The organism is Variovorax sp. ZS18.2.2 (genome assembly GCF_024701975.1).
GTDB lineage: Bacteria > Pseudomonadota > Gammaproteobacteria > Burkholderiales > Burkholderiaceae_C > Variovorax.
The window spans coordinates 167,930-224,384 of record NZ_JANLNM010000003.1 but is presented as its reverse complement, the minus strand read 5'-3'; the positions used below and the strand labels follow the sequence as shown (position 1 = coordinate 224,384).

Below are 56,455 nucleotides of genomic sequence, written 5' to 3'. Positions count from 1 at the left end.
TGAGCGCAGCGAGCTTGGGCAGGTCGCACATCTCGTAGACCAGCGAGCCGGGGCACTCGGCGTAGACGAGGCGTGTGGTGGGCTCGAACAGGCCTTCGATGCCGTTGCCATCCGCGGCGAAGAAGCTGCTGCGAATGCCGTAGGGCTCAAGGAACGAATACACGAGGTTGCGCGTCGGCTCGTACACGCTGTCGGACAGCAGCACATGGTCGCCCGGCTTCAGATAAGACAGCAGCACCATGCCGATGGCCGCGAGCCCGGTTGGAAAGAGCCGCGCGCGATACGCGCCTTCAAGTTCGCTCACCGCGTCTTCGAGCGCAAAAGTGGTCGGCGTGCCGCGCGCGCCGTAGCTGAAGGCGCGCTCGTCGCCCCGGCGCGCGCGGGTGTCGCGCATCGCGGCCACGCTGTCGAACAGCACGGTGCTGGCGCGCACCAGCGGCGTGTTGACGGGCGTGCCGCCGAAGTAGGAAGGAGATTTGCCGGTGCGCGTGAGCCGGGTGTCGAGGGCTTGAGCCGCGGGGTCTTCTTTGTGCGAATCGGACATGGTGGTGTTCTATCGAGCGTGGGCCAGGCCCGTATGGTGCGTCAATCCGCCTTCGCGCCGGAGAGCTTGACGATGCGGGACCACCGGTCGATGTCCAGCTTCAACTGCGCAGCAAAGGCTTCTGAGGAATTGGCCACGACTTCGCTGCCGCCGTCGTTCACCAGCTTGGTCACCTCGGGCAGGCGCAGCGTGCGCACGATGGCTTCGTTCAGGTAGGCCACGCGTTCGGGCGGTGTGCCGGCCGGCGCGAAGAAGCCGTACCAGTCCTCGAAGCGCGCGCCTGCGTAGCCGAGCTCTTCGAGCGTCGGCGACTTGGCGAACACGCCGATGCGGCGCGGGCTGGTCACGGCGAGCACGCGCAGCTTGCCGTTCTGCACGAGGCCCGCGACCGAGGCGGTGGAAGTGACGAGCACGTCGACCTGTCCGCCGAGCAGGTCGGTCAGCGCGGGGCCGGCGCCCTTGTAGGGCACGTGGGTCATGTTGATGCCGTTGTCCTTGGCGAGCACCACGCCCACGAGGTGCGAGAGCGTGCCGTTGCCCGGCGTCGCATAGGTCACCTTGCCGGGTGTCGCCTTGGCTTTGGTGGCAAGGTCGGCAAAGCTCTTGAGCGGCGAGTTGGCATCGACCACCAGCGCGAGCGGCGCGGCATTGATCTGCGTGATCGGGATGAAGTTCTTGATCGGATCGAACCCGGCCGAGGCATAGAGCGTGGGGTTCACCGCCATGATCGACACCTGCGAGGTGAGCACGGTGTAGCCGTCGGGCTTGGCGTCGGCCACCGTCTTGGCGCCGATGTTTCCGCCTGCGCCGCCGCGGTTGTCGACCACCGCGGCCTGGCCCATGATTTCCGGCAGGCGCGTGGTGACCAGCCGCGCCGTCGCATCGTTGCCGCCGCCGGGCGGGAAGGGCGAGATGAACTTCACCGTCTGTGAGGGGAAGCCGTTGCGCGCGGGCAGCGGGTCGGCCGATGCGGGCTGCAGGGCCAGCGCCGCGATCCATGTGGCGGCGACGGCAAGGCGGGCAAAACGTGAGACGCGAAGAGCAGACGACATGGCAGGACTCCTGAAATAGGAACGGACAACGACGAGCGAGAAGAAAGCGGTGGCTAGGCGTGCGAGGCGGCCGAGGGCAGCCTGAAAGCGGCGAGCTCCTGTGCGTCGAGCTGGGCAACGAGGCCGGTCTCCCACGCGAGGTAGCGGCGCGCGGCCTCCTTGTTGCCGTCGTGGCGGTCGTGCACGAAGAACAGGTAGTCGATGCAGTCGGCATCGGCGGGCAGCACAGGCGTGGCTTCGATGGGCAGGCCGGCCGCGCGCCACGCGGCCATGCCGCCTTCGAGCAGCAGGGGCGCGTGGCCCGGGAGCTCGGATGCGGCGGCCCATGCGGCGAGCGCAGCGTCGTCGGCGACCAGCACGATCTGTCGCGACTCGCCCTTCGTGTCGGCGGCGAGGCGCGGGCGGATCGACCAGCGGCCCTGCGGGATGTGGCCGGCGCGGAATTGCATGCTGCCGCGCAGGTCGATCAACGCAACGTCGTCTTGAGCGAGCCGCGCAGACAGCGTTGGCGCATCGATGGTCTTCAACGCCGGCGCGGTCGGCGCATCTGCAGGCGCAAGCGACAGCCCGCTCGCGAGCCCGCCTTCGAGCACGCTCGCGTCATGCCCCATCTGCCGCAGCCAGCTCGCGACGGTCGGTGCGCGCACGCCGTCGTTGTCGAACAGCACGAGCCGCGCACCGCGCACGCCGAAGTACTGGTCGCCGGCCTGCATGAGCTGGCCGCCGGGCGTGTGCTGCGCGCCGGGCAGGCTGCGCACAGCGAACTCCTCGGGCGTGCGCACGTCGCAGAGGAACAGGGAGCGATCCGTTTCCGCAGCCCATTGCTGCACGGTCTTCGCTGTCACCGTGGGCACCTCGAAGCGTTCGGCCAAAGCCTTGGCCGCGGGCCGCAGGTCGGTGTTGCCGCTGTCGGCTGCATAGCGCTGCGTACCGCCGTGTTCGAGGGTGTGGTCGTTCAGGTACCAGCCCTGCGTGCCGTTCTCCAGCGCGTAGACCGGGTTCGGCAGCCCGAGGTTGATGAGCGTCTGCGCGCCGATGATGCTGCGCGTGCGGCCCGCGCAGTTGATGACGATGGGCGTGGTGGTGTCGGGCACGAGTTGCCGCACGCGGTAGGCCAGTTCGCCGTTGGGGCAGCAGGTGGCGCCGGGGATGCTCATCTTGTGGAATTCGCTGACGGGGCGCCCATCGAGCACCACGACCTTGTTCTTGCGCGCGAGCATCCCGGCCAGTTCGTTGGCGCTGACACGGGGCGTGTGGTACGTCTCCTCGGCCAGTTCGCCGAAGGTCTTCGAGGGCAGGTTGACGCCTGCGAAGAGCACGTAGCCCGCGGCCTTCCACGCGGGGGCGCCGCCTTGCAGCACGTGCACGTCGGTGTAGCCCAGTGCGGCGAGCCGCTCGGCCGAGCGCAGGGCCACGGCCGATTCGCCATCGTCATACGCGACCACCCGCACGCCGCGGCGCGGCACGAGGCGCGGCGCATCGACCTCGAGCCGGCTGAAAGGCAGGGGGATGCCGTAGAAGAGGTGCGCCTCGCCGTACTGGCCGTGCTCGCGCACATCGAGCAGAGCGATCTCGCCGCCGTCGTGCAGCCAGGATTTGAGGGTCTTCGGGTCGATGTGAGAAGTCATGAAGAGCAAGTCGTTGGGACGAACGAGGTCCTGCAAGGCGCGCGCCTCGCATGAAAGAAGAGGGATCGAAGAAGGGCGGGGGCTAGCGGCGCGTCTGCACGCCGATGCCCATCGTCTGGTAAGTGCCCGCAGCCATGTCGTACGCGGTGCGCGCGTTCAGCGTCTCGAGCGCGCGGCCGTACATGTGCAGGTGGCGAATGACCTGCTCGCCCTGGATCTCGACCGAGTGGATGTCTTCAGGCATCAGCGCGATGCCTCGTCCCTGTTCGCCCGGCGCGACGACGACCAGCGCCGTCTCTTCGAGCTTGCCGACGCCCGGCACGGAGCCGTCGTCGGTGCGTGCGTACACGCGGTTGTGCTCGGTGCCTTCGACGGCGGCGATGCAGGCCCAGGTCGTGTGGTTGTGCGGCACGATCTTCTTGCCCGGGCGCATCACGTTCAGGTAGAGCGCGTAGCTCTGGTCCGGGTCTTCGGCGATCAGGTAGCGGGCCTGGTGTTCGCCGGCTTCGGGCGGCGGAAAGTCGGCGGCGCCCCAGTACTCGGTGTGGGCGGCCAGGCCTTGCAGCGAATCGAGCACCGCATCGAGCTTGTCGCGGGTTGGTTCAGCGCCGCCGATGGCTTTCTTCATCTCGCCGATCGATGCCTCGACCGCTTGGCGGCGTTGCTCGGTGGGGGTGCTCATGCGGTTTCTCCAGTGGGGTTGCCTGTTTGATGTGCATTCACTGTAGTGACGGTGGCGTGACGCAACAATCCAAGCGGCAGAAGAAACACATCAATAAAATTAATGTATGCCCACGCTCGATCTTGAACTGCTGCGCTCGTTTGCGGCCGTCGTCAGCCACCACAGCTTTGCGGCGGCCGCCGTCCACCTGGGGCGCACGCAGTCGGCGATCACGCAGCAGATGCAGCGGTTGGAAGAGCAGATCGGCCATCCGCTCTTCATCAAGCAGGGGCGGCAGAAGCGGCTGACCGAGCATGGCGAACGGCTGCTCAGCTATGCGCACCATATGCTCGCGCTCAACGACGAGGCGCTGCGGAGCCTGCGGCAAGGCCAGCTCGAAGGCAACCTGCGCATCGGCGCGCCGCACGACGTGGCCGAGACCATGCTGCCGCTGCTGCTGGCCGAGGTGGCGCGCACCTCGCCGTTGCTGCAGCTGGACATCCACATCGGCCGCAGTCCCTACCTGATGACTTCGCTCAAGAGCGGCGAGGTCGACATGATCATCTCCAACCGCGCCGATCCGCAGTCGCAGTTCGAGGGCGTGGTGCTGCGCAACTCGCCCACCGTGTGGCTGTGCGCGGCGAGCTATGTGCACGATCCGACGAAACCGGTGCCGCTGATCATGGCGGACGGGCCGAGCATCTTCCGGCGCATCGGGCACGAGGCGCTGGATGCGGCGGGCGTGGCGTGGACGCCGCGGTACACGTCGTCGAGCCTGATCGGCATCAAGGCGGCGCTCAGGGCAGGGCTGGGTGTGACGGCGCGCGGCGTGGAGCAACTGGATGCGGGGCTGCGCGTGCTGGGCGCGGGCGATGGCATGCCGCGATTGCCCGACCTGGCGTACTACCTGTATGTGCGCAGCCACGTGGTGAACCCGGTCACGCGGCAGGTGTTCGAGACGCTGAAGAAGCACCTGCGGTTGCCGCGGACCGATATGCCGGCCTGAGAGGCTGAGAGGCTGAGAGGCAGGGCGGCGCTCTGGCGCACGGCTCGCCTTACGGCCTTTTCCGCGTCGTCTTGAACATGAGGGTGATCCGCACATGCGGACAGCTCTTCGAAACCCCGCGCGCCGCGTGATTGACGAAGCCCGGAAAGATGAAGAGGCGATTGGGCTTGGGATAGACCGCCGTCAGGATGTCGCTGCAGTCCTGGTTGAAGACGAGTGTCTCGCCGCCCCAGTCCGGGTGCCACGATTCGTGGGGGTAGTACACCGCGGTGCAATCTCCGGGAATCGGCGAATCCGCATGTGTTGCGCCCTCGACGCCATAGGGCAGCGCGTTGGCATAGCAGCGCGACAGCACGTGGTCCTGAAAAATCTTCTTTTGCAGTCGCTGCCAGAAGGAATGAACGAGTGGGGCTGCGTTCATCAATTCGCCCGAGCAATCGGCAACGCGTTGCTGCGCTTTGTCTTCGGCGCCCGGGTCATTGATGGCGCCGGCGAAATGCCTGTGCCAGAACTTCTGGGCGGCATCGTCGCTGTTGGATCGCCAGCCATAAGACCAGGGACCATCCAACAGGAATCGATGGATCTTCTGTTGCTCGTCGAGTGGCAATACATCGTCGATGACGACGATCCCCAATCCGGTATCGGTGCTGTCGGCACGGACTGGACTGGGGGCAGGTTGCGAAGATGGCTTGTCGTTCATGGTGTGCGGGATTTTGACTTTTCCCGAATCTCGGTCTGCGTGCACCGGCAGGAAAACCATCGATTTCTTGGCGCAGAAGTTGCGTAAAAGCTTCGAGTGTGTGACGGGAAATCACGCGCTATCCGGCGGTCTGCCGGCAAATCTGGAATGCGGTTTCAAAAGGGAGCGAAGTAAATGGCAAAAAGCCCAAGAACCGGCAAGTCGCTTGTCGGAAAGATGTCTTTCGAGCGTCGTCATATTCATCGCGCTGTGGTCCTGGCCCTGGGGCCGGCGATGGCGATGCAGGCTGGTGCACAGGCCTATACAAATTACGACGGGTCGAAGACGAACGACTTCAATGCCGCCGTGGCGACCTGGGCGAACAATGCCGAGTTCAAGTCCGATTGGGGGCTTGGAGTGATGAATGCCCAGTTCGCCTATGCATTGGGTTTCAGTGGCAAAGGTGTGAAGGTCGGTGCGGTCGATTCGGGGCTCCGGTTGATGCACCAGGAATTCGCAATGAGGGGCGCCACGGCCCTTGCGGTCACAGGCACTTACGCCAATGACGGCTCGCAATTCCAGAACGGCTCGCAAGCCTGGAAGGCCGGGGACACGTTCAACACGACCGGCGCGAAGAACCCGCTCAACGACAACCACGGTAGCCATGTCTCCGGGACCATTGCGGGAGCGAAGAACGGCCTGGGCATGATGGGCGTCGCGTTCGACAGCGACTACTTCATCACGAACAGCAACGGCACGGACGGTTCGATCTATGGCGTGAACATGGATTACAACTACTTCAAGGCCGCCTACGGCAACTTGGCAGCCGCCGGCGTCCGTGTCATCAACAGCAGCTGGGGCACTCCGGATTCCAGAGACAGGCACAGTTCGGTCGCCGACTTGAAAGCAGGCTACGAGCGCCTCCAGGGTGGGGGCAAGAAGTCATGGCTGGACGCGGCTGCCGACGTCGCGAAAGAGACGAATGTGCTGCAAGTCTGGGCTGCCGGAAATAAAGGCGGGACGCAGATCAATGTGCGCTCCGCCTTGCCGTATTTCAGGCCCGAACTCGAGCAGAACTGGGTGACAGCTGCGGCTCTGAACAAAGACCTCACGTTGGCGAGCTTCAGCAACCAGTGCGGCGTTGCCAAGTACTGGTGCGTCTCGGCACCGGGCGTGGACATCAACAGCCTGGATTCCAGTTCGGACACCGGCTACGACGAGAGCTCCGGCACTTCGATGGCAGCGCCGCACGTGACTGGCGCGCTAGGCGTGCTGATGGAGCGCTACCCCTCGCTGGACAATCAGGCCGTTCGCACCATTCTTTTGACGACGGCCAAGCATCTGGGCGACGGTCCGGTCGATGTGCCGAACGCGAAATTTGGCTGGGGAGTGCCCGACCTGAGCAAGGCCATGTACGGCCCGGGTCAGTTTCTCGGCGTGTTCAAGGCGAACTTCACGACGGGTATCACCGACACCTGGAGCAACAACATTTCTGAAGCTGCGCTGATCCAGCGCAAGCTCGAAGAACAAAAACAGGTCGTTCCAGAGGTGACAGCGCCCTCCACCGAACTTGTGACGGCAGTAGCACAGGGAAAAAAACTTCTCCAGGCGGCGATCGACGCCAACACGAAGGGTGCATACACGCCGGCGAAACTCGATGCGGCCTTGGCCGCTGTTAGCGCGGACCCGGTTGGTGCGCAGCTTCTGGCACTCTATGAGATTCTTCATCCGGGATGGACCGGCCCTTACAGCGAATCCGATGACTTCAGCAAGTTCATTGCAGGGCGCAGCGATACCGCATTGGCGCAGGTAATCAACAATATTCCTCGCGACAGGATCATCGCAAGCAATGCGCAACTTCAGGCGGACATCGACGCTGGAGGTGCACGCGGTGCCTACCTCCTGTCCAGAACAGACGCCGACTACGTCGGCAGTCTGGTCAAGTCCGGCGCAGGCACGCTGACGCTGACAGGCAACAACAGTTATTCGGGTGGCACGCAATTGCAGGGTGGCACGCTCGGGGTCGGCTCTTCGACAGCTCTGGGCACCGGCACGCTCGCCATGTTCGATGCCACCACCCTGCAGGCCGCGGCCGACAAGCTCACGCTGGCCAACGCGATCACCCTCAGCGGCATCGGCAACATCGACACCCAGGCCTTTGGCCTGACCCTGTCGGGTGCCGTCACCGACGGCGCCACCTCAGGCGGCTTCGCCAAGCTGGGCACGGGCACGTTGACCCTGTCGGGCGCCAGCACCTACTCCGGCCCCACCGGTGTGATGGCGGGTACCCTGCAGGCTGGCTCCGCCACCGGCTTCTCGTCGCGCAGTGCCTTCTTCATCGACGCAAAGGGCCAACTCGACCTGGGCAACTTCAACCAGACCATCGGCTCCCTGACCGGCGCGGGCAAGGTCGCACTCGGAACGGCCACGCTGACCACCGGCGCGGACAACAGCTCGACCACGTTCTCCGGCCAGATCGCCGGCAGCGGCGGCCTGGCCAAGACCGGCAGCGGCGCGCTCACACTGGCCGGTGCCAACACCTACAGCGGCGGCACTGCGCTCAAGGCCGGGCAGCTGAACGTCGGCCACAGCAGTGCCCTGGGCAGCGGCGCCTTGTCCATGGACGATGACACCACCCTGGGCTTCAGCGCCAACGGCCTGAGCCTGTCCAACGACGTCGTGCTCACCGGCACCCGAGACCCCGTCATCGACACAGGCGCCTTTACCGAGACCCTGGGCGGCGTCATCAGCGGCACGGGTTTGCTCACCAAGAACGGCAGCGGCGTGCTCATCACCACCGGTGCCAACACCTACAGCGGGGCCACCGTGGTCGCGGCAGGCCGGCTGCAAGCCGGTGCGGTCAACACCTTCAGCGCCGCGAGCGCCATGACGGTGAACAGCGCAGCCATGCTGGACCTGGCCGGCTACAGCCAACGCATCGCGGGCATGACCAATGCCGGCACGGTCTCCCTGTCGGGCACCGTGCCCGGCACGACGCTGACCGTGACCGGTCCGTGGATCGGGCAGAACGGCACGCTCAAGCTCGCCACGGCGTTGAACAACAGCGCCAGTGTCTCGGACCGTCTCGTCTTGAGCGGCGCGAGCGCCATCGCCAGCGGCAGCACCACGGTGCAGGTGAGCAACGTGGGCGGCCTGGGGGCGCTGACCACGGGCAACGGCATCGAGATCATCGGCACCGCGCAAGGCGGCAGCATCCAGGCCAACGCTTTTTCGCTGGCAGGTGGGCACGTTGACGCGGGCGCGTACGAGTACCGACTGACCACCACTGCGGGCGGTGGGTACCTCGCATCCACGGTGCCGGCACCGGCACCGGCACCAGCACCAGCACCAGCACCAGCACCAGCACCAGCACCAGCACCAGCACCAGCACCGGCACCGGCACCAGCACCGGCACCGGCACCAGCACCGGCACCAGCACCGGCACCGGCACCGGCACTTCAACTACCCGCTTATCGCAAGGAAGCCTCGCTGCTCGCCGCGCTGCCGAGCCAACTGCGCCAGGGCAATCTCGCGATGTTGGGCAACGCGCGTCTGCGCGCGGGTGACGATGACGTCAAGCGCAGCGCAGGCGATGCGGGTGACGCAGACGGGCAGCCCCTGGGCTTGGCCGGCGGCGATCGCCGCGCCTGGGGTCGTGTCCTTTCCACGGACCTGGACATCCAGCAACGCGGCACGGTCTCCCCTTCCAGCAAGGGTCGCCTGACGGGCTTTCAGGCGGGCACGGATCTGTTGGCCTTGCCGAACTGGCGCGCCGGTCTCTATGTCGGTCAGCTCGACGGTGATGCGCGCGTGGACGGCTTCGCCAGCGGCATCGCCAACCTGCGCGTGGGCAGCAATGACCTGCGCAGTCAGTACCTGGGTGTCTATGGCACTTTCACGAGCGACGCCGGCTTCTACGCGGACACGGTGCTGCAGGCCGGGCGCCACCGCTACACGGTGCAGCCCATGTTGGGTGCAGGCATCGCGGGCAAGGGCAACAGCCTGTTGGCCTCCCTGGAGGTGGGGCAGGCGTTCGTGTTGGGCGCCAGTGGCTGGAAGATCGAGCCGCAGCTGCAACTGATCCACCAGCACCTGAGCCTGGACGACGTGACGCTGTTCGGCGCGCAGGTGCAGCAGCGTCCCGACAACGGCTGGATTGCGCGCGCGGGCGTGCGGATCAAGGGCGAGGTCGCCACCGGCGCGGGCACCCTGCAGCCTTATGGCCGGCTCAATGTCTACAGGACATCGAAGGGCACGGACGTCGCGCGGTTCGTGAACCCGGCCGCCATCACTGACATCGCCAGCTCGACTGGCGCGACGAGTACGGAACTCGCAGGCGGCTTCTCGCTGGCACTGAGCGCCACGACCAGTCTGTACGGCGAGGTGGGCAAGCTGTGGTCCTCCGGTGGCAATGCCAAGGTCAAGAGCTCGGTCAACGGATCGTTGGGGGTGCGCGTGCGCTGGTAGGCATCGGTTGGTCTGGTCGCCCTGGACGCGGGTCGTGCCGCGCCAGGGCATGACATATCTCCCGCTTTCCGCCCCTTTGTGGTCGCGGCTCAGCGCACGTGACCATTGTTCGCAGTGTTATTCGGGCCAAGCCGGAACACTGCGGCGATGCCTTCTTCACGCACGCTCCAAATCCAAAGCCCCGCCATTCCTGTTTTTCTGGGCCGCCCGGCACTGGAACCAGTGCGCTTGTCGGGCCGGGAATGCATCAACGAGCTCTTCGAATACGAGCTGCTGCTCAAGACGCCCGACAGCCTGAACCTCGGTGCCAGCGGCGCGGCGGATTTCAACCTCGATGACTTCATCGGCCGAGAGATCAGCTGCCTGATCGAACTCGACGAAGGTGCGCCGCGCGAGATCAACGCGCTCATCACCGACGCGGCCTTCTGGGGTGAAGAAGGGCGGCATGTGCAATACAGGCTCAGCTTGCGACCATGGCTGCACCTGGCCACCTTGTCCGTCGACTGCAGGATCTTTCAGAACCTGAGCGTGGTGCAGATCCTCGATGCGCTGCTGGCCGACTACGCCTTCCCGCTCGACAAGCGCCTGATGGAGACCTACCCGGTCCGCGATTACCAGACCCAGTACAACGAAAGCGACTTCGATTTCTTTTGTCGCCTGTGCGAGGAGTGGGGCATCAGCTATCACTTCGAGCATGCCGAAGGAAAGCATCGCCTCGTTCTTTGCGACGGCATGGGCGCATACGGCACCAGCGAGAACGCGGCGTATCGGCGGATCGAGTACCACCCGCCGGGCTGGAAACCCGACGCCGAATACCTGCACAGCGTCGTTCCCCATCACCAGCTCACCAGCGGTCGCTATGCGACCCGCGACTATGACTACACCCGTCCTCGTGCCGACCTGGACGCGAGTCGCAAGGCGCCGCGTCTGACCGGGCAAGCCGACCAGGAGGTCTACCAATGGCATCACCCGAGCGCCGGCAGCCACCATGCGCAACCCCGGGCGGGGACGGAGGCCGCCAACGATCCGCAGGGCGACGGCCAGCAGTTCGCCTTGTTGCGCATGCAGGCGTTGCGCACGCACGGGGCGCGGATGCAGGCGAGCGGCAATCTGCGCGGCATGGCGGCAGGCCGCACGTTCAAGCTCGAGAAGCACCCCAGCGAGCGCGCCAATGCCGAGTACCTGATCCTGGAGACGCGCTTCCTCATCGAGGACGTCGCGCAGGACAGCCAGCTCAAGGAGGCGGCGGCAGACAGAAAGCAGCAGTGGCGCATCAGCGTCGACCTGACGGCCCATCCTGTCGTCGAAGTGCTTCGCCCCGTGCTCGCGCGTTCGAAGCCTTTCACGCACGGCCCCCAGGTTGCCGTTGTCGTGGGACCTGAAGGCCAGAACCTCTGGACCGACGAACTCGGCCGCATCAAGGTTCAGTTTCCCTGGGACCGGCTGGGCCGGAAGAACCAGCACAGCACCTGCTGGATTCGCGTGAGTTCGCCGTGGGCCGGCAACCAGTTGGGCGGCGTGCACATTCCGCGCATCGGGCAGGAAGTCATCGTCGACTTCATCGGCGGCGATCCGGACCTGCCGGTGTGCACGGGACGCGTGCACAACCAGTCGAACCTGCCGCCGTGGGTGCTGCCCGGCCAGGCGGCGCTCTCGGGGTTCAGGTCGAGGGAACTGACGAAGGAAGGCGGCAACAGTGCCGCGGGCCGCAGCAATCACCTGATCCTGGACGACACCGACGCGAAGATCCAGGCGCAGCTCAAGTCCGATCACCTGCACAGCCAGCTGAGCCTGGGGCACATCACGCGCATCGAAGACAACGCAGGGCGCAAGGACCCGCGCGGCGAAGGATTCGAGCTGCGCACCGACGGGCATGGTGTCGTAAGAGCCGCAGAAGGACTGTTGATATCGACCGAGACGCGCGCCAATGCCCACGGCCACATCAAGTCCATGGACGAGACGCTGGCGCGCCTCACGGGAAGCCGAGAGCAGCACGAGAACCTGTCCGTGGCAGCCCAGCAGGCCGAGGCCCACGCGACAGGTGACCAGGATGCAGTGACCCGGGCGTTGAAGGCGCAGAACGATGCGATCAAGGGGGTGGGTGGGAGCAGGGCCGAAGGCCGCTTCCCCGAACTGGCCGAGCCGCACCTCGTACTGGCCAGCCCGGCAGGCATCGAGAGCACGACCGCGCAGTCCACCCACATGGCCAGCGGCGAGCATCACGCACTGACGAGCGGTGGCCACACCAGCGTGAGCGCGGGCAAGAGCTTCCTCGTCAGCGTGAAGGAGGCCATTCGCATGTTCTCGTACAAGGCGGGAATCCGGCTGGTGGCGGCCGGCGCGAACATCGAATTCAAGGCGATGCAGCAGAGCATCCATCTGCTGGCCAAGCTCGATATCACGCACACCGCCAATCGCATCACGATCACGGCGAAAGAAGAGGTGGTGATCAATGGCGGGGGCAGCTTCAGCCGCTGGAATGGGCAAGGCATCGAGCACGGTACCCAGGGGCGATGGGTCGAGCATGCGGCCAGCCATGCGCTGGTCGAGCCGATGAACCGGCCGGTCGAGGCGGTCGCCTTTCCGCGCCCCGAGCTGACCCTTGCTTCGCGCGAGGACGCGGCTTTTCCCTTCTCACTTTGAGCGCCGTCCATGATCATCGGTCCTCCCTTTCTGCCCGATCGCGCCGGGGCGTCCGAAGAAGCCTGGCTCGACGCAGCGATGGCGCAGCCCGCATCGCGGCTGGCGAGCACCAATGCGCCGGAGGGTTCGTTTCCCTTGAGCTTGAAGCTGGGGTGGCACAACGGGCTTCACATTCAGGCACCGCGTTCCGGTGGCGGCTATCTGCCAGTTCGGGCGATCGCCGATGGCAAGGTGATCTTTGTCCATGCGCCGACGGCGACGAACGACGACGTGAAGCACGCGCTCAACTACAACCCCTTTCATGCCGACACGCCCACGGCCGCGTGGACCAGCGATGGGTTTATCGTGATCGAGCACAAGACCGAGATCGGGGTCGAAGGCAACGTTGTCACGGAGGTCGTCTACTACAGCGCCTGCATGCATCTCTCCAGCATTGCGCACTGTCCGAAGACGAAGGCGCCGTGGGCGGTCGGCGATGTGGTCTACCGCAAGGATGAGTTGGGGGCACCCGGTCAGATATACGGACATGAGGGGCAGATCCATTTCGAGAGCTGCTGCGATGAAGCCAATCTCCGGCGACTGACGCGGCGCGGGCCGAACTGGGTAGATCCGCTGGATCCCCAGGCGCCTGCCGCCGATGGTCGCACCGACAGTGTGTTCGGTAGCGTCTACATCTACTTGCCAGCTGGTACCCCAACAAGCGCGAGCCAACCGACCAGTCAGTTGCGTGTGGCGAATGGTGCCGTTGGCGCAGCTGGTGCCACCACTGCTCAGGCGCTGTCGAACCCGCAGTGGGTGCAAATCGTCTGGGAGAAGGGCATGGCAACGCTCACCAGCTACGACAGATTCGGTGTGCCTGTTGGCACATCCAGAAACGACAGCCGGTACGACTACATCGGCGGCGTCAATGTGTCTGCCGCTGTCAAGGGTGCAGCGAGCCAGAGCTTCGAGTACGACCTGTATGCCGTGTGCAATGACCGCCACGGTGCCTTGGACGCCGCAACCCGGGCTGCAAGCAGCCCCAGCGGCTGGTACGAGTTGCTGCGCTTCGGACGCAACCTGGGCCCTGACCCTTTGCCTGCCAACGCCGCCCACTGGCGCAAGATCGCAACGCCCACTGGAGAGGTCTGGGCAGATCTCAATGCACAGGGCGCATTCAAGTTCAGCGATGCCGACTTTCTGCCGGTCATGGGATGGAACTGCTTCGACGATGACCCGAACACCGATCTGCGGTGCGATTCTCTGCACATGAAAACGCTGATCCGCGATCCCGACCCGAAGAACGAACGGCGCATGGATCGCGTCGAGCTGGCCAAGCGGCTCGGGGAGGTTGACGTGCGGAAGAAATTGCGCCGCGCAATCTGCAAGTTCCCGTGCGAGTGGGATCGGGCAACCGTCGAGGCGCGCTATGGCTGGCTGGAGACCGAAGATTTCAAGTCGACTGACGACGATGCCACTGGGGCCCGGAAATGGGATCGCTTCGTCAAGCATGCGCAAGGACTCACCTTTGAGGATCTGCCAAAGGCGTTCAAGGAAGCCGACTGGCGATTTCACCCGAGAGAGTTCATGGGTTCGATGCGCAGGTGTGGATGGTTGGGACTCAAAGAGATGGCGCAACTGCTTCCAAGAAAATCAACGGCTGCGAGCCGTGTAAGTTGGGCAGAGTCGATGCGGCGATTTCGCGATGGGTCGACACAAGGAAACGGGATGCCGCCCGGTTTGCATATCGCCCTCAACAAGGCCTTTCGCAAATACGGACTGATGGATTCAGCGTTGCGAAAAGCTCACTTCTTGAGCCAATGCTTTCAGGAAACGGGCGCGCTGCAATACAACACAGAGACAGGAAACGAGCGCTATTTCCGCACGATGTACGAAGTCATCACGCCAGCGGAAGCGGGCGTCGACCATGACGACCGCAGTGGCGTTGCCTGGCGGCTTGGATTGGTCTACCGCAGGGTAAACGGTCAGCGTGTTGCGTACACCCGCAACGAATATGCTGCTCTCAGGCCGGCTCAAGTACAAACAAAAGCTCAGTCGCTCGGCAATGTCCAGGTCGGCGACGGCCAGAGATTCAGAGGGCGAGGACTCATCCAGCTGACGGGGCGAGTCAACTATGCAGGCTATGAAGCCTACAGAGGGAGAAACTACACCACGGACCCCCACCCGGCGTTGTTGGCTGCGGATGCGTTCATATCTGCCGACGTGGCATTGAAGTACTGGATCAATGCCGGAGCCTTCCGGGGTGCAAGCATCAGCCGTCGCGCCGACGCAGGCACCGCTCCCGGAACAATCGAGCTGGTAACGCTTGCCGTGAATGGCGGTACTACCCACCTCGAGAATCGAGTCGAATACTTCGGCTATGTCTGGAGCCTATTGAACGACGCGCCAGTTCCTGCCGACAGCAAAACCTTGGAGCGACAAAAGGAAAATACATGACCTATCGGGAACGAGCGCGCTATCGCTATGCAGGATATGCAGCCGCAATTGCGATTTGCGTGACCCTCTTGCACAACGCCGAGGCTGGTGCCATCACTCCATCTCACTGTGCAGCAGACGAAGTCACCTATTTTTCTTGCCAAATCAAACACAGCAAGAAAGTGGCCTCGCTTTGCGGCCCGTCGATCATTCGCGAGCTTGATCCGGGAGCAGGACTGGAATACCGCTATGGGCGTTCTTCTTCGATTGAGCTGAGGCTTCCATCTTTCGAAGGCACGCGTCCAGTCGATTTTTTTTCGGGGTGAGCATTTGAATCCACACGGAGAAAGCATGGTTGTCGATTCAGTGCTGTTTACCGTCGGCGACATTTCTTATGGAATCACCGTGCGCGAAGGCAGAAACAAGTTCATTGGGGTGTGGAGGGCGGACGGAAAGAAGTATGAGGAACGGCCTTGCGCTGGCAAAGCTGTTTTTGACAACTTGCTCGACTTGGTCTTGAAGTTGCCCACGCGTTAGCAAGACGCGCTAGGTCGACCAGATCCGGGGCGTGGCCTCAGGCAACTGCCATAACTCCGCGCGCCAAGCCAGCCAGACCTGCCGCAACAGCTGCATCGCAGGCTCCACCATAGGCGCCAGTACACGCAGCACAACGACCTCCGCATGCGGACTGGTCGCACCAGCGCTACCGAACAGCTCGTGTGCTTCAAGCAACCTGCGCGCATGCCCCAGCAGCGCTTCGCGCCTCGCCCGCGTCGCCGGCGATCCCGACACGAAGAACAGCGATGCAATGCACCGATGCCCACCAAAGCCCAGCGGACTTTCCAGCAACCGCTGATCCGCCGCATCGATACGCCCCCGCTCCAGCCACACCCCTGGCACTTCGATGTGCTGCAAATAGGTACCCCGCTCGAACGGCTGGTTCGCGTTCGGCAAGCCGAGCGCGGTCACGTCCCATCCGATCATCTCCGCGCCCGGTTCGACTTCGATCGACAGCCGGTTCTCAGCCTGGCATCCGCTGTAGCAAATGGCTTCCAACGGCAGCCATTCGAGCCGCGCGCCCTTGGCGAGCCGGATGCGCGTGCGCTGCAACGCGAGTTCGCCTTCGGAGCGATAGAAGCGCGAAGCACCCGGCGTCGTGATCAGCCCGTGGCTGCCATCCGCGCCTTCGATGTCGATGTCGAGCGTGTCCCCCCCGACCAGCCCACCCGGCGGATGCACCAGCACGTTGTGGCAGATCGCATCGCCTTCGGGGTACAGGCTCTGCAGGATGCGCAGCGGCCCGTCGTGACGGAAACGGGCGACGGTGCGGTCGGCTTCTTTTTTGTAGTCGAGGTGGAGATGGGCGTGCCAGGGCATGCGCCGAGTCTATCCAGCGATGCCGCCGGTCTCAGACCTTCCAGGCGCCGTCGTGCGCTGCCGCCGACTCGTCCAAGAGCGCCGGCCCGATGCATTCGATCGGATGCGGCGACGCGCGGAACACGTCGCGGCATGACAGCTCCGCATCGCGCTGGTCCTGCCTCTCGCCGCGGAACACGCGCAGGCGTTCGGCGTCGATGCCGAACACCACGCGGCCGATGTTCGACCAGAAGATGGCGCCTGCGCACATCACGCAGGGTTCGCCCGAGGCATAGAGGGTGGCGCCCGCGAGCGCTTCGCGCGGGATGCCGCGGCCGGCCAGCGCGCGTATCGCATTCGTCTCGGCGTGGCCGGTGCAGTCGCCCGTCTCGCCCGTGTTGTTGTAGGCCTCGGCCAGCACCTCGCCGTCGGCGGAGACGATGACCGATCCGAAGGGCCGGTTGCCACGGCGGCGCGCGAGGTGCGACCAGCCGATGGCCTTGCGCAGATACCGCCCGTCACGCTCGTCGAGCGTTGTTTCTTCGGGGAGCGAGGTGGTGTTGTTTGTGTTGCTGAAATTCATGCCTTGGTGGGAATCATGCGTTCGTTATGCGATGGGAGCATCGAGGTGTTGAAGATGGCGTCGGCCGCGGGCTTGACCTTGAGTCCGAAGACATCGGCCACCTCGTCGACCTGTTGCTCCAGCGTGAGCTTCCGGATGTCGCCGAGGCCGTGGCTGCGCGTGTCCGCCGCGCCCACATACTGCGCCGTGACGCCCCAGCGTTCAAGCTCGATCTTCTCGTCGAGGATGGGCTCGCGCTGGCGCATGGCCGCGATGCTCGGCGCGGGGTTGGCAAAGGTCTCCACGATGGCGCGGTTGGTCGCACGCAGGAAGGCAGCGACCAGCTTCGGGTTCTGCGCGATGAGGTTGCTGCTCGCGAGGATTGCGTTGCCGTAGAGGTTGACGCCCGCATCCGCGTACTTCAGCACCGAGAGCTCCTCGGGCTTCATGCGCGCGAAGAGCGAGATCGCCGAGTCGTGAAAGTAGGTGGCGGCATCGACGTCGCCGCGCACCATCACGTTGTCGCGTGCGCTGAAGTCGGTGGTCTGCCACTGGAACGCATCGGCGCGCATGCCCTGCTTGCGCGCCACCATCGGCCAGGCGCGGCGGGTCGATTCGACGGCCGCCGCCGCCACCTTCTTGCCCTGCAGGCTCTTGAACTCGCCAGTCACGCCGCGGTCCTTGCGGCCGATGATCACGAAGGGCGCACGGTTGTAGTACTGGTACACGGCCTGCACCATCGGTGTGCCGGGATTCTGGGCGTTGAATTCGACCAGTGAGCTGATGTCGCCCAGGCCCATCTGGTAGACGCCGCTCGCGATGCGCGTGATCGAGGCGACCGAGCCGGCGCCGGTGTCGATGGTCACGTCGAGACCTTCATCTTTGTAGTAGCCCTTGGTTTGCGCGAGGAAGTACGGCGCGGTCTGGCCGTTGATGCGGAAGTCGAGCGTGAACTTGATCGGGGTGAGCTTGTTGCCGCCCTGGGCCAGGACAGAAGGAGCGGCAAGGGCGGCGGCGCTGGCCGCAAGAAAGGATCGGCGTTGCATGGTGGGGCCTCGAAATCTTTGGGTCTTGAAATCCCCTGCAGGAAAGCAGAAGGCGCTTCAAGAGCAATTTCCGGGCGGCGCACCTGGGTGGTGCGTGCGCTGCTGAACGCTTCTACTCTTGCGATGGCTGATGCACGACGCATGCCAAGGGATTTCTCTCGGGCTTTGCGGCCGGGGGCTTGGCGCACCGCCCGGGCTGCGCGCACAATCCGGGCGCGCAATTTGCAAGGCGAGTTGCGCAGAGTAGAAGCGTTCAGCCGCGCGATGCCCCACGCATCCAGGCAGGAAATTGCTCTTTCAGGTTCGTTCGTACCCACGCGCAACAACAGAAGGAGTCCACGCATGCTCGTCACCCAACAACCCGTCTTCCGCAAGTTCTGGCATGCCGTCATGCCGCTCACCGAACTGGCCGATGGCCCGAAGCCTTTCAGGCTGCTGGGCGAAGACATCGTTCTTTTTCTCGATGCCGACGGCGAGCCTGCGGCGTTGCGCGACCGTTGCTGCCATCGCACCGCGAAGCTCTCGAAGGGCTGGTGCGTCGATGGCGAAGGCAAGGCCTGCGGGCAGGGCGCGATCCAGTGCGGCTACCACGGCTGGACTTACGACCGCAGCGGGCAGGTCATCCGTATTCCGCAGTACGAGGCCGACCGCAGGATCTCGCCCGAGTACCGCACGACCGCATACCGCTGCACCGCGCGCTACGGCTACGCGTGGGTGGCGCTCGAGGAGCCCATCGCCGACATCCCTGAAATTCCGGAGTTCACCGACCCGGGCTATCGCACGATCTTCCAGTTCTACGAGGAGTGGCAGACCAGCCCGATGCGCGCGCTCGAAAATTCATTCGACAACTCGCACTTCAGCTTCGTGCACCGCGCCACCTTCGGCGTGGCCGCCAGCCCGAAGCCGAGCAAGTACGAGCTGGTGGAAAACGAATCGGGCTTCTACGCCGAGACGGTCATCGAGGCGACCAACCCGGCCAAGTTCCACGCGATCAGCGGCGTGACCGATGCGATCACCACGCGCCACATGCGCAACGCCTACTTCCTGCCGTTCTCGCGCCGGCTCGACATCGAGTACCCGAGCGGCGTGCGCCACATCATCATCAACTGCTTCACGCCCATCGACGACGGGCGCATGCAGCTGTGCCAATGGCTCTTTCGCAACGACACCGAAGCCGACTGCGCGGCGCAGATGTTGATCGACTTCGACGCGGAGATCACGCGCGAGGACAAGGACATCCTCGAATCGACCGACCCCGATGCGCTGGTCGACACGCGGCGGCGCGGCGTCGAGTATTCGATGGAGTCGGACAGGCCCGGCATGCTGATCCGCAAGCACCTGATGCAGTTGCTTGCGAAGCATGGCGAGGCGGAGGTCTATCGCGGCATGAACAGCGCGACGATTCCCATCGCCAAGGCGGCCTGAGTGCCCGCTCTGTCAGGCCGGTGCTGTGGCGGGGTTCGGGTGCGAGCCGCGCGACGGCGCCTGCTCGTAGCGGTCCATGCCGAGCCCGTCGGTGCGGATGTCCGGCTGCTGGCCCATCACCATGTCCGAGATCAGCTTGCCCGAGCCGCAGGCCATGGTCCAGCCGAGCGTGCCGTGGCCGGTGTTGAGGAACAGGTTCGCGTAGCGCGTGGCGCCGACGATGGGCGTGCTGTCGGGTGTCATCGGGCGCAAGCCCGTCCAGAAGGTCGCGCTCGGCAGGTCGCCGCCCGGGAACAGGTCGCTCACCACTTTCTCGAGCGTGGCGCGGCGTGCCGGGTTCAGCCGCAGGTCGAAGCCGCCGAGCTCGGCCATGCCGCCGACGCGGATGCGGTTGTCGAAGCGGGTGACTGCGACCTTGTAGGTCTCGTCGAGCACCGTCGATTGCGGCGCGAGCGATTCGTCGAGCAGCGGTACGGTGAGCGAGTAGCCCTTGACGGGGTACACGGGAATGTCGAGGCCCAGCGAGGCGATGGCGGCGCGCGAGTAGCTGCCGAAGGCCATCACGTAGCGGTCGGCCGTGAGGATCTTGCCGGTGGTGGTGCGCACGCCGGTGATGCGGCCGCCGTCGGTTTCCAGGCCGTCGATGGCCTGGCCGAAACGGAAGTCCACGCCCAGGCCGCGCGCGATGTCGGCGAGGCCGCGGGTGAAGAGGTGGCAGTCGCCGGTCTCGTCGTTGGGCAGGCGCAGGCCGCCGGTGAGGCGGTCGCGCGCGCCGGCCAGCGCGGGCTCGATGCCGGCGAGAGCATCGCGGTCGAGCAGCTCGTAGGGCACGCCGCATTCCTCGAGCACCGCGATGTCGCGCTGCACCGCGTCGAGCTGCGCCTGCGTGCGAAAGAGTTGCAGCGTGCCGCCGGTGCGGTGCTCGTACGCGAGGCCCGTGTCGGCGCGCAGTTGCTGCAGGCAGCCGCGGCTGTATTCGGCCACGCGCATCATGCGTTCCTTGTTGACCGCGTAGCGCTCGGGCGAGCAGTTGCGCAGCATCGCGGCCATCCAGCGCAGCTGGAACAGCGTGCCGTCGGGGCGGATCGACAGCGGCGCGTGCTTCTTGAACATCCACTTGATCGCCTTCAGCGGAATGCCCGGCGCGGCCCACGGCGTGGAGTAGCCCGGTGACACCTGCCCGGCGTTGCCGAAGCTGGTTTCTTCAGCCGGACCGGACTGCCGGTCGAGCAGTGTCACGTCGGCGCCGGAGCGCGCGAGGTAGTAAGCCGTGGTGGTGCCGATCACGCCGCCGCCCAGAATGATGACTTTCATGGTGTATCTGCTGATTCGTATGGAATCCATGGAATCTAAAGTGCACAATGCAGTGGATTCCATTGTTTTTCAGTGTTTGGCGGTGAAATTCACTGCCGAAAATCATCCAATGCAAGCTGCGAAGTGAAATGCCGGAACTCGACCGAATCGACCGCAAGATCCTCGACCTGTTGCAGCGCCAGGGCCGTGTCTCGATGACCGAACTGGCCGAGCACATCGGCCTTTCCGCCTCGCCCTGCGCCGAGCGCGTCAAGCGCATGGAGCGCGATGGCGTCATCACCGGCTACCACGCGCGCGTGTCGCCCGAGGCGCTGGGCAAGACGCTCCTGGTGTTCGTGGAGATCAAGCTCTCGGCCAAGTCGGGCGATGTGTTCGACAAGGTCAGGCAGGAGCTGCTGCACATGCCCGAGGTGCTCGAATGCCATCTGGTCTCGGGCAGCTTCGACTACCTCGTGAAGGCGCGTCTGAGCGGCATGAGCGAATACCGCCACCTGCTCGGCGACATCCTCAAGAAGTTGCCGGTGGCGGCCGAATCGCACAGCTATGTGGTGATGGAAGAGATCAAGGAAACGCTGGTGCTCGCCGTCGACCGTTGAGCGCCGCGGCTACCATTTCGCCGGCATGCAAGACGACAACACTCCGACGATCACCATCCGACCCTGGCGCCTCGACGACTTCGATGCGGTCAAGGCCATCCTCGACGACACCTTCGCGGGCACGTGGCTGCCGCAGCTCACGCCGGAGGCTCTGGCGGTCTATCGCGAGAGCGGCGAGCCCGTCGGCTACATCGACGAGATGGGGCCCGCGTTCTTCGTCGCGGAGATCGACGGCGAGGTGGTCGGCATGGTCCATTGGGAACACGACTTCGTCCACGCGCTGCACGTGCCTGCAACGCACCAGCGCAAGGGCATCGCGCGTGCGCTCATGGCCTTTGCCGAAGACGGCATGCGGGCCAGCGGCGTCGAACTTGTGCGGCTCGAAACCGACACCTTCAACACGCAGAGCCAGGGCTTCTATCTCGCGCTCGGCTACCGCGAGGCCGACCGTTATCCCGATCTCGAATGGCACAGCGGCTTCACGACCATCCTGTACGTGAAGCCGCTCGCGCGCTGAACTCTTTTTCTTCATCCACCAAGGAACCGGCATGAGCATCACGATCCGCCGCGACGGCACCACCGGCACGCGCCACATCCTCAAGATCCGTAACCACGAGATCCCGGTCGATGCCTCGCCGGCCGGCGGCGGCAGCGATGCCGGTCCCGAGCCGCACGACCTGTATGACGCATCGCTCGCGGCCTGCAAGGCGCTCACGGTGCTGATCTACGCGCGCCGCAAGAGCATTCCGGTGGAAGACATCGAGGTGGTGATCGATCGCGACGACAGCGAGGAGCGCAAGGGCGTCTACCGTCTCAAGTCGGGCCTGCGCCTGACCGGCGACCTGACCGAGGCCCAGCGCGACGAACTGCTGCGCGTGGCAGGCAAGTGCCCGGTGCACAAGCTCATGACCGAGGTGAAGACCGAGATCGAAACCGGCTGGGCCTGATCGTTCATTCCCAGAGTACCGCCTGTCCGCCTTGCTGCCAGGCCTCGGCCAGCGGCATGTAGCGCGCCTCGATCACGCTGCGGCGGATCTTGAGCGTGGGCGTGAGCAGGCCGTTCTCGATGCTCCAGGGTTCGCGCACGACGATCAGGCAGCTCAGCCGCTCGTGCTCTTCGAGCGCGGCGTTGGTGGTGTCCATCAACTGGTGCAGCTCGCGCTTCACCGATTCGCGATCTTCCGCTTGCCCCTGCGGCGACAGCATCACCAGCGCAAAGGGCCGCGGCAGCCCGAGGCCCGCGACGCACACCGTGTCCACCAGCGGGTGGTTGCCCAGGGCGTTCTCGATCGGCACCGGCGCCACGTAGCGGCCCTTGCCGGTCTTGAACATGTCCTTCACCCGGCCAATGATGCGCAGGTACCCGTCGGCGTCGATCACGCCCTGGTCGCCGGTGCGCAGGAACCCGTCGGGCGGCAGCGTCTCTGCGGTGGCCTCGGGCATCTTGTAGTAGCCCAGCATCTGGCCCGGGCCGCGCACCTGGATCTCGCTGTCGTCACCGATGCGGCACTCCACGCCCGGTTCGGGCAGGCCAACCGTGCCGATGCGCACCTTGCCCGGTGGATTGATGTGCGAGATGGCGAAGTTCTCGCTCATGCCGTAGCCCTCGAGCAGATCGAGCCCGAGGCTGCGATACCAGACCAGCACCTCGGGCGAGAGCGGTGCCGAGCCGCTGAACGCCACGCGCACCTGATCGAGCCCGAGCGCGACGAGGATCTTGCGGCGCAGCCGCGCCGACACCACCGGCAACGCGAACGCCAGCTTCTGCAGCCACGGCGGAATCTTCTCGCTCACGCCCTGGCGAAAGCGCACCCACAGCCGCGGCACCGAGAAGAAGAGCGTGGGCCGCGCGCGGCGCAGGTCCTGCTGAAAGGTCTCCAGGTTGTTCGCGAAGAAGACGTGGCAGCCGAAGTACAGCGAGGTCGCCTCGAGCAGCGAGCGCTCCGCCGCATGCGCGAGCGGCAGGTACGACAGCATGCGGTCTTCGGGCGTGACGGCGAACAGCGCGGCCGATACCCCGGCGATGTCGATCATGCTGCCGTAGCTGTGCATCACGCCCTTGGGGAGACCGGTGCTGCCCGAGGTGTAGAGGATGGTCGCGAGCGCGTCGCGCGGGGGCAGGGCGATGTCGGTGAGTGGCGCGTGCATGGTGAGCAGGTCGTTCCATTGCATCACCGGGTTGTCGTGCGGCAGCGGCGACATCGGCAGGCCGATCACTTGCAGCCCGATCGGCAGCGCGTGCTGCAGTTCGGTCCAGTTGTCGGTGGTGCCGTCCATCTTGCCGAGGAACAGGAGGCGCGATTCGCTGTGCTCGAACACATAGCGCGCATTGGCCGCGCTGAGCGTGTAGTACAGCGGAATCGTCACGTGGCCCGCCATCCAGATCGCGAGGTCGGCCATGAGCCAGTGCGCGCTGTTGCGGCCCAGGAGCGCGATGTGGCTGCGCGGCGGCAGCGCGAGGGTCTGCAGGTAGCGCGCGATGCGGCGCGCCTCGTCGGCCACCTGGCGCCATGTGTAGTCGACCGTGTTGCCGTCGGCGAGCGGCTGCGTCAGGTACACCGTGTCGGGCATGGTGCGCTCCCAATGCAGCAGGCGGTGCAGCAGGGTGTCTGTCGAGGTCGTCATGGGCGCGTAGTCCTTGTATCGGAGCAACCATAAGATACATACAGTCCGGACTGTATGTTAGCGTCGACGTCCAATGAGCCCGGTCGAAAATGACGAGGGATTTCCCGGGTACCCTCTGCCGCTCCTGATGAAAACCGCCAAACCGCTTCCCCCATCCGAGACCGTCGCGCCCCCGCCGCCATCGCCGGTACAGGCCCGTCGTACCCAGGCCGAGCGCAGCAGCGCCATGCGCGAGCGCCTGATGGCCGCCGCCATCGAAAGCCTCTCGCAGGATGGCTATGCCGGCAGCACGCTCAGCAGCATCGTGCGGCGTGCGGGTGTCTCGCGCGGCGCGCAGGTGCATCACTACCCGAACAAGCAGGCACTGATGTTCGACGTGGTGGACGACCTGCTGCGCCGTGTCTATGGCGAACTCGGCCGCACGATGCTGTCGATCGCCGACGAAGACGACCGGCTCGACGCGCTGGTCTCGATGCTGTGGAAGGGCATCTACTCGACGCCGATCTTCAGCGCCTACCTCGAACTGCAGGTGACGGCGCAGCGCGACCCGGCGCTCTCGAAAGCATTGGGTGTGATGTGGCAGCGGACCCGCGCGCTGTTCGATCCGGCCATCGAGCATTACTTCGCGCCGCGAGCCGGTGTGGAACCGCAGGTGCTGAAGACCTCGTTCTACCAGCTGACCCATCTGATGACGGGGCTCGTCGCGCGGGGGCAGGACGTGGACCCGGGCGCGTTGGTGGAACAGTTGGCGCTGTGGAAGCGCCAGGCGCGGACATTGATGCGTGCGCGCAAGGTGCAGGCCGCGCCGCCGCGCCCGCCGCAGTGGGGCCAGGGGGAAGACGCCTGATCGCGGCACTCTTCAGTGCATGGCCCGGTACACGCGCACAGCGCGGACCAACTTCTTGTTCGTAGGAGCGATGGCTCTCGCTGCCTCTGCCACGGACTTGAAATAGACTGCCGGCACATTTTGTCGCGCCGGCGCATCGTGCCACGGTAATTTCCGCAGCGCGCGTCGAGCCAAAGCAATCAGGGAGAAGCGCGTGAAGCCGTGGAACGAACGCCATGATCCGGTGCTGGGAGAGTCGTCGCCCGATGGCGCTTCCGCTGCTTCCGCCACCTTCCTGCAGGACCGTCGCGACGAGGATCTCCGTGCCCCGGCATGGCTCTGGGGTGCCGCAGCCATCGTCTTCGTTGCCTATGCCACGTTGAGTCTGATGGTGGCGAACGCGCAGAACGCGTCCGCCACCACACAGGCAGGCGTACTGATCGGCGCGTTCTTCTGGCCATTGCTGGTGGTCGGCGTTACCTGCCTGTGGGAAGAGCGGCGCAATCCGCGTGCCCGCGTCAAGACGTTCCTCGTGACCTGCCTGGTGTTCCTGGTGATCGCCGGTATCACGTTTCTGAGCGTGCGTGGCTATGGGCTTCATCGCTGGAGCAGGTCGTCGTTCTCGGCGGCGGATTTCAAGGCGCAGGCTGTTCGTTGCCTGCGAGAGCGGGACCTGGCCTGTGCCGAATCGAATTGGACCGACTATGTGCGGCTTCGTCCCGACGAGAGCTACGGCATCGTGAATCTGGGCATCGTGCTGAACCAGCAGGACAAGCATGCGGAGGCCGTGGCCCAGTTCGCCAAGGCCTTGAGCCTGGGTGAGGGTGCCTACGATCTGTTCGCGTACTACGCTGACAGCCTGGCCAAGCTGGGCCGGACCGACGAGGCCATCGAATGGTCCTACAAGGCGCTGTCGGTGGTTCCCACGTTGGTCGACGTGCGCAGCAAGCTCGCCAAGCTGCTGGTAGGCGCCGGGCGGCACTACGAAGCGCTCTCGGCGCTGCAGGCCTTCGATTCGCAACGGGTATCGCGCGGGCAATCGCCGTACTTCGAGGCACAACGCATCGCGATCGAATCCGTCATCGATGCCGGTGGAGCGTCGAACGGGCCCGCGGAACGAGAGGCCTTGCGACTCCCCGCCTTCGGCGGTCACTTCTTCGCACCGGTGACGCTTGGCGCGGGCAAGCCGGCACCGTACATGGTGGACACCGGTGCGAGCCGGACGACGATGAGCGATGCGGTCCTGCGCGATTCGAAGGCGAGCTTCAAAGTTGTCGCCACCAATGTCCAGATACAGACCGCGGATGGCCGCAAGGTGCCCGCCCGGACCGTCGTGATCGAGTCGATGAAGCTCGGCCGCTTCGAGCTCAGGAACGTGAGCGCCGTCACCTGCAGTGACTGCGCGGCGCTGCTCGGCCAGTCAACCCTGTCGCAGTTCGACATGCAGTCGTCGAGGGTGCAGGGTGTCGAGTTCCTGACGCTGGTGCCGCGCGGTCGGCAATGAACGGCGGCTAGACGTCGGCTTTCTCGTGGACCCGGGGGCGCTGGTGGAACAGTTGGTGCTGTGGAAGCGCCAGGGCCGGACGCTGATGCGCGCGCGGAAGGTGCGGGCCGCATCGCCGCGTTCGCCGCAATGGGGCCAGGGGAAGACGCCTGATCGGCGTCCTCTTCAGCGCACCACCCGGTACGCGCGCACCGCGCGAACCAGCGCCCACAGCCCCGCTTCTGCCGGCACGTTCTTCTCGTTGAACGACACGGCGATGTACAGGTCGTCGGCCGGCACGTAGGCCACCACCGTGGTGAAGCCCTCGATGCCGCCGCTGTGCCCGAGCATCAGGCCCGGCCCGTCGGGCACGTCATAGAGCTGTACGCCCATGCCATAGGAAGAATTGCCGCCGGCGTACGGACCGAGCATCGCGGGCATGCGGGTGAACATGCGATGCACCGTGTCGTCTGGCAGCACCTTGCCCGAGAGGAGGGCTTGCCAGAAGCGCACGAGATCGCCCGCGGTCGACGCCAGCGCACCGGCCGCGTAGGGCGTGGCGTACTGGTCCGGCGCCTCCACCGGCCGGCCCGCCGCGTGGCCTGTTGCCACCGGCAGTTCGACGCCGGGCTTGCGCATGACGGTGTGCGTGAGCGACAGCGGCCGCAACAGGCGCTTGGCCAGCACGTCGGCCAGCGGCATGCCTTCGGTCTTCTCGACGATCACGCCCAGCATCGCGTAGCCGGTGTTGGTGTAGCTCCAGCTTGTGCCGGGGCAGAACTGCGGCGGCTGCGAGGTGCCGAGCGCGATGATGTCGGCCGGCGCGCGGTACGCCGTGCCGAGCGACTGCAATGCATTGAAGCTCACGAGGCCGTTGGTGTGCCGCAGCAACTGCTCGATGGTGATGAGTCGCGCATTCGGCGCATCGGGAAACCACTTGTCGATGGTGTCTTCGAGTCTCAGGCGCTTTTCTTCGATGAGTTGAAGGACCACCACGGCGGTGAAGGTCTTGCTGGTGCTGGCCACCTGGAAGGGTTGGTCCGCGAAGACCGGCGTGGGCGGCTCCTTGCGCGCCAGTCCGCGCGTGGCGGACCAGAAGCCCTCGGCGGGAATGGCGACCGCGACGCTCGCGGCGGGCACGTGCGAGAGCATCTTGTCGAGCGCGCCATCGAGCGCGGCCCGGAGGTCGGCCGGCAACTCGCCATCGATGGGGCGATGGAAGTCTTTCTGCCACACGGCCTCGGGTGCCGAACGCATCGGCGGACCCGCATAGATGGGCGAGGCCGTGCACGCCGACTGGGCATGCGCGATGCCAAGAGGGAGTGCTGAGAGTGATGCCGCGAGCAGGGCGGCCGCCGAGATCTTCAGCAAAGACATTCGATCCTTTCCGTTCGCACCGCTACTTCGATCCTTCCGCCTGCTTGCGCGCCGCCTCCACGCGCTTCGCATAACGGTCGCCCCAATCGGCCAGCGGCCCGAGCGCCGCATTGAGCGTGGCGCCCAGTTTTGTCTCGGAGTATTCGACGCGCGGCGGAACTTCGTGGAAGGCCTCGCGGTTGACGAGGCCGTCGGTTTCCAGCTCGCGCAGTTGCTGGATCAGCATCTTCTCGCTGATGTCGGGCAGCAATCGCTTCAGCTCGCCAAAGCGGCGCGGCTGCACATGCAGTTCCCACAGGATGACGGCCTTCCATTTGCCGCCGATGACTTCGAATGCGGGCCCGATGCCGCAGTTGTAGGGCTTCTTTGCCTTCATGTGCCGATCCAATACCTACGTTTTGGTAAGTACCTGACTTTATGGTAGGTACTTGACCGTTTGCAAGTGAAATTCCTACGATGCACCCGTCATCACAAACTTGCAACATCTGCATTGGAATCGCCATGAGCAACAAGGAAGTTTCGGTTCTCGGCCTGGGTTCGATGGGCATCACCATCGCGCGGCTTTATCTCGAGCAGGGCTACAAGGTCACGGTGTGGAACCGCACGGTGAACAAGGCCGACGCGCTGGTCGCGCAGGGCGCGGTGCTCGCGCGCAGCGCGGCCGAGGCGATGCGTGCCGCCAAGGTCGCGGTGATGTGCGTCTACGACTACCGCGCCGCCGAAGCCATCCTCGCGATGGAGGGCGTTGCGGCCGCGATGGACGGCCGCCTGCTGGTTCAACTCACAACCGGCAGCCCCAGCGACGCACGCGATGCCGAACAGTGGGCACACCGGCACGGCGCCACCTACCTCGAGGGCGCCATCCAGGCCGCACCGGACCAGATGGGCCAGCCCGACACGCCGATCCTCATGTCGGGCGCGCAAGCCGTGTTCCGCGAGGCCGAACCGCTGTTGAAGGTGCTGGGCGGCGGCACCGTGTACCTGGGCGAGAAGGCCAGCGCCGCGGCGGCGATGGACCTTGCGACGCTCTCCACCATCTACGGCACGCTGCTCGGATTCATGCATGGCGCGCGCATCGCCGAACACGAAGGCTTCGACGTGGCCGAGTACGGCCGCATCGTCGCGGGGATCATGCCGACCTTTGCCGGTTTCCTTCAGCACGAAGGCACCGTGATCCAGTCGGGCGATTTCAAGATCTCGCAGAGCCCGATGCGCATCTCGGTCGAGGCGACGCAGCGCATCCTGCAGACGGCGCAGGAGGCCGGCATCAACACCGAGTTCCCGGCCTTCGCCGCGGGCCTCTTCAAGCGCGCGGACGCGGCGGGGCTCGGCGGGGAAGAGGTTGCGGCGCTGATCAAGCTGTTGCGCTGACCCGGCGTGCCGCACTTCATGCCCACGTCATGAAGCGGATGGCGCGCAGCACATCGGCTTCGCGCTCCATGAGGAAGTCGCCGTGGGAGCAGTTGTCGAGCGTCACGTGGTGCGGGGTCTTCAGCGCTGCCACGAGCCGATTCGCGTCGGTGATGCGTGCGCGGCGATAGATGCGAAGGAAGTCGGCGGCATCCTTGCCGGTTTTCGCATCGAGCGGCATCTCGAGCCATGGCATCAGGTCGCGGTTGTCGGCGAACAGCGCGGTGATCACCAGCGAGGGCGTGCGCACCTGCGTGTAGTCGGGCGAGAACTTGTGGGCTGCAGTGTCCATGGCGGTCTCGAGGCTCTCCGGCGTGTTGGGACGCACGCTGCCATCGGACTGCACGTCGAGCGCGTCGCGCAGGTTCGCTTCGAGCGGTGGCCACCAGCCCTTGAATTTCCGCCGCTGGAATGCGATGGCCGTCTGCATCGACTGGTTGTCCGCGGGCGTCACGACAGGTTCGGCCAACGCCTTGTTCGTGGGCAGTTCCTCGCCGCCGGTATCGCCGTCCACCGTGTAGTCGAACGAGGTGTCCAAGTAGACCAGCCCTTGTACCCGTTCCGGAAACCGGCCCGCAAAGCGCGTGAGCTCGTTGCCGGCGATCGAGTGACCGGCCAGCACCACGCGCTGCAACCCCAGGTCGTCGAGCACCGCTTTCAGGTCGGCAGTGAGATCGTCCACCTCGTAATGCTGCGTGGCGCTCTTCACGGGCAACGGCTTGCCGGAGAGGCCGTAGCCGCGCCGGCTGATCGCCACCACGCGCGAAAAATCATTCGTCAATGCAGGTGCGAGGCTGTCGAAGTAGCGCGCGTTGCCGCCGAGTCCGGCCAGCAGCACGATGACGGGGCCCGCAGTGCCGGGCTTCTGCCAGTCGCGCACCTGCAGCGACACGTCGGGCCCTGTCGAGACCTTCACGCGGCGCTCGGCGGCAGAGGCAACGGGAGGACCCACGCCGATCCCGCTGGGTGAGTTGCCGCCACCTCCGCAGGCCGCAAGAGCCAGCGCCGGTGGCAGGGCGGCCATGGCACGAAGCACGTGCCTTCGCCGGGGTTGAAACCAAACGGGGCGGGTCAGCGAGGAAGGAGGGCTGTTCACGTCGATGTGCTTTCTGGATGGGAGCGCTCCAGTGTGGTTTTCGCACCTGAAGAGTCCCTTCGCCCTTCATGAAGATTTCCTGAAGTCCCCACGCGGGGCGTGGCAGATACTTCGCCCATTCCGACCAATGGGCGACTCCGCCCTGCACATCCCATGAACCTTCTGCTTGTTGAGGACGACCTCGATCTCGGCAACGGCGTGCGCATCGCGTTGGTCAATCAAGGCATGGACGTGGTGTGGGTCCGCCGCCTCGACGACGCCCTGCGCACCCTCGACGGCGGCACCTTCGACATGGTGCTGCTCGACCTGGGCCTGCCCGATGGCGACGGGCTCGATCTGCTGTTCCGCCTGCGCCGAGACCGGCAGATCCTGCCAGTGCTGGTGCTGAGCGCGCGCGATGCGCTCAACGACCGTCTGCGGAGCCTCGACGACGGCGCGGACGATTACCTCGTCAAGCCCTTCGCGCTGGCCGAGCTGCTGTCGCGCGTGCGGGCACTGGCGCGCCGCAGTTACGGCTTCAACGACGAGACCATCCGCATGCGCGGCCTCGCGCTGCACGAGCCGACGCGCGGCGTGATCGTCGACGGCGAGCCGGTCGAGTTGTCGCGCTGCGAGTTCGACCTGCTCGCGCTGCTGCTCAAGCGCACCGGCCGCGTGGTCACGCGCCGCGTGATGGAAGAGCAGGTGCTGCCCGGCGGTCAGGCCAACGGCAGCAACTCGCTCGAGGTGCACATCTCCAACCTGCGCAAGAAGATCGGGCAGGGCTACATCCGCACGGTGCGCGGCATCGGCTACGTGATCGACGTGCAGTCGCTGGTGCGGAGCACGACCAAATGATGCAGGCCCTGGCGCTGCGCTGGAAGAAATGGAAGCAGCCCTCCCTGATGCGGCGCCTGCTGCTCGCGCAGATGGTCGTGGTGGCGCTGTTGTGGACCATGGCCATCGCGCTCCTGCTCTACGACTCCTACGAAGACCCCGAGCTGTTGAAGTACCAGAAGATCTTCCACGCCATCACGACGATTGCGGAGAACCTGGCCGACCGGCCCGACCGCCAGCAGGAGACGCTGGCCGCCTTCGACCAGGTGCTGGTCGAAGCCTCGGGCGATGGCGATGCCGCCTCGGACACGGCTGCCGTGCTGCAGGTCTGGCAGAAGGACCGGCTGATCTACCGCTCCACCGCTGGCGTGCCCGTCATCCTCAACACGGTGCTCAACCGCATCGAGACCGTGGAGGCGGGAGGCCGTGCATGGCGTGCGCGCACGCACGTCTCTGCCAATTCCGACACGCGCGTGATGTTGGCCGAGCCGAGCGTCTGGCGGCTCACTGTCACCATGGCGTACCGGGGCTACTACCTGCTGCCGCTGGTCATCAGCCTGCCGTTCCTGATCTTCCCGGCGTGGCTCTCGATGCGCGTCGCGCTGCGCCCCTGGCGGCAGGTGACCAAGGAAACCTCCGAGCGCGGACCGGCCGACATGACGCCGCTGTCGTACACGCCGCCGCACAAGGAATTGCAGCCGCTGGTGCAGAGCATCAACAGCCTCTTGCAGCGCGTGCGCGACAGCACCTCGCGCGAGCGCAGCCTGATCGCCGATGCGGCCCACGAGCTGCGAACGCCGCTCGCGGCCATGCGCGTGAACGTCGAAGCGTTGAAGGAGCAGAGCACCGACGAAGGCCAGCGCGAACTCATGGGCAACCTCTTGCGCAGCAACGACCGTGCCGCGCGGCTGGTGGGGCAACTGCTGCAGCTCATGCGCAGCGATGCGGTGCTGCATGGCGACCTGCCGGTCATGCTGTCGCTCGATGCACTGGTGCAGGACCGGCTGGCCATGATCGAAGGCCTTGCCAGTGCCCGGGGCGTGGAGCTGGAACTCGAATGCGCGGGCAGCGTGCCGGTGCTGGGCGAGCGCGAAAGCCTGGTCTCGATGATCGACAACCTGATCAACAACGCCATCAAGTACAGCCCGGCGAACGGAACGGTCCTGGTGAAGGTGGCCAGTGAGGGTGACCGGGCGGTGCTGACCGTGGCCGACCAGGGCCCCGGCATTCCGCCCGCGTTGCGCGAGCGGGTGTTCGACCGGTTCTTCCGCAACCCCGACCAGACGCAAAGCGGCAGCGGGCTGGGCCTGGCCATCGTCAAGTCGGTGGTGGACCGGCACAGCGGCGAAGTGGTGCTCGCGGAGGCCGAGGGCGGCGGGCTGCTGGCCACGGTGCGGCTGCCGCTGGCAGCGGCCGAGGCGCCCCAGCCCATGCTCAGCCTCTGAAACCTCCCTCCGGACACGGCCAAAGGGCCTGGTCAGGTCCATTTTGGGGCGGAGATTTACAATGCCCGGCTACCCCCGGCGCCGTCTACAGGACACTTTCAACAATGAAGTGGGTCATTCTTGCAATCTTCGCGCTCAGCGCGCTCTACGTTCACTTCCGCGGGCAGGTCCGGCATCGTTTCTTCAGACAGCTCTCTGATCACTCGACCTTCCTCGCGCCGCTGAACGTCTTCATGTACCTTTTCTCGAAGGTGCCCGGTACGCCGTACCTGTCGCCCGCGCAGTTCCCCGAGATGCGCGTGCTCGAGGAGAACTGGGAAGTCATCCGCGAAGAGGCGCTGGCCATGCGCAACGGCGGCAGCATCAAGGCCTCGAGCCAGTTCAACGACGTGGGCTTCAACTCCTTCTTCAAGAGCGGCTGGAAGCGCTTCTACCTCAAGTGGTACGACGAGGCACATCCCTCGGCCGCCGTCCTGTGCCCGCGCACGACCGAACTGCTCAAAGGCATCGGCACCATCAAGGCGGCCATGTTCGCCGAGTTGCCACCCGGCAGCCGCCTCGTGCGCCACCGCGACCCCTTCGCCGGTTCGCTGCGCTACCACCTGGGCCTGTGGACGCCGGGTGTCGAAGGCTGCTACATCGACGTGGACGGCCAGCGCTACCACTGGCGCGACGGCGAGGCCGTGGTGTTCGACGAGACCTTCATCCACTATGCCGAGAACACGACTGATCACGACCGCGTGATCCTGTTCTGCGACATCGAGCGCCCGCTGAAGTACCGCTGGGCCAGCGCGGTGAACCGCTGGTTCGCGAAGAACCTGCTGGCTGCTGCGAGCTCGCCCAACGATGCGGGCGACAAGACCGGCGGCATCAACCGCGCGTTCAAGTACATCTACCAGATCCGCGTGATCGGCAAGCGCCTGAAGGCCTGGGACAAGCGGGCTTACTACCTCGTGAAGTGGTCCATCTTCGGCGGCCTGGCCCTCTGGATCTTCTGGTAGCCAAGCCGCATTCTTTGAAGGGCCGGGCCGCCTGACCGTGCGGCTCAGGCTTCGGCCAGCACCAGCCGTTCGCGCTTTGTGCGTGCCCAGCTGACGAGCACCGCGAGCAGCGTGCCGCCGATCACATCGAGCAGCACGTGCTGCCGCGTCGCCAGCGTCGAGTAGACGATGCCGAAGGCCCACAACAGGTTCACCCATTGCGTCCACCAGGGCGCGCCCACGCTGCGCAGCTGACGACCCAACAGCACGGCCGTGAACACCGCAAAGGCCACATGCAGCGAAGGAAAGGCGTTGCCGCCCACGTCGGTCGCCTTGAGGAACTGCAGCGCCGGGTACTGCGACCAGTCGACCGCGAACACCGGCACCGTGGTCGGAAAGAACCAGAACACCGCGAGGCCGATGGCCGCCATGGCCGCGGCGCCCCGCGCGCAGGCCCACAGCTCGGCCTTGTCCTTCGCGAAGGCCGGCGCCAGCGAGATGTAGAACCACAGCGAGCCGTACAGCAGCATCGCGTCGTCGCTCACGCCCACCCAATGGTCGACCGGTGTGAGCGGCATCACCGTCGGCGTCGACGGCGGGTTGTGCATCACCCAGAAGTACAGGAAGAAGAACCCCGAGATGCCGAGCGTGGTGCCGATCATCTTCACGATCCAGAGCGTCGCGAACCGCTGTCCCAGCGCCAGATACCAGGGCACGGAAGGAAGGGATGCGGGGCTCGGGCGGGATGTCATCACCGATGCGGCTTTCGGGAGGGGGAGCGCCACAGCTTATGCAACTGCATTGCGCGAACATTGCGCTGCCCCGCATGGGGCCTCTCCTAGAATGTCCCGCCCACCCGTTCGCACCGCCCATCCCTCATGAGAATCCTGCTCGTCGAAGACGAAACCGATCTGGCGCAGGCGCTTGCGTCGGCCCTGCGTCAGAACCAGGCGGTGGTCGATGTGGCGAGCTCCTTGCGCGAAGCCGAAGAGGCCGCGCTCGGCGCGCAGCACGACGTGATCGTGCTCGACCGCGGCCTGCCCGACGGCGACGGCCTCTCGCTCGTGGCGTTCCTGCGGCAGAACGACATCGCCGCCGCCGTGCTTGTGCTCACCGCCATGTCCGATGTGGCCGAGCGCGTGCTAAGCCTCGATGGCGGCGCCGACGACTACCTCGCCAAGCCCTTCTCGATGGACGAGCTCATGGCGCGCATACGCGCACTGGCGCGCCGCCCCGCAGTGCGCGCGAGCCTCGTCATGGCGCTCGGGCAACTGCGCTTCGAGCACCACACGCGACAGGTCCATGTGGGCGAGGTCTGCCTCACGCTCCCGCGGCGCGAACTGCTGGTGCTCGAAGCCCTGCTCGAGCACCGCGGCCGCACGGTGCAGCGCGAAGCACTGCAGGACCGCGTTTACGGCCACAAGGACGACATCCAGTCCAACGCGCTCGACACGCATGTCTCGCGCCTGCGCTCCAAGCTCGACAAGGCCGGCGCGCGGGTCGAGATCCATGCGATTCGCGGCGTGGGCTACCTCATCTGCGCGGTGTCGACGGCATGAGCTTGTTCTCGCTGCGCTGGCGCCTGATCTGGAGCCTGATCCTGCTGCAGGTGGTGGTCGGCTCGCTGGTGTTGAGCGGCTTCATCGGGCTGGCCTGGGCGCTCGGGCGCGTGAGCGATGAAAACGGCCAGGAGACGGTGGCGGTGATCGGGCGTGCGATGGTGCGCGGTGCCGATGGCCGGCTGGCCATCGAGCCGACACGGGAGTTGCGCGGCCTGCAGCAAGCCGACCCGCCGCTCTGGTTCATTGCGCGCGACGGTCGCGGCTCGGAGGTGCGCGGCGGCGAGGTGCCGCCCGTCTACGCAGCGCTCATGAATGCGTTCGGCGATGTGGAGCGCATGGCCATCGATCCGGAGAACGACAACACCCGGCCCAAGGCCCGCTTCGAGCGCGTCGAGACTCGCGCGGGCCCAATCGCCGTGATGGCGCAGACCGGCGGCCCGCTGACGATGAAGAACACGCTCAAGGGAACTGGCATCGCGTTCCTGTGGCTGGTGGCGCCGATGGCGCTGCTGACCAGCCTGGGCGTGATCCTGGCCACACCCTTCGTGGTGAAGCGCGGGCTGAGGGGCGTGATCGCCACCGCGGAGCATGCCGAGGGCATCGACGTGCACGAGCGCACCACGCGGCTGCCGCTGGTCAACGTGGCGAGCGAGATCCGCCCGCTGGTCAATGCCGTCAACCGCGCCTTCGACCGGCTCAACGAAGGTTACGACCGGCAGGAGCGCTTTTTGGCCGATGCCGCGCACGAACTGCGCACGCCGATCACCACGTTGCAGATCCACCTCGAGGGCCTGCCGAACGATCCGCTCAAGGTGAAGCTGATGCAGGCATCGGCGCGGCTGGCCACGCTGGCCGAGCAGTTGCTCGACCTGCAGCGGCTCGACCACCTCGTGCCGCAGGAGCAGCAGGTGGACCTGAAGGCGTTGTGCGAGCGCGTGGCGGCCGACATCGCGCCGCTGGCGATCCAGAACCGCTGCACGCTCTCGGTCGATGCACCGCAGGCGCTGACGGTGCGCGGCGATGCGCCGTCGCTCGAGCGCGCGCTCACCAACCTGATCCAGAACGCCATCGAGCATGGCGGGCAGGGCTGCGACATCGAGGTCCGGCTGTGCGAGCCCTCATGCATCGAGGTGCTGGACTCGGGGCCCGGGATTCCCGAGGCGGACCGCGAGCGCGTGGTGGCGCCGTTTCACCGGCTCGTGCCGCGTGGGCGGGGTGCGGGGCTGGGGCTTCATCTCGTGGCCGAAGTCGCGCGTTTGCATCGCGGGCAACTGACCATCGGGTCGAGCGAATCGGGCGGCGCGAAGATGCGGCTGGAGCTGAACCTCGACGCGTGAAAACCCCGTCGCCATGAACGCCATCGACCGGCTGCCCGACCCCACGAACCTTGCGAGCGCGCAAGCGTTGATCGCGCGCGTGCAGGCGGTGCTCGATGCCCAGGGGCTCGCCATGCGGGCACCGCCGCCCGAGCCCACCACCTGCTGCGGACGCGGCTGCAACGGCTGCGTGTGGGAGGGCTGGCTCGCCGCGGTGAACTACTGGCGCGACGAGGCTTCGCTGCTGCTGGCCTAGCGCTGGCCTAGCGCGCTTCCCAGAACCCGCGGTGCGTGGCGATCATTTCCTCGGCCACCTCTGGCACCGGCCCGATCACCTCGACCTCTTTCTGCCCGCGCGCGAACACTTCGCGGCAAGGCAGGCTCAGCGTCGGGTTCTCGGGGTGGTCGCCCGTGAGCGCGAGCAGCGCGGATTCTTCCGCGCCGTAGACCACGCGCCCGATGTTCGCCCAGTAGCTCGTGCCCGCGCACATCGCGCAGGGCTCGAAGGTGGTCACCAGCGTGCATTGCCACAGGTAGTCGGCCGGCCAGTTCTGTGCGGCGTGGCGCGCCAGCGTGGCCTCGGCGTGATTCACCGTGTCGATGTTGCCCTGCTCGGCGAGGATGGTCTCGCCGTCGGGCGCGACGAGCACCGCGCCGAAGGGATGGCGGCCCATCGCCATCGCGCGGCGGGCCACTTCGTCGGCGCGCCGCAGCGCGCGAAGGATCTGGTCGTGGGTCATGCCTCGATTATTGGTTCTGTGAACCGCGGTGCGCCCAACCGGTTGTGTGCTTCTCGATCACGCTGAAGAGTTCGTACATCAGCATCGCCATCGCGCCCACCACCATCAGGCCCGCGAAGGCCAGGCCCATCTGCATGGCCGAGCCGGCGGAGATCAGCAGGTAGCCGATGCCCTCGTTGGCGGCAGTCATCTCGCTCACCGTGGTGCCGACGAAGGCCAGCGTGATCGCCACCTTCAGCGAGCCGAAGAAGTAGGGCATGGAGCGCGGCAGGCCGATCTTCATGAGCACGTCCCAGCGCTTGGCGCCGAGCACGCGCAGCACGTCTTCGAGCTCGGGCTCGAGCGTGGCAAGGCCGGTCGCGATGTTGACCATGATCGGGAAGAAGCTGATCAAGAAGGCCGTGAGAATCGCCGGCCCCGCGCCGATGCCGAACCACACCACGAGGATGGGCACGAACGCCGCCTTGGGCAGCGCGTTGAAGGCCGTCATGAGCGGATAGATCGCCGCATACGCGATGCGCGAACTGCCGATGACGAAGCCCATCAGCACCCCCACCACGATCGCGAGGCCGAAGCCCGCCATCGTGACCCAGAAGGTGCGCCACGCGTGGCCCGCGATGATTTCCTTGAACTCCCAGAACTGCGTCCAGATGCGCCAGGGGCTCGGGAAGATGAAGTCCGAGACCTCGAAGCCCGCGCAGATGATCTGCCACAGCAGGAGCACCGCGACCAGCAGCAGCCAGGGCGACCAGCGTTCGATTTGCTTGGTGTTCTTCATGGCGCCGCTCAATGAGAGACCGCGGCGGCCGTCTGCGCCGCGCTGATGCCGGTGTTCCGGATCGCGCCGATGTGCCCGCGCAGTTCCAGCACGATGTCGGTGAACTCCTTCGTGTAGGTGAGCTCGAGTTCGCGCGGACGCGGCAACTCGATCTCGCGCTTCACCACGAAACGGCCCGGGCTCTTGCTCATCACGTAGACCGTGTCGGCCAGGAACACCGACTCGCGCAGGTCGTGCGTCACCAGGATCACGTTGAACTGCTGCTCGGTCCAGAGGTCGCGCAGGATGCACCAGAGCTCCTCGCGCGTGAACGCGTCGAGCGCGCCGAAGGGCTCGTCGAGCAGCAGCATCTTGGGCTCGTGGATCAGCGCACGGCAGATGCTCGCGCGCTGCTGCATGCCGCCCGAGAGCTGCCACGGAAACTTGTCTTCGTAGCCCGCGAGGCCCACCTTCTGCAGCAGCTTGCGTGCGCGCTCGACGTATTCCTTGCGCTTGGCCTTGAAGTTCGAGCGGTAGGGCTCGACGATCTCCAGCGGCAGCAGCACGTTGTCGACCGTGGTGCGCCACGGCAGCAGCGAGGGCGCCTGGAAGGCCATGCCCGAGATCTTGAGCGGCCCGGTCACAGGTGCGCCGTCGATGCGGATCTTGCCCATCGACGGCATCTTGAGCCCCGTGGTGAGCTTCATGAAGGTCGACTTGCCGCAGCCCGAGGGGCCGACGATGGCGATGAATTCGCCGCGCTTGACCTTCAGGTCGATGGCCTCGACCGCGAAGTGGTTCTCGCGCAGCAACTCCTCGTTGTAGGCGAGCCAGACGTCCTGGAAGTCGACGAAGGGGGCGGCGTTGCTCGGTGCGCCTGCCATCACTTGCGCAGGATTCCGCTGAGTTCGGCGGCCGGTGGCAGCATGGCGGCCGTCCACACGGCATCGGGGCTCACGCGGGTCTTGGTGTTGAAGGCGTCGGACACCTGCGAGGCCATGAGCGACATGCGGCCCGCGTTGACGCCGCCGAAGCCCTCGGCGCGCGCATCGGCGCTGTTGATCACCGTGTCGATGGCCAGCTGCAGGCGGCGGGTTTCGAGCTTGCTGTCGATGATGCCGTCGCGCGCCTTCACCGATTCGATGCCCATCGCGGGGTTGGCGATGACTTCCTTGGCGCCCTTGGCGAAGGCCGAGAGGAATTTCTTCACCGCCGTCGGGTTTTCCTTGATGAGCTTGGGCGACGCGATGATCACGTTGCCGTAGAGCTTCACGCCGTAGTCGGGGTAGGGGAGGATCACTACGTCTGCCGCCTTGGCGCCGCGCGCCTCGAGGTTCAGCAGCGACGTGAAGGTGAAGCCGGTGATGGCGTCGATGTCGCCGCGCATCAGCATGGTCTCGCGCAGCGTCGGGTCCATGGCGGTCCAGTTGACCGCGCCGATGTTGTTGGCCTTGGCGAAGATCGGGAAGGCGCGGCGGCCCGCGTCGAACACCGGCGCGCCGAGTTTTTTGCCGGCCAGGTCCGAAGGCTTCGTGATGCCGCTCTTCTTGAGCGCCATGACCGAGGCCGGCGTGTTGTTGTAGACCATCATCACCGCGACCGGCTTGTTCGGGCTGTCGGGGTTGTTGGCGTGGAATTCCATCAGCGCCGCGAGGTCGGCAAAGCCCATCTCGTAGGCACCCGAAGCCACGCGCGTGACCGTGCCGCCCGAGCCATTGCCCGCGTCGATCGTCACGTCCAGGCCGGCCGCCTTGAAGTAGCCCTTGGCGGCGGGGTGCAGGAAGAGCGCCGCCGGTCCTTCGAAGCGCCAGTCGAGCTGGAACTTGATCGGCGTCGGGGCTTGGGCAAAGGCTGGTGTGAGGCCGAAGCTGAGGGCCGAGGCGGCGAGGAAGGACTGGAGCAGTAAGCGCTTGTTCATACGGGATCCGTGAAGGTGAATGCTTCGGCATTCAAGCAAAAACGGTGCCCGCACGCGATTGGTGCGAACCCTTCCGGCGGCCAGGGCGCCTGGTCAGAGCGCGGCGCCGATCTTGCGCAGTTCGGCAATCTGCGGCGCCTTGGGCAGCCAGACCTTGTCGAACTCGGCAATGACCGGCGCGGGGTTGTAGCCGGCGCCGCTCTTGATGGCAATGCCGCTGGCCTTGAACTTGTCGATCAGGCCGAGCTCGGTGGTCACGATGTCCTTGATCTGCGCGTCGAGCGATTGCTTGACCAGGTCGGTGATCAGCGTCTTGTCCCTGGCGTCGAGCGTCTGCCAGATGCGGCCCGACACCAGCGGGGCGAAGGGCATGAACAGCGCGTTCATCGGCAGCATGGTTTTCGAGACGCGGTCGAAGCGCTGGTTCCAGGAGAACTCGATATCCGCCTCGAGCCCGTCGACCTGGCCATTGGCCATGGCGTCGAACACGCCCGGCGTGGGGATGGGCGTGGGCGCGGCGCCCAGCAGCTGGTAGAAGTCGCGGTACACCGGCGTGGGGTTGATGCGCAGCTTCATGCCCTTGAGGTCGGTAGGCGTCGAGATGTCCTTGGTTGCGAACACCACGCGCATGCCGGTGATGCCCCAGCCCAGGCCGATGGTGCCCGTTTCACGCGGCAGCACGTCGAGCAGCTTCAGCGCGGCGGGCGTGCGCACCAAGGAGGCGACGTTGGTGGTCGAGCGCACGAGATACGGCGCGTTGATGGCCGCCACGCTCGCCACGCGCGAACCCAGTTCGGCCGCCTGGATCCAACCCATGTCCAGCGCGCCGGACTGCAGCTGCTGCATCATGGCCGACTCGTTGCCCAGCTGGCCCGAATGGAACACCGTGGCGCTCAGCCGGCCGTCGGTGGCCTTCTTGAGTGCTTCACCGAAGCCCACCGCGGCGCGGTTCCACGAGTGGCCCGCAGGCGTGATGAGGCCGAGGCGGAATTCCTTGGTGGTTGCGGCACGCGACACGGTGCCGAAGAAGGCGGTCGACGCGGCGGCGGTGCCGGCTGCGGCCTGGACGAACTGGCGGCGGGAGAGGGACATGCGAGGCTCCGGTTGAGTGAAGAGAAAAGCAAGAGGGCGCTACTTGATGAGTGCGAGCGACAGGCTTGGGTACAGCGACAGCAGCACCAGTGCCACGCAGCAGATCAGGAAGAACGGCAGCGTGACGATGAACATCTTTCCGGGCTTCGCGCCGGTCACCGCAGAAGCCACGAAGAAGCTCAGGCCCACGGGCGGCGTCATCAGCCCGAGCACGAGGTTGATCACCACCACCACGCCGAAGTGGCGCGGGTCGATGCCGTAGATCTCGGTGGCGATGGGCAGCAGGATCGGCACGGTCATGATCAGGCCGGGAATGCCGTCTATCACGGTGCCGATCACCAGCAGGATGAGGTTGACCAGCAGCAGGAAGGTGATCGGATCCTTCGCGACGGTCTGGATCCATGCGGCCGTGGCCTGCGGCACCTTGCCGTAGATCAGCAGCCACGAGAACACGGCAGCGGCCGCAACCAGGAACAGCACCACCGCCGAGTAGATCGCCGACTTCAGCAGGATCTGCGGAATCATCGCGAAGCGGAATTCCTTCGTGACGTAGCGCCCGACCAGCACTGCGGCCACTGCGCCCACCGCCGCCGATTCGGTCGGGTTGGCGACGCCGCCGAGGATCGAGCCGACGATGACGATGGGAATCAAGAGCGTCGGGCAGGCCGTGAGCATCGTGTGCAGGCGCTGTTTGATCGTGCGCTTCTCGGTGCGCGGGTAGTTGTAGATCAGGCCCATGCACGCGATGACGATGAAGAACAGCACCGTGAGGATGACGCCGGGAATGATGCCGGCGATCAGCATGTCGCCCACCGCCACCTGCGCCAGCACGCTGTACACCACGAACATCACCGACGGCGGAATGATCGGCCCGAGCATGCCGCCGTACACCGTGATGCCGGCGGCGAAGGTCTTGTCATAGCCCTGCTTCTCCATCTCCGGCACCATGATCTGGCTCATGATCGCCACCTGCGCGGTGGCCGAGCCGATGATCGACGACACCAGCATGTTGGCCAGGATGTTCACGTAGGCGAGGCCGCCCTTGACCGAGCCGATGAAGGCCAGCGCCAGGTCGACCAGCCGCCTGGTGATGCCGCCGCCGTTCATGATCTCGCCGATCAGGATGAAGAGCGGAATGGCGATCAGGCTGTAGCTGTCGACGCCGCCGAACATCTGCACCGGGAACGACTGGAACAGCACCGTGTCGCCCGAATTGAGGATGTAGACGATGCCCGAGAGGCAGAGGCAGGCGCCGATCGGCACGCCGACCAGCATGATCAGCAGAAAGAATGCGGAGGTCAGCATGTCACCGGCTCCGGGAGGGGTTGTTCCAGGAACGCCGCGGAACGCGCTTTGCTCCCTGCAAGGTGGTTGGCGAAGCGGCACGAAGTGCGCACAGACTGGAGGTGGGCTCTTGTCATTTCAGTTCACTGCATCGGCGTTGACGACGTGGAACTCGTCGTGCACGCGCTTGGGCTGCAGGCCGAGGTCCTCGATGAGGTTGGACAGCGCATGCACGCTGAGGGTGAGCGAGAAGACCGGCAGGATGATCTGGACGAGCCATGTCGGCCAGTCGAGCGTCTGGGTTTTCTCGGTGTAGAGGAAGTTGAAGCTTTCCGCAGCGAACTCTTTCGCATCGAAGCCGTGGCGCACGATGCCGACCGGGTCCATCCACAGCCAGCACATCGCCAGCAGGGCCAGGCCGAGCAGCAGCACGCCGCCGGAGGCGCCGGCCTTGGCGATGCGCGCGGCTTTTGCGCCGAGCTTGTCGGTGAGCAGCGTGACCGCAAAGTCGAGCCGCAGCCGCGTCATCGCCGAGGCGCCGATGAAGGTGAGCCAGACCACGCAGTACACCGAGGCTTCGTCCACCCAGTAGAGCGGGAAGCCGCCGTAGCGGGTGACCACGTTCAGCAGGACCAGTGCGATGAGCAGGCCCATCAGGCCGGAGAGCAGATGGCGCTCGCAGCGCAGGACGAAGTCCGATGTGTCGAGCATCCGGCGGGAAATGCCGCCACGTTTCAAGGCGTGTTCTTCCATGTGTTGTGTGTGGTTCTGCGGTGAGGAGGATCTGTTTAAATATATTAGTAAGATATTTGAAATATCCAATCAGGGTATTAGCAGATTGCATGCCAGCCGAAATGATGGTTGAGGTGCCGGAAACGGGCTGCCCGATGGCCGCAATGGCACTGTCGTGGCGCACCCCGGACGCCGTGGGCGCGGCAGACGAAAAAAAGCCCCGCTGCGTTCACCGCAGCGGGGCGTCGGTATCAGGCAGGCTGCAGGCTACTTCAGCGCCGTCGTCGCATTCGCCACAGCCAGCGCCGTCATGTTCACGATCCGCCGCACGGTCGACGAAGGCGTCAGCACATGCGCCGAGCCCGCGCCGCCCAGGAGGATCGGGCCGACCGTGATGCCGTTGGCGCCGGTCATCTTCAGCACGTTGTAGAGGATGTGCGCCGAGTCGAGGTTCGGGCACACCAGCAGGTTGGCTTCGCCGGTGAGCGTGGTCTCGGGCAGGGCGGTGCGGCGCACTTCTTCGGAGAGCGCGGCGTCGCCGTGCATTTCGCCGTCGCACTCGATGTCGGGTGCCATCTGCGCGAACAGGTCGCGCGCCAGACGCATCTTGCGGGCCGACCCGCGGCTCGAGGTGCCGTAGTTCGAATGTGAGAGGAAGGCCACCTTCGGCGGCAGGCCGAAGCGGCGCACCTCTTCGGCCGCCATCAGCGCGATGCTCGCGAGCATCTCGGCACTCGGGTCTTCATTGACGTTGGTGTCGGTGATGAACACCGTGCGCTTCTCCAGCGTGAGCGCGTTCAGCGTCGCGAAGCCCGGCGCGCCGCGCTTCAGGCCAATCAGGTTGCGGATGTGCTCCAGGTGCACGTCGAAGCGCCCGACCAGGCCGCAGATCATTGCGTCGGCATCGCCCAGGTGCAGCATCAGCGCGGCGATGGTGGTGTTGGAGCGGCGCACCATGGTCTTGGCGGCCTCGGGCGTCACGCCGCGGCGGCCCATGAGCTTGTGGAAGGCCTCCCAGTACACGCGGAAGCGCGGGTCGTCTTCGGGGTTGACGATTTCCACATCGGTGCCGACGCGGATGTGCAGGCCCGCCTTCTTGATGCGCGCCTCGATCACGGCGGGGCGGCCCACCAGGATCGGGTGCGCCAGGCCTTCGTCCACGGCCAGTTGCGCGGCGCGCAGCACGCGCTCGTCCTCGCCTTCGGCGTACGCCACGCGCTTGGCGGTGGCCAGCTTGGCGGCGGTGAACACCGGGCGCATGAACATGCCGGTCTGGTAGACGAAGCGCGTGAGGTGCTGGCGGTAGGCCTCCATGTCCTCGATGGGGCGGGTGGCCACGCCGGAGGCGGCGGCGGCCTTGGCCACGGCGGGGGCGATGCGCAGTATCAGCCGCGAGTCGAAGGGCTTGGGAATGATGTAGTCGGGACCGAAGGCCAGCTCCTGCCCCGCGTAGGCGGTCGCCACTTCTTCGCTGATGTCGGCCTTGGTGAGGTCGGCGATCTCGCGCACGCAGGCCAGCTTCATTTCTTCCGTGATCTTGGTGGCGCCGCAATCGAGCGCGCCGCGGAAGATGTACGGGAAGCACAGCACGTTGTTGACCTGGTTCGGATAGTCCGAGCGGCCCGTGGCGATGATGCAGTCCGGCCGCACGGCCTTGGCCAGCTCGGGCCGGATCTCGGGCTCGGGGTTGGCCAGCGCCAGGATGATGGGCTGCGTGCCCATGGTCTTGACCATCTCGGCCGTCATCACGCCGGGGGCCGAGCAGCCGAGAAACACATCGGCGTCCTTCACCACGTCGGCCAGGGTGCGGGCGCCGGTGTCTTTCTGGGCGTAGCGGGTCTTGGATTCGTCGAAGCCGCCTGCGCGGCCCACGTAGATCAGCCCCTTGGAGTCGCAGGCATGGATGTTGGCGGGCTTGGCGCCCAGGCCCACCATCACGTCGAGGCAGGCGATGGCGGCCGCGCCGGCGCCCGAGACGGCGATCTTCACGTCCTCGATCTTCTTGCCGACGAGCTCCAGGCCGTTGAGGAGGGCTGCGGCCGAGATGATCGCCGTGCCGTGCTGGTCGTCATGGAACACCGGGATGTTCATGCGCTCGCGCAGCTTCTTCTCGATGTAGAAGCACTCGGGCGCCTTGATGTCTTCCAGGTTGATGCCGCCCAGCGTGGGCTCCAGCGCCGCGATGATGTCGACCAGCTTGTCGGGGTCGTTCTCGGCCAGCTCGATATCGAACACGTCGATGCCGGCGAATTTTTTGAACAGGCAGCCCTTGCCTTCCATCACCGGCTTGGCGGCCAGCGGGCCGATGTTGCCCAGGCCCAGCACCGCGGTGCCGTTGGTGATGACGCCGACCAGGTTGCCGCGCGCCGTGTATTCGGTGGCCAGCGACGGGTCGGCGGCGATGTCGAGGCAGGGATAGGCCACGCCCGGCGAATAGGCCAGCGACAGGTCGCGCTGGTTCAGCAGGGGCTTGGTGGGGGTGATCGAAATCTTGCCCTTGACGGGCGAGCGGTGGTATTCGCGCGCTGCCTCGCGAAGTGCTTCTTCTGCGGGGGAGAGGGGTGCAGCCATGAAATGTCTCCTTGTTTCTGTCGGGCAATGAGGCTACCGCAAAAGCATGACCAGTTCCCGGAGGGGGAATGCCGAAAACGCCTGAGCCCATAGCCCGGGCAAAAGGGGGTGGCCGGTTCGCTAAACTCCGGCGCTGGTAACCATGGTGAATTAAGGTTAACCATAGGTACGGCCGAGCCTTGCCGCCGGGGGCGGCGGGCATCGTCAACCCACATACAAAGACAACGGAGGGGCAGCGCATGACACCCGGACCTTTCACCACCACCGACCCCGACGTCGTGGTCATCGGCGGCGGCCCTTCGGGCTCCACCGTGGCCGCGCTGCTGGCGGACAAGGGCCACGACGTGGTGCTGATCGAGAAGGCGCAGCACCCGCGCTTTCACATCGGCGAGTCGCTGCTGCCGATGAACATGCCGCTCTTTGACCGGCTGGGCGTGCGCACCGAGGTCGAGGCCATCGGCATCAAGAAGCATGGCGCCGAGTTCGTCTCGCCCTGGCACGACCACACGAGCCACTTCGATTTCGGCCAGGCGATGGACAAGAGTTTTCCGTACGCGGTGCATGTGCGCCGCTCGGAGTTCGACGAGCTGCTGTTCCGCCATGCCGGCAATCGCGGCGCGCGCACCTTCGAAGGCCAGCGTGTCACCGGGGTGGACATGGATGCCGGCAAGGGAACCCCCGACAACCGCCCGCTGGTGAAGATCAAGGCCGACGACGGCACCGAGACCCAGTGGCGCCCGCGCTTCGTGATCGACGCGAGCGGACGAGACACGCTGCTGTCGAACCAGTTCGACGCCAAGCAGCGCAACCGCAAGCACGCGAGCGCGGCGCTCTACGGCCACTTCGCCAACGCCGAGCGCCGGCCGGGCCGCTTCGAGGGCAACATCTCGCTGTTCTGGTTCGACCATGGCTGGTTCTGGTACATCCCGCTGAAGGACGGCACCGTGAGCGTCGGCGCCGTGGCTTCGCCCGCGTACTTCAAGCGCCGCCAGGGTGCGTCGCTCGAAGAATTCCTGATGGAGACCATCGCGCTCGCGCCCAAGCTGGCCGCGCGCCTTGCGAACGCCACGCTGATGGAAGGCGCCACCGCCACCGGCAACTACGCCTACGACTCCAAGTTCTGCCGCGGCGACCGTTTCATGATGGTGGGCGATGCCTACGCCTTCGTCGACCCGATGTTCTCCTCGGGCGTGTACCTGGCGATGAACAGCGGCTTCGAGGCCGCGACCGCTGCCGACCTGTGGCTCAAGGGCGAGGCGAAGGAGGCCGAGAAGGCTTTCCGCCACTACGAGAAGGTCATGAAGCGCGGGCCGAAGATGTTCTCGTGGTTCATCTACCGCATCACCTCGCCGGCGATCCGCCGGCTCTTCATGGCGCCGCGCAACATCTGGCGGATGCAGGAGGCGCTGCTGTCCATCCTGGCCGGCGACCTGTTCCGCGACACGCCCATCGGCCCGCGCTTCTGGGGCTTCAAGGTGACGTACTACGTCTCGTGCGTCGGCATCCTGCCGCAGGCCATCAAGACCTGGGCATGGCGCCGGCGGAACCTCAAGGAATCGCTAGAGGCTGCAAAGACCTGAGCCGCAGGCTCAGTCTGGCGTGACGGTGTGCTGGGCGAGCGCTTCGAGCGCCTTGACCAGCGCCGAGTGATCCGACTGCCCATGGCCGAGCGCCGCGCAGGCGTTCATCAGCTGCGCCGCACCCGCCGTCTGCGGCAGTGCCACGCCCAGCGAACGCGCGCTCTGCAGCGCGAGGTTCAGGTCCTTCTGGTGCAGCGCGATGCGGAAGCCCGGCGCGAAGGTGCGCTTGATCATCCGTTCGCCGTGCACTTCGAGAATGCGCGAACTCGCAAAGCCGCCCATCAGCGCCTGGCGCACCTTGGCCGGATCGGCGCCGGCCTTCGATGCGAACAGCAGCGCCTCGCCCACCGCAGCGATGTTCAGCGCCACGATGATCTGGTTGGCCACCTTGCAGACCTGGCCGTCGCCCACGGCACCCACCAGCGTGACGTTCTTGCCCATCTTGTCGAGCAGCGGCTTCACGCGCTCGAAGGTGCCTTCGTCGCCGCCGCACATGATCGTGAGACTCGCGGCCTTGGCGCCCACTTCGCCGCCGGAGACCGGCGCGTCGATGTAGCCGCAGCCCAGCGCCACGATGCGCTTGGCAAACGCCTTCGTGGCGATCGGGTCGATGGAGCTGCAGTCCACCACGATCTTGCCGCGCGAGTCCTTCAGGCCCTCGGCCACGCCGTGCGTGCCGGGCTCGCCGAACAGCACCTTCTCCACATCGGGCGTGTCCGGCACCATCATGAAGATGATGTCGGCCTGGCGCGCGACTTCGGCGGCCGAGGCGCAGATCTTCGCCTTCGAGATGAAGGGCTCGGGCGTGTTGCCCTGCGTGTTCACGAAGAGCTGGTGGCCCGCGTCGAGCAAGTGGCCCGCCATGGGGGCGCCCATGATGCCGAGGCCGATGAATCCGATTTTTTGCGTTGCAGTCATGTCTCTGTTTCCGATGTGAGGTTCGCTGAGGGCGTTGTTATTGGGTCAGTGCTTCGCGCCAGCCGAGGCCATTGACCGTGTCGCTGCGCGGCTTGTATTCGCAGCCGATCCAGCCGTCGTAGCCCAGCGAATCGATGTGCTTGAAGAGCCACGGGTAGTTGATCTCGCCCGTGCCAGGCTCGCCGCGGCCGGGGTTGTCGGCCAGCTGGATGTGGCCGATCTGCGCGAGGTGCTTCGTGAGCGTGTTGCCGAGCTCGCCTTCCATGCGCTGCGCGTGATAGATGTCGTACTGCACCTTCAGGTTGGGCGAACCCACCGCCTCGATCAGCGCCAGCGCCTTGTCGGTGCGGTTCAGGTAGAAGCCCGGAATGTCGAAGGTGTTGATCGGCTCGATCAGCATGCGGATGCCGGCTGCTTCGAGCTCCCGCGCGGCCAGGCGCAGGTTGTCGATCACCGTGCGGTTGACCGCATTGATGTCGGCACCCTCGGGCACCTTGCCGATCAGGCAGTTGACCTGCGGGCAGCCGAGCGCGGTCGCGTAGTCGATCGCCATGCCGATGCCTTCGGCGAATTCGCCGGTGCGGTCGGCCAGGCAGGCGATGCCGCGCTCGCCCTTGTCCCAGTCACCGGCGGGCAGGTTGTGAAGCACTTGCTGCAGGCCATTGGTGCGGAGCGCCGCGGCGAGTTCCTTCTTCTCGAAGGGGTAGGGAAAGAGGTACTCGACCCCCTTGAAGCCTGCCTTGGCGGCGGCTTCGAAGCGTTGCATGAACGGCAGCTCGGTGAAGAGCATCGTGAGGTTGGCTGCGAACTTGGGCATGTGTGTCTCCTTGCTTGTTCGCTTGCTCAGTCCAGCATCTCGGCCGCGACCGCGGTGGGCGCATCGGCGGGATGCTCGGCCAGCGGCTCGAACTCGGTGATGTTGTCGATCTCGGTGCCCATCGCGATGTTGGTCACGCGCTCGAGCATCACCTCGATGACGACCGGCACGCTGAACTCGGCCATGAGCGCCTCGGCGCGCTGGATGGCCGGTGCGATCTCTTCCTGCTTGTTCACGCGAATGGCCTTGCAGCCCAGGCCTTCGACGACCTTCAGGTGATCGACGCCGTAGCTGCTCTCGATGCCGGCGTCAGGGCCTGCATTGATGTTGTCGAACGCGAGCTGCACGCAGTAGTCCATCTCGAAGCCGCGCTGCGCCTGGCGGATGAGGCCGAGGTAGGAGTTGTTCACCACGATGTGGATGTACGGCAGCTTGAACTGCGCGCCCACGGCCAGCTCTTCGATCATGAACTGGAAGTCGTAGTCGCCCGAGAGCGCGACGATCTTGCGCGTCGGGTCCGCGGCACGCACGCCCAGCGCGGCGGGAATGGTCCAGCCCAGCGGGCCGGCCTGGCCGCAGTTGATCCAGTGGCGCGGGTTGTACACGTGCAGGAACTGCGCAGCCGCGATCTGCGAGAGCCCGATGGTGCTCACGTAGCAGGTGTCATTGCTGAAGTTGTTGTTCATGCACTGGTACACGCGCTGCGGCTTCATCGGCACTTCGTCGAAGTTGGTCTTGCGCAGCATGGTCTTCTTGCGCTCGATGCACGACTTGGCCCACTCGCGGCGGTCGGTGAGCTTGCCGGCAGCCTTCATCTCTTCGGCGACGGCGACGAACTGCTCCAGCGCGGCCTTGGCGTCCGAGACGATGCCGAAGTCGGGCGTGAACACGCGGCCGATCTGCGTGGGCTCGATGTCCACGTGCACGAACTTGCGGCCCTTGGTGTAGACGTCGACCGAGCCCGTGTGGCGGTTGGCCCAGCGGTTGCCGATGCCGAGCACGAAGTCCGATGCGAGCATCGTCGCGTTGCCATAGCGGTGGCTGGTCTGCAGGCCGCACATGCCGGCCATCAGCGGATGGTCGTCGGGGATCGAGCCCCACCCCATGAGCGTCGGAATCACCGGCACGCCGGTGGCTTCGGCAAAACGCACGAGCAGGTCGGACGCATCGGCGTTGATGACGCCGCCGCCGGCCACGATCAGCGGGCGCTCGGCCGCTTGCAGCATGCCGATGGCCTTCTCGATCTGGGCGCGCGTGGCGGCCGGCTTGTAGGGGATGAGGGGCTCGTAGCTGTCGATGTCGAATTCGATCTCGGCCATCTGCACGTCGAAGGGCAGGTCGATGAGCACGGGGCCGGGGCGGCCCGAGCGCATCAGGTGGAAGGCCTGCTGGAACACCTGCGGCACCTGGCCCGGCTCGCGCACGGTGACCGACCACTTGGTGACGGGCTTGGAGATCGATTCGATGTCGACCGCCTGGAAGTCTTCCTTGTAGAGGCGCGCACGTGGCGCCTGGCCCGTGATGCAGAGGATCGGAATCGAATCGGCCCAGGCCGAGTACAGGCCCGTGATCATGTCCGTGCCCGCCGGGCCCGAGGTGCCGATGCACACGCCGATGTTGCCGGCCACCGCACGCGTGTAGCCCTCGGCCATGTGCGAGGCGCCCTCGACGTGGCGCGCAAGGATGTGCGAGATGCTGCCGCGCTGGCGCAGCGCCGAATACATCGGATTGATGGCGGCACCGGGCACGCCGAAGGCCTGTGTCACGCCTTCTTTTTCCATCACAAGCACGGCGGCTTGGACTGCTTTCATTTTTGCCATGGGACTGTCTCCAGAAATTAAGTAAACCCCCAGGCTTCGCGCACTTCGTGTCGCTTCGCCAACCCCCTTGCAGGGGGCAACACCAGAGGCCCGGCAGAGCCGGTTCCTCGGTGTTCGTGGATCGGTGAGCCGACTCTAGGAACACGGTGGGATTTCAAGAAGACGGCTGGGGACCATAAAACCTATTCCGCATTGGAATAAGTGACTACCATCCGCCTATGGACAGACTCTTGGCAATGGAAATGTTCGTGCGGGTCGTCGAGACCGGCAGCTTCTCGAAAGCAGCGCGCGAGTTCAACACCACGCAACCCACCGTGACCAAGCAGATCGCGGCGACGGAAACGCGGCTGAAGGTGCGGCTGCTCAACCGCAACACGCGCGGCGTGAGCCTCACCGAACCGGGCGCGCTGTACTACGAGAAGTGCAAGACCATCGTGCGCGACGCCGAGGAGGCCGACAGCATCGTGCAGCTGCGGCAGAACCAGGCGCAGGGGCTGCTGCGGGTCGGCACCTCGGTGGCGTTCGGGCGGCGCGTGGTGGTGCCGCTGGCGCTCGAGTACATGCGCCGGCATCCGCAGGTGCAGCTGGACCTGAGCTTCGAGGACCGTTATGTCGACCTCATCGCACAGGGCATCGACGTGGCGATCCGCATGGGCAAGCTGGCCGATTCGTCGCTGGGCGCGCGCTACCTCGGCGCGAACCCGTGGGTCATGGTGGCGGCGCCCGGCTATCTGAAAAAGCACGGCACGCCGAAGCGCGCGCAGGACCTGAGCGCCCACGTGGCGCTGATCTACAGCAGCGTGGTGGGCGACGAGTTCTGGCGCATGCACACGCCCAAGGGCGAGCCGGTGACGGTGCCAGTCTCGGGGCGCTTTCGCTCGAACAACCTCTCCGCCGTACTGGCAGCCGCGCGCGACGGGCTGGGCATTGCGCTCATGCCGCGCTACGTGGCGAGTGAGTCGATGGCGGCAGGCAAGGTGATCGCGGTGCTCGGCGACCATGCGCTGCCCGAGCAGGAGATCCACGCCGTGTTCCCGTCGCCGAAGCTGGTGCCGGGCAAGGTGTCGGGCTTCGTGGCGTTCCTGCAGGGGCGTTTCGACGAAGGCTGGTGGTCGGCCTGAGCTTTTCCCTTCAGGCCGGCACGAAGGCTCCGTGCAGGCCCAGCGGCAGCGCGTAGGGCAGCGTGGCCTGTGCTATCGGGCCGGCCGCCAGGTGGTCGGCCGCGAAACACGACAGCACCGTCTTCTGCCGGCCGAAGTCGAGCACCGTGCCCAGCACCCAGCCCGGCTTCGAGCCGTCCGGCACGAAGACATGCTCTTCCACGATGGATCGCGGCCCGTAGCTGAAGCGCTGGCTGCGACCGGTTTCGACATCGGTGCGCGCGACGGCACCGAAGCCCGGCAGGTCGGGCCGCAGCTGCGTCGCGTGCACCACCTGGCGGTGGCGCAGGCCGACGCGCCGTGGGTCGATGCGCGGAAACTCCGCCTCCAGCGGCAGCGTCTTCTGCGTGGCCTCTCCAGTGGCCAGATTCAGCGTGGCGACGGTCAGGTGCGGGCGGGTGCTTCTTGCAATGCGCGCCCGCATCAGTTCGCGGTTGGTCGTGAACACCGAGTCGGCGTTGTCCGAGCGTACGTAGTCGATGTGGATCTGCGTGCCGCGCGGCGTGTCTTCTTCCCAGGCGTTGCCCACGTGGAACAGGAAGCCGGCTGGCAGCGTGAGCATCTGGCGCTTGTCCCAGTTCTGCTTGTCGACCACCAGCGCGCGCATGCCCAACTCGGGCCGCCAGACATGCGCATCCAGAAAGCTCGCGCCCGCTTCCTTGCGCTTGCCGTCGTAGACCAGCGGTGGCATCAGGAACACCAGGTGCCGCTCGGTGACGGCGAAGTCGTGGACCATCCCGATGTCGGACACCGGCACCGCGGCCGCGCGGCGGAGGGCCCCATCGGCGCCGATCTCGTACAGCGCCATCAGCCCCTGGCTGCTGCTGACGCCGAAGTTCCAGACCGTGCCGTCCGGGTCCACCTTGGGATGGGCCGAGAAGGGCATGCCTGCGAGGTCGGGGCGCCAGGTCTTCACGCCCAGCGTCTCGAGCGTGCGCGCATCGACGCGCGTGGCCGAGCCGCCTTCCCACAGCGCCAGCACCTCGCCTTGCAACGGCAGCACGCTGGTGTTGGCGACGTTGATGCTGTCGGCCGAGGTCGGCGGCTCGACGCCCGGCGGGATGGTGCCGAACGCCTCGAACAGACGGCGTCCGGCCCGCACCTCGGCCACACGCTTGGGCGTGGCGACGTAGCGGCCCTGGTGGCGCACGTCGGCGCCATCGATCACGAAGCGATGCACCATGCCGTCGCCGTCGAACCAGTGGTGGTAGCGCTCGCCGCCCAGGTCGTGGCCCGCCGGGCCGATGCGGAACAGCGTGCCGGCGACGGCGTCGGGGAAGCGTCCGCGCACTGTGGCGCGGGTCAGCGGAAGGTCGCCGGGCGGCGTGGCGAAGCCGGTCTTCCAGGGCGCATCGGCGGCTTCGAAGTCGGCCTGCCAGTTGTCCGTGCCGGCGGCGCGCGCCAGAGGTGCAAGTGATGCAAGAAGGGGGAGTGCGCCGGCCGAAGCCAGCAGGCGCATGAGTTCGCGTCTTTGCATGGCGGCCTCAGCGCAGGTGGATGACGGTCTGCAGGTCGGTGTCGATGCCGATCGCGGCGGCGTCGAATTCAGGCGGGCCGAGGTTGCCCTTGGCATCGTTCGAGAAGCCGTAGCGCTCGGTCGGCATGCCGAAGAGGTTGGTGTCCAGCTTGCCGTTGCCGTTCTCGTCCGCGAACACGCGCACCGCATAGCGCCCCGGCGCCAGGCCCGGGAACACGAGCTGCGCCGCGCCGGCGCGCATCGGCACCATCTGCGAGGCCAGCGCGGTGCCCGTGAAGCCGGCGGCGCTGCCGTAGAGCGCGACGTACAGCGTGGCGTCGGCAACGGGCCCATCGGCCACGCTCAGGCTGAGGTCGGCGGCGAGCGCGCCCAGCGGCGCGAGGAGGGCGGCGGCGCACATCGCGCGCACGGCCGGGCGGGAAGGGAGAGCGAAAGGACGCATGGCGGGCCTCGTTGCAGTGAAGAGGCCCCGACGATCCCGCAGGCACCGGGCGGTGCCCAGCGGCATGCGACGAAATGCACAAATGCGCGCGCCAAATGCAGCGAGTGCGCGCGACCGGCGCGAGAAGCGCCGGCTTGTGGCGGGGTTCAGCCCTTCTTGCGGTTCTCGGGCAGGTCGGCCGGGTCGGCGGCTTCCGGCGTCTGCGGCGGCTCGATCGTCTGGTGGCCGGTGCCCACGTGCCCCGAGTCCGCGAACAGGCTCCACGCCGCCATGAACAGCGCCGCGATCACCGGTCCGATCACGAAGCCGTTGATGCCGAAGATCGCCATGCCGCCGATGGTGGACATCAGCACGATGTAGTCGGGCATCTGCGTGTCCTTGCCCACCAGCACCGGGCGCAGGATGTTGTCGACCAGGCCGATCACGAACACGCCCACGAAGATCAGCACGCCGCCCTGCCAGAAGTGCCCCGTGGCCAGGAAGTAGATCGCCACCGGCCCCCAGATGAGCGCCGCGCCCACGGCGGGCAAGAGCGACAGGAAGGCCATCAGCACCGCCCACAGCAGCGCGCCCTGCACGCCGAGGAACCAGAACGCGAGCCCGCCGATGGTGCCCTGCGCGATGGCCACGGCCACGTTGCCCTTCACGGTGGCGCGGATCACGGTGGTGAACTTGTTCAGCAGGTAGTGCGTGTGCGGCTTGGCGAGCGGCACGGCGTCGCGCATGGTCTTGGAGAGCGTCGCGCCGTCGCGCACCAGGAAGTAGAGGAGGTACAGCATCACGAAGAAGCTGACGATGAAGTCGAAGGTGTTCTGGCCGATGGCCAGCGCCTGGCTCGCGATGATCTGGCTGGCCTGCCCGGCGGCCGTCGAGATGCGCGCCTGCCAGGCCGCCATGTCGCCGAGGTTGAAGCGCTCGACCAGGTTCAGCAGCCACTGCGGCGAGGCATCGAGGATCTGCTGGAAGTAGGCCGCGAAGTTGATCTGGCCCGAGCGGATGCTCTGCGTGACCAGCGCGATTTCCTGCACCAGCGACACGCCCACCATTGCCAGTGGCAGGATCACGATGAACAGGCAGATCGCCAGCGTCGAGAGCGCGGCGGCATTGGGCCTGCCGCGCATCTTTTTCAGCAGCCACTTGTAGAGCGGCGTGAACAGGATCGCCAGCGCCACGCCCCACAGCACCGCGCCGAAGAACGGCAGCAGCACCCAGACGAAGGCGGCGGTGACGATGGCGAGCAGGGCGAGGAACACGCCGCGCTGGAGTTGGGGTGAATTCATAAGTGTCTCGGACTGTAGCCGAGCGCGGCGGCGCCATTCTGTCAGCGGGCACGCTCTTGTGCGTGGCCGCGCCGTGGGCGGGCGAATTCGGCCGCAGCCTTTGCAGGCCCTTCGCAGCGTGCTATCTCATCGATAGCGCACCACGGTACTAACGCACGGCGTCAGCGTTTGGCACGCGGCAGCGCGACCGGCGCCAGCGTGGCGCGCAGGCGGGTCGGCGCGTCTGGCTCGGCGGTGGCCTCCACCTCGAGCGCGCGCTCGACGTTGCCGATGTGCTCCAGCATCAGCCGGCGCGCCTTGTTGGTGTCGCCTTCTTCGAGCGCCGCGACGATGGCGCCGTGCTCCGCGCACGACTGGCCGGCCTCGTGCTTCGACTGGTAGAGCGTGGCCGCCAGCGTGGTGCGCGCCGTGAGGTCACGCAGCACATCGACCAGCAGCTGGTGCCCCATCTGTTCGGCGAGGCAGACATGGAAGTCGGCGAGCAGGAAGGCCCGCGTGGCCGCATCGGCGCCTTCGATGGCGCGTTGCTCGTCGGCGATGTGGTCGCGCAGCTTGCGGATTACCTTGCCCAGCGGCCGGCCCTCGCTCTCGGCCAGGATGCCGGCCTCGACGATGCGGCGCGCCGAGAAGGCATCGCGCGCTTCTTCGGCCGAGGGTTCCACCACGTACCAGCCGCGGCGCGACTGCACTTCGACGAAACCGCGCGCCTGCAACTGCATGAGCGCCTCGCGCACCATCGTGCGGCTTACCGCGAAGTTCTCGGCCAGGGCCTGCTCGCCCAATCGCTCGCCCGGCGCGAGCTTCTGCGCGAGGATGGCCTCGACGACGCGCTCGGCGATGGCGGTGGGGCTGACGTCGGTGGCCATGGGGTTCTCAGTGGGCAGTGGTGGCGGAGCCGGTGTTTACCACGGGCGCTTCGCTCAGCGGCTCGTCGTCCGGCGAGTAGGTGCCGTCGAGCACCGCATGCGCGCGCTCGCGGTCGATGTCGCCTTCCCACGCCGCGATCGCCACCGTGGCCACGCAATTGCCGATCAGGTTGCCGAGCGCGCGGGCGATGCCCATGAACCAGTCCACCGACAGCACCAGCACGAGGCCGATGGCGGGAATCGCCGGAATCGCGTGCAGCGTGGCGGCCAGCACCACGATGGCCGAGCCCGGCACGCCGTGCGCGCCCTTGGAGGTGACCAGCGCAATCGCCAGGATCGTGAGCAGGTCCGCCATCGAGATCGGCGTGTTGGTGGCCTGCGCGATGAACACCGCCGCGAGGGTGATGTAGATCGAGAACGCATCGAGGTTGAACGAATAGCCGGTCGGGATCACCAGCCCCACCGTCGAATCGCGGATGCCCATGCGGCGCAGCTTGGCCATGATCTGCGGCAGCACGCTGTCCGACGAAGTGGTGGCGAACACGATGGTGAGCTCTTCGCGCAGGTACCGCAGCAGCTTCCAGAGGCTGAAGCCCGAGAAGCGCATCACCAGCCCCAGCACCACGAACACGAAGACCAGCACCGCGCCGTAGAAGAGCGCGACCAGCATG

The 56,455-nt window shown here is 66.0% G+C and carries 50 protein-coding genes (2 of these 50 cut by a window edge); 20 read left to right on the top strand and 30 right to left on the bottom strand.

Annotated elements, in window-relative coordinates; all coding sequences use genetic code 11:
• The 4 genes from metC to NU688_RS14775 all read right to left on the bottom strand — a co-directional run.
• On the bottom strand, window positions 1-544 hold the beginning of the coding sequence (gene metC / locus NU688_RS14790) for a cystathionine beta-lyase (RefSeq protein ID WP_257861436.1). It extends 659 nt beyond the left edge of the window; 544 of the gene's 1,203 nt are visible here — the first part of the coding sequence; it begins with the start codon at window positions 542-544; its stop codon lies off the left edge, out of view.
• Between the two features lie 41 nt (window positions 545-585).
• Complete coding sequence (locus tag NU688_RS14785; protein ID WP_257861435.1) at window positions 586-1,596, bottom strand: tripartite tricarboxylate transporter substrate binding protein; 1,011 nt, start codon at window positions 1,594-1,596, stop codon at window positions 586-588.
• A gap of 53 nt (window positions 1,597-1,649) precedes the next feature.
• The gene (locus tag NU688_RS14780) at window positions 1,650-3,224 is read right to left on the bottom strand and encodes a rhodanese-like domain-containing protein (RefSeq protein WP_257861434.1); all 1,575 of its coding nucleotides are present in this window, start codon (window positions 3,222-3,224) and stop codon (window positions 1,650-1,652) included.
• A gap of 82 nt (window positions 3,225-3,306) precedes the next feature.
• A complete protein-coding gene (locus tag NU688_RS14775; protein WP_257861433.1) occupies window positions 3,307-3,906 on the bottom strand; it encodes a cysteine dioxygenase family protein in 600 nt (199 codons plus the stop codon).
• A 106-nt stretch (window positions 3,907-4,012) separates the two neighbouring features.
• Between NU688_RS14775 and NU688_RS14770 the strand changes: the two genes are divergently transcribed.
• On the top strand, window positions 4,013-4,891 hold the full coding sequence (locus NU688_RS14770) for a LysR substrate-binding domain-containing protein (protein ID WP_257861432.1): 879 nt from the start codon (window positions 4,013-4,015) through the stop codon (window positions 4,889-4,891).
• Window positions 4,892-4,940: 49 nt separating this feature from the next.
• Here NU688_RS14770 and NU688_RS14765 read toward each other — a convergent pair whose 3' ends face one another.
• Window positions 4,941-5,591: a 2OG-Fe(II) oxygenase gene (locus tag NU688_RS14765; protein ID WP_257861431.1), complete on the bottom strand. Its 651-nt coding sequence runs from the start codon at window positions 5,589-5,591 to the stop codon at window positions 4,941-4,943.
• 249 nt (window positions 5,592-5,840) lie between these two features.
• Between NU688_RS14765 and NU688_RS33970 the strand changes: the two genes are divergently transcribed.
• The 4 genes from NU688_RS33970 (at window position 5,841) to NU688_RS14740 (ending at window position 15,421) form a co-directional block, all read left to right on the top strand.
• Window positions 5,841-10,037 (top strand): autotransporter outer membrane beta-barrel domain-containing protein, encoded by a 4,197-nt coding sequence (locus NU688_RS33970; RefSeq protein WP_308340306.1) that lies wholly within the window; start codon window positions 5,841-5,843, stop codon window positions 10,035-10,037.
• 147 nt (window positions 10,038-10,184) lie between these two features.
• Window positions 10,185-12,680, top strand: a complete 2,496-nt coding sequence (locus NU688_RS14750; RefSeq protein WP_257861430.1) for a type VI secretion system Vgr family protein — start codon at window positions 10,185-10,187, stop codon at window positions 12,678-12,680.
• Between the two features lie 9 nt (window positions 12,681-12,689).
• Window positions 12,690-15,116: a M23 family metallopeptidase gene (locus NU688_RS14745; RefSeq protein WP_257861429.1), complete on the top strand. Its 2,427-nt coding sequence runs from the start codon at window positions 12,690-12,692 to the stop codon at window positions 15,114-15,116.
• A complete protein-coding gene (locus tag NU688_RS14740; RefSeq protein ID WP_257861428.1) occupies window positions 15,113-15,421 on the top strand; it encodes a hypothetical protein in 309 nt (102 codons plus the stop codon). Before NU688_RS14745 ends, NU688_RS14740 begins: the two co-directional genes overlap by 4 nt.
• A 220-nt stretch (window positions 15,422-15,641) precedes the next feature.
• Here the strand turns inward: NU688_RS14740 and NU688_RS14735 are convergent, their stop codons facing one another.
• From NU688_RS14735 to NU688_RS14725, 3 genes are read right to left on the bottom strand one after another with little or no spacing between them, the layout of a single operon-like run.
• On the bottom strand, window positions 15,642-16,472 hold the full coding sequence (locus NU688_RS14735; protein ID WP_257861426.1) for an urease accessory protein UreD: 831 nt from the start codon (window positions 16,470-16,472) through the stop codon (window positions 15,642-15,644).
• A 31-nt stretch (window positions 16,473-16,503) separates the two neighbouring features.
• Entirely contained in the window at window positions 16,504-17,034 is a 531-nt protein-coding gene (locus tag NU688_RS14730) for a nucleoside deaminase (protein ID WP_257861425.1), read from the bottom strand.
• On the bottom strand, window positions 17,031-18,059 hold the full coding sequence (locus NU688_RS14725) for an ABC transporter substrate-binding protein (RefSeq protein ID WP_257861424.1): 1,029 nt from the start codon (window positions 18,057-18,059) through the stop codon (window positions 17,031-17,033). The genes NU688_RS14730 and NU688_RS14725 overlap by 4 nt, the downstream gene beginning before the upstream one ends.
• 342 nt (window positions 18,060-18,401) lie before the next feature.
• Here NU688_RS14725 and NU688_RS14720 point away from each other — a divergent pair, with 342 nt between their 5' ends.
• Window positions 18,402-19,484, top strand: a complete 1,083-nt coding sequence (locus tag NU688_RS14720; RefSeq protein WP_257861423.1) for an aromatic ring-hydroxylating dioxygenase subunit alpha — start codon at window positions 18,402-18,404, stop codon at window positions 19,482-19,484.
• Window positions 19,485-19,496: 12 nt separating this feature from the next.
• On the opposite strand, the gene NU688_RS14715 is transcribed toward NU688_RS14720, so the two are convergent.
• Window positions 19,497-20,798 (bottom strand): D-amino acid dehydrogenase, encoded by a 1,302-nt coding sequence (locus NU688_RS14715; RefSeq protein ID WP_257861422.1) that lies wholly within the window; start codon window positions 20,796-20,798, stop codon window positions 19,497-19,499.
• A gap of 128 nt (window positions 20,799-20,926) precedes the next feature.
• Here NU688_RS14715 and NU688_RS14710 point away from each other — a divergent pair, with 128 nt between their 5' ends.
• Genes NU688_RS14710 through NU688_RS14700 form a run of 3 tightly spaced genes read left to right on the top strand, consistent with a single transcriptional unit; the run spans window position 20,927 to window position 22,341 of the window.
• Window positions 20,927-21,394: a winged helix-turn-helix transcriptional regulator gene (locus tag NU688_RS14710; protein WP_257861421.1), complete on the top strand. Its 468-nt coding sequence runs from the start codon at window positions 20,927-20,929 to the stop codon at window positions 21,392-21,394.
• Between the two features lie 25 nt (window positions 21,395-21,419).
• The gene (locus NU688_RS14705; RefSeq protein WP_257861420.1) at window positions 21,420-21,911 is read left to right on the top strand and encodes a GNAT family N-acetyltransferase; all 492 of its coding nucleotides are present in this window, start codon (window positions 21,420-21,422) and stop codon (window positions 21,909-21,911) included.
• 31 nt (window positions 21,912-21,942) lie between these two features.
• Window positions 21,943-22,341 carry an OsmC family protein gene (locus NU688_RS14700; protein WP_257861419.1) on the top strand — a complete coding sequence of 133 codons (399 nt, stop codon included), beginning with the start codon at window positions 21,943-21,945 and terminating at the stop codon, window positions 22,339-22,341.
• Between the two features lie 4 nt (window positions 22,342-22,345).
• Here the strand turns inward: NU688_RS14700 and NU688_RS14695 are convergent, their stop codons facing one another.
• Window positions 22,346-24,019, bottom strand: a complete 1,674-nt coding sequence (locus NU688_RS14695; RefSeq protein WP_257861418.1) for an AMP-binding protein — start codon at window positions 24,017-24,019, stop codon at window positions 22,346-22,348.
• A gap of 127 nt (window positions 24,020-24,146) precedes the next feature.
• Between NU688_RS14695 and NU688_RS14690 the strand changes: the two genes are divergently transcribed.
• Window positions 24,147-24,866 (top strand): TetR/AcrR family transcriptional regulator, encoded by a 720-nt coding sequence (locus tag NU688_RS14690; protein WP_257861417.1) that lies wholly within the window; start codon window positions 24,147-24,149, stop codon window positions 24,864-24,866.
• 193 nt (window positions 24,867-25,059) lie between these two features.
• Window positions 25,060-26,349, top strand: coding sequence for a retroviral-like aspartic protease family protein (locus NU688_RS14685; RefSeq protein WP_257861416.1), 1,290 nt, complete (start codon window positions 25,060-25,062; stop codon window positions 26,347-26,349).
• 165 nt (window positions 26,350-26,514) lie between these two features.
• On the opposite strand, the gene NU688_RS14680 is transcribed toward NU688_RS14685, so the two are convergent.
• Both NU688_RS14680 and NU688_RS14675 read right to left on the bottom strand, forming a co-directional pair.
• Complete coding sequence (locus NU688_RS14680) at window positions 26,515-27,705, bottom strand: serine hydrolase (RefSeq protein WP_257861415.1); 1,191 nt, start codon at window positions 27,703-27,705, stop codon at window positions 26,515-26,517.
• A 22-nt stretch (window positions 27,706-27,727) separates the two neighbouring features.
• Window positions 27,728-28,081: a helix-turn-helix domain-containing protein gene (locus NU688_RS14675; RefSeq protein ID WP_257861414.1), complete on the bottom strand. Its 354-nt coding sequence runs from the start codon at window positions 28,079-28,081 to the stop codon at window positions 27,728-27,730.
• 125 nt (window positions 28,082-28,206) lie between these two features.
• Between NU688_RS14675 and NU688_RS14670 the strand changes: the two genes are divergently transcribed.
• Window positions 28,207-29,076, top strand: coding sequence for an NAD(P)-dependent oxidoreductase (locus NU688_RS14670; protein ID WP_257861413.1), 870 nt, complete (start codon window positions 28,207-28,209; stop codon window positions 29,074-29,076).
• Between the two features lie 16 nt (window positions 29,077-29,092).
• On the opposite strand, the gene NU688_RS14665 is transcribed toward NU688_RS14670, so the two are convergent.
• Window positions 29,093-30,139, bottom strand: a complete 1,047-nt coding sequence (locus NU688_RS14665) for an alpha/beta fold hydrolase (RefSeq protein ID WP_257861412.1) — start codon at window positions 30,137-30,139, stop codon at window positions 29,093-29,095.
• Between the two features lie 225 nt (window positions 30,140-30,364).
• On the opposite strand from NU688_RS14665, the gene NU688_RS14660 reads away from it, so the two are divergent.
• The 3 genes from NU688_RS14660 (at window position 30,365) to lpxO (ending at window position 33,473) form a co-directional block, all read left to right on the top strand.
• The gene (locus NU688_RS14660) at window positions 30,365-31,048 is read left to right on the top strand and encodes a response regulator (protein WP_257861410.1); all 684 of its coding nucleotides are present in this window, start codon (window positions 30,365-30,367) and stop codon (window positions 31,046-31,048) included.
• Window positions 31,045-32,472 carry a HAMP domain-containing sensor histidine kinase gene (locus tag NU688_RS14655; protein WP_257861409.1) on the top strand — a complete coding sequence of 476 codons (1,428 nt, stop codon included), beginning with the start codon at window positions 31,045-31,047 and terminating at the stop codon, window positions 32,470-32,472. The genes NU688_RS14660 and NU688_RS14655 overlap by 4 nt, the downstream gene beginning before the upstream one ends.
• A gap of 104 nt (window positions 32,473-32,576) precedes the next feature.
• On the top strand, window positions 32,577-33,473 hold the full coding sequence (lpxO, locus tag NU688_RS14650) for a lipid A hydroxylase LpxO (RefSeq protein ID WP_257861408.1): 897 nt from the start codon (window positions 32,577-32,579) through the stop codon (window positions 33,471-33,473).
• A 44-nt stretch (window positions 33,474-33,517) separates the two neighbouring features.
• On the opposite strand, the gene NU688_RS14645 is transcribed toward lpxO, so the two are convergent.
• Entirely contained in the window at window positions 33,518-34,204 is a 687-nt protein-coding gene (locus NU688_RS14645; protein WP_257861407.1) for a phosphatase PAP2 family protein, read from the bottom strand.
• Between the two features lie 126 nt (window positions 34,205-34,330).
• Between NU688_RS14645 and NU688_RS14640 the strand changes: the two genes are divergently transcribed.
• From NU688_RS14640 to NU688_RS14630, 3 genes are read left to right on the top strand one after another with little or no spacing between them, the layout of a single operon-like run.
• Window positions 34,331-35,011, top strand: a complete 681-nt coding sequence (locus NU688_RS14640; protein ID WP_257861406.1) for a response regulator transcription factor — start codon at window positions 34,331-34,333, stop codon at window positions 35,009-35,011.
• On the top strand, window positions 35,008-36,351 hold the full coding sequence (locus tag NU688_RS14635) for a HAMP domain-containing sensor histidine kinase (RefSeq protein ID WP_257861404.1): 1,344 nt from the start codon (window positions 35,008-35,010) through the stop codon (window positions 36,349-36,351). The genes NU688_RS14640 and NU688_RS14635 overlap by 4 nt, the downstream gene beginning before the upstream one ends.
• A 13-nt stretch (window positions 36,352-36,364) precedes the next feature.
• Complete coding sequence (locus NU688_RS14630; RefSeq protein ID WP_257861403.1) at window positions 36,365-36,586, top strand: oxidoreductase-like domain-containing protein; 222 nt, start codon at window positions 36,365-36,367, stop codon at window positions 36,584-36,586.
• 7 nt (window positions 36,587-36,593) lie between these two features.
• Here NU688_RS14630 and NU688_RS14625 read toward each other — a convergent pair whose 3' ends face one another.
• From NU688_RS14625 to NU688_RS14590, 8 genes are all read right to left on the bottom strand, one after another.
• Window positions 36,594-37,070 (bottom strand): nucleoside deaminase, encoded by a 477-nt coding sequence (locus tag NU688_RS14625; RefSeq protein ID WP_257861402.1) that lies wholly within the window; start codon window positions 37,068-37,070, stop codon window positions 36,594-36,596.
• Window positions 37,071-37,077: 7 nt separating this feature from the next.
• Entirely contained in the window at window positions 37,078-37,848 is a 771-nt protein-coding gene (locus tag NU688_RS14620; protein WP_257861401.1) for an ABC transporter permease, read from the bottom strand.
• An 8-nt stretch (window positions 37,849-37,856) separates the two neighbouring features.
• Entirely contained in the window at window positions 37,857-38,711 is an 855-nt protein-coding gene (locus NU688_RS14615) for an ABC transporter ATP-binding protein (protein ID WP_257861400.1), read from the bottom strand.
• Window positions 38,711-39,745, bottom strand: a complete 1,035-nt coding sequence (locus NU688_RS14610) for an ABC transporter substrate-binding protein (RefSeq protein ID WP_257861399.1) — start codon at window positions 39,743-39,745, stop codon at window positions 38,711-38,713. Before NU688_RS14610 ends, NU688_RS14615 begins: the two co-directional genes overlap by 1 nt.
• Before the next feature lie 93 nt (window positions 39,746-39,838).
• On the bottom strand, window positions 39,839-40,837 hold the full coding sequence (locus tag NU688_RS14605) for a TRAP transporter substrate-binding protein (protein WP_257861398.1): 999 nt from the start codon (window positions 40,835-40,837) through the stop codon (window positions 39,839-39,841).
• 39 nt (window positions 40,838-40,876) lie between these two features.
• Window positions 40,877-42,142 carry a TRAP transporter large permease gene (locus NU688_RS14600; RefSeq protein ID WP_257861397.1) on the bottom strand — a complete coding sequence of 422 codons (1,266 nt, stop codon included), beginning with the start codon at window positions 42,140-42,142 and terminating at the stop codon, window positions 40,877-40,879.
• Window positions 42,143-42,259: 117 nt separating this feature from the next.
• On the bottom strand, window positions 42,260-42,874 hold the full coding sequence (locus NU688_RS14595; RefSeq protein ID WP_257861396.1) for a TRAP transporter small permease: 615 nt from the start codon (window positions 42,872-42,874) through the stop codon (window positions 42,260-42,262).
• A gap of 246 nt (window positions 42,875-43,120) precedes the next feature.
• Window positions 43,121-45,424 (bottom strand): NADP-dependent malic enzyme, encoded by a 2,304-nt coding sequence (locus NU688_RS14590; RefSeq protein WP_257861395.1) that lies wholly within the window; start codon window positions 45,422-45,424, stop codon window positions 43,121-43,123.
• Window positions 45,425-45,663: 239 nt separating this feature from the next.
• Here NU688_RS14590 and NU688_RS14585 point away from each other — a divergent pair, with 239 nt between their 5' ends.
• A complete protein-coding gene (locus tag NU688_RS14585) occupies window positions 45,664-47,004 on the top strand; it encodes an NAD(P)/FAD-dependent oxidoreductase (protein WP_257861394.1) in 1,341 nt (446 codons plus the stop codon).
• 9 nt (window positions 47,005-47,013) lie between these two features.
• On the opposite strand, the gene NU688_RS14580 is transcribed toward NU688_RS14585, so the two are convergent.
• From NU688_RS14580 to gcl, 3 genes are read right to left on the bottom strand one after another with little or no spacing between them, the layout of a single operon-like run.
• Window positions 47,014-47,922: a 2-hydroxy-3-oxopropionate reductase gene (locus tag NU688_RS14580; RefSeq protein ID WP_257861392.1), complete on the bottom strand. Its 909-nt coding sequence runs from the start codon at window positions 47,920-47,922 to the stop codon at window positions 47,014-47,016.
• Between the two features lie 37 nt (window positions 47,923-47,959).
• Window positions 47,960-48,739 carry a hydroxypyruvate isomerase gene (gene hyi, locus NU688_RS14575; RefSeq protein WP_257861391.1) on the bottom strand — a complete coding sequence of 260 codons (780 nt, stop codon included), beginning with the start codon at window positions 48,737-48,739 and terminating at the stop codon, window positions 47,960-47,962.
• 26 nt (window positions 48,740-48,765) lie between these two features.
• Window positions 48,766-50,559, bottom strand: coding sequence for a glyoxylate carboligase (gcl, locus tag NU688_RS14570; RefSeq protein WP_257861390.1), 1,794 nt, complete (start codon window positions 50,557-50,559; stop codon window positions 48,766-48,768).
• A gap of 218 nt (window positions 50,560-50,777) precedes the next feature.
• Between gcl and NU688_RS14565 the strand changes: the two genes are divergently transcribed.
• Window positions 50,778-51,680 (top strand): LysR family transcriptional regulator, encoded by a 903-nt coding sequence (locus tag NU688_RS14565; RefSeq protein WP_257861389.1) that lies wholly within the window; start codon window positions 50,778-50,780, stop codon window positions 51,678-51,680.
• A 10-nt stretch (window positions 51,681-51,690) separates the two neighbouring features.
• Here the strand turns inward: NU688_RS14565 and NU688_RS14560 are convergent, their stop codons facing one another.
• From NU688_RS14560 to NU688_RS14540, 5 genes are all read right to left on the bottom strand, one after another.
• Window positions 51,691-53,196, bottom strand: a complete 1,506-nt coding sequence (locus tag NU688_RS14560) for a carotenoid oxygenase family protein (protein WP_257861387.1) — start codon at window positions 53,194-53,196, stop codon at window positions 51,691-51,693.
• A gap of 7 nt (window positions 53,197-53,203) precedes the next feature.
• Window positions 53,204-53,638, bottom strand: a complete 435-nt coding sequence (locus tag NU688_RS14555) for a DUF2141 domain-containing protein (protein ID WP_257861386.1) — start codon at window positions 53,636-53,638, stop codon at window positions 53,204-53,206.
• 146 nt (window positions 53,639-53,784) lie between these two features.
• The gene (locus NU688_RS14550) at window positions 53,785-54,918 is read right to left on the bottom strand and encodes an AI-2E family transporter (RefSeq protein WP_257861385.1); all 1,134 of its coding nucleotides are present in this window, start codon (window positions 54,916-54,918) and stop codon (window positions 53,785-53,787) included.
• Between the two features lie 161 nt (window positions 54,919-55,079).
• On the bottom strand, window positions 55,080-55,784 hold the full coding sequence (locus NU688_RS14545; protein WP_257861384.1) for a GntR family transcriptional regulator: 705 nt from the start codon (window positions 55,782-55,784) through the stop codon (window positions 55,080-55,082).
• A gap of 7 nt (window positions 55,785-55,791) precedes the next feature.
• Window positions 55,792-56,455, bottom strand: partial view of a C4-dicarboxylate transporter DctA gene (locus NU688_RS14540; RefSeq protein ID WP_257861383.1) — the 3' end only. The gene runs 665 nt beyond the window's last position; 664 of the gene's 1,329 nt are visible here — the last part of the coding sequence; its start codon lies off the right edge, out of view — the gene reads right to left on this strand; the stop codon is at window positions 55,792-55,794.

Bases quoted from the DNA above. Each gene is read 5' to 3' on its own strand.
- NU688_RS14765 (WP_257861431.1), bottom strand. From the start codon at position 5,591: ATGAACGACAAGCCATCTTCGCAACCTGCCCCCAGTCCAGTCCGTGCC.
- hyi (WP_257861391.1), bottom strand. From the start codon at position 48,739: ATGCCCAAGTTCGCAGCCAACCTCACGATGCTCTTCACCGAGCTGCCG.
- NU688_RS14605 (WP_257861398.1), bottom strand. From the start codon at position 40,837: ATGTCCCTCTCCCGCCGCCAGTTCGTCCAGGCCGCAGCCGGCACCGCC.
- NU688_RS14660 (WP_257861410.1), top strand. From the start codon at position 30,365: ATGAACCTTCTGCTTGTTGAGGACGACCTCGATCTCGGCAACGGCGTG.
- NU688_RS14610 (WP_257861399.1), bottom strand. From the start codon at position 39,745: ATGAACAAGCGCTTACTGCTCCAGTCCTTCCTCGCCGCCTCGGCCCTC.
- NU688_RS14710 (WP_257861421.1), top strand. From the start codon at position 20,927: ATGCCGGAACTCGACCGAATCGACCGCAAGATCCTCGACCTGTTGCAG.
- NU688_RS14590 (WP_257861395.1), bottom strand. From the start codon at position 45,424: ATGGCTGCACCCCTCTCCCCCGCAGAAGAAGCACTTCGCGAGGCAGCG.
- NU688_RS14635 (WP_257861404.1), top strand. From the start codon at position 35,008: ATGAGCTTGTTCTCGCTGCGCTGGCGCCTGATCTGGAGCCTGATCCTG.
- NU688_RS14580 (WP_257861392.1), bottom strand. From the start codon at position 47,922: ATGACTGCAACGCAAAAAATCGGATTCATCGGCCTCGGCATCATGGGC.
- lpxO (WP_257861408.1), top strand. From the start codon at position 32,577: ATGAAGTGGGTCATTCTTGCAATCTTCGCGCTCAGCGCGCTCTACGTT.
- NU688_RS14720 (WP_257861423.1), top strand. From the start codon at position 18,402: ATGCTCGTCACCCAACAACCCGTCTTCCGCAAGTTCTGGCATGCCGTC.
- NU688_RS14615 (WP_257861400.1), bottom strand. From the start codon at position 38,711: ATGGCAGGCGCACCGAGCAACGCCGCCCCCTTCGTCGACTTCCAGGAC.
- NU688_RS14780 (WP_257861434.1), bottom strand. From the start codon at position 3,224: ATGACTTCTCACATCGACCCGAAGACCCTCAAATCCTGGCTGCACGAC.
- NU688_RS14630 (WP_257861403.1), top strand. From the start codon at position 36,365: ATGAACGCCATCGACCGGCTGCCCGACCCCACGAACCTTGCGAGCGCG.
- NU688_RS14705 (WP_257861420.1), top strand. From the start codon at position 21,420: ATGCAAGACGACAACACTCCGACGATCACCATCCGACCCTGGCGCCTC.
- NU688_RS14740 (WP_257861428.1), top strand. From the start codon at position 15,113: ATGACCTATCGGGAACGAGCGCGCTATCGCTATGCAGGATATGCAGCC.
- NU688_RS14640 (WP_257861406.1), top strand. From the start codon at position 34,331: ATGAGAATCCTGCTCGTCGAAGACGAAACCGATCTGGCGCAGGCGCTT.
- NU688_RS14595 (WP_257861396.1), bottom strand. From the start codon at position 42,874: ATGGAAGAACACGCCTTGAAACGTGGCGGCATTTCCCGCCGGATGCTC.
- NU688_RS14620 (WP_257861401.1), bottom strand. From the start codon at position 37,848: ATGAAGAACACCAAGCAAATCGAACGCTGGTCGCCCTGGCTGCTGCTG.
- NU688_RS14745 (WP_257861429.1), top strand. From the start codon at position 12,690: ATGATCATCGGTCCTCCCTTTCTGCCCGATCGCGCCGGGGCGTCCGAA.
- NU688_RS14555 (WP_257861386.1), bottom strand. From the start codon at position 53,638: ATGCGTCCTTTCGCTCTCCCTTCCCGCCCGGCCGTGCGCGCGATGTGC.
- NU688_RS14545 (WP_257861384.1), bottom strand. From the start codon at position 55,784: ATGGCCACCGACGTCAGCCCCACCGCCATCGCCGAGCGCGTCGTCGAG.
- NU688_RS14560 (WP_257861387.1), bottom strand. From the start codon at position 53,196: ATGCAAAGACGCGAACTCATGCGCCTGCTGGCTTCGGCCGGCGCACTC.
- NU688_RS14585 (WP_257861394.1), top strand. From the start codon at position 45,664: ATGACACCCGGACCTTTCACCACCACCGACCCCGACGTCGTGGTCATC.
- NU688_RS14750 (WP_257861430.1), top strand. From the start codon at position 10,185: ATGCCTTCTTCACGCACGCTCCAAATCCAAAGCCCCGCCATTCCTGTT.
- NU688_RS14655 (WP_257861409.1), top strand. From the start codon at position 31,045: ATGATGCAGGCCCTGGCGCTGCGCTGGAAGAAATGGAAGCAGCCCTCC.
- NU688_RS14770 (WP_257861432.1), top strand. From the start codon at position 4,013: ATGCCCACGCTCGATCTTGAACTGCTGCGCTCGTTTGCGGCCGTCGTC.
- NU688_RS14675 (WP_257861414.1), bottom strand. From the start codon at position 28,081: ATGAAGGCAAAGAAGCCCTACAACTGCGGCATCGGGCCCGCATTCGAA.
- NU688_RS14680 (WP_257861415.1), bottom strand. From the start codon at position 27,705: ATGTCTTTGCTGAAGATCTCGGCGGCCGCCCTGCTCGCGGCATCACTC.
- NU688_RS14695 (WP_257861418.1), bottom strand. From the start codon at position 24,019: ATGACGACCTCGACAGACACCCTGCTGCACCGCCTGCTGCATTGGGAG.
- gcl (WP_257861390.1), bottom strand. From the start codon at position 50,559: ATGGCAAAAATGAAAGCAGTCCAAGCCGCCGTGCTTGTGATGGAAAAA.
- NU688_RS14600 (WP_257861397.1), bottom strand. From the start codon at position 42,142: ATGCTGACCTCCGCATTCTTTCTGCTGATCATGCTGGTCGGCGTGCCG.
- NU688_RS14645 (WP_257861407.1), bottom strand. From the start codon at position 34,204: ATGACATCCCGCCCGAGCCCCGCATCCCTTCCTTCCGTGCCCTGGTAT.
- NU688_RS14785 (WP_257861435.1), bottom strand. From the start codon at position 1,596: ATGTCGTCTGCTCTTCGCGTCTCACGTTTTGCCCGCCTTGCCGTCGCC.
- NU688_RS14725 (WP_257861424.1), bottom strand. From the start codon at position 18,059: ATGCAACGCCGATCCTTTCTTGCGGCCAGCGCCGCCGCCCTTGCCGCT.
- NU688_RS14700 (WP_257861419.1), top strand. From the start codon at position 21,943: ATGAGCATCACGATCCGCCGCGACGGCACCACCGGCACGCGCCACATC.
- NU688_RS14715 (WP_257861422.1), bottom strand. From the start codon at position 20,798: ATGAAAGTCATCATTCTGGGCGGCGGCGTGATCGGCACCACCACGGCT.
- NU688_RS14665 (WP_257861412.1), bottom strand. From the start codon at position 30,139: ATGGCCGCCCTGCCACCGGCGCTGGCTCTTGCGGCCTGCGGAGGTGGC.
- NU688_RS14670 (WP_257861413.1), top strand. From the start codon at position 28,207: ATGAGCAACAAGGAAGTTTCGGTTCTCGGCCTGGGTTCGATGGGCATC.
- NU688_RS14735 (WP_257861426.1), bottom strand. From the start codon at position 16,472: ATGCCCTGGCACGCCCATCTCCACCTCGACTACAAAAAAGAAGCCGAC.
- NU688_RS14775 (WP_257861433.1), bottom strand. From the start codon at position 3,906: ATGAGCACCCCCACCGAGCAACGCCGCCAAGCGGTCGAGGCATCGATC.
- NU688_RS14565 (WP_257861389.1), top strand. From the start codon at position 50,778: ATGGACAGACTCTTGGCAATGGAAATGTTCGTGCGGGTCGTCGAGACC.
- NU688_RS14550 (WP_257861385.1), bottom strand. From the start codon at position 54,918: ATGAATTCACCCCAACTCCAGCGCGGCGTGTTCCTCGCCCTGCTCGCC.
- NU688_RS14730 (WP_257861425.1), bottom strand. From the start codon at position 17,034: ATGAATTTCAGCAACACAAACAACACCACCTCGCTCCCCGAAGAAACA.
- NU688_RS14625 (WP_257861402.1), bottom strand. From the start codon at position 37,070: ATGACCCACGACCAGATCCTTCGCGCGCTGCGGCGCGCCGACGAAGTG.
- NU688_RS14690 (WP_257861417.1), top strand. From the start codon at position 24,147: ATGAAAACCGCCAAACCGCTTCCCCCATCCGAGACCGTCGCGCCCCCG.